Raw genomic sequence first — 54966 nt, 5'->3', positions numbered from 1 at the left:
GCCAATGCCGAGAACAACGACGGCGCCGACGTCGACGAGTTGAAGGTCGCCAAGATCTTCGTCGACGAAGGCCCGACCCTGAAGCGTTTCGCTGCCCGCGCTAAGGGCCGTGGTACGCGCATCATCAAGCGGACCAGCCACATCACTGTGGTTGTCGGTACCGGCAGCTAAGCGAAGGACTTAGAACGATGGGTCACAAAGTTCATCCTACCGGTATCCGCCTTGGCATCGCCAAGGATTGGAACTCGAAGTGGTATGCCAACAAGCGCGATTTCGCCGGCTATCTGGCCGCCGATCTCAAGGTGCGCGAGGTTCTGAAGAAGAAGCTCGCCCAGGCTGGCATTTCCAAGATTCTGATCGAGCGTCCGGCCAAGACCGCCCGCGTGACGATTCACACAGCCCGCCCGGGCGTGGTGATCGGCAAGAAGGGCGAGGACATCGAGAAGCTGCGCAAGGAAGTCTCGGCGATCATGGGCGTACCCGCTCATATCAACGTGACCGAAGTGCGCAAGCCCGAACTGGACGCCCAGCTCGTGGCCGAATCGATCGCGCAGCAGCTGGAGCGCCGCATCATGTTCCGTCGCGCCATGAAGCGCGCGGTGCAGAATGCGATGCGCATCGGCGCGCTGGGCATCAAGGTCAACGTTGCCGGTCGTCTGAACGGCGCAGAAATCGCCCGTTCGGAATGGTATCGCGAAGGCCGTGTGCCGCTGCACACCCTGCGCGCCGACATCGACTATGGCTTCGCGGAAGCATCCACCACCTACGGCATCATCGGTATCAAGGTGTGGGTTTACAAAGGCGAAATCTTCGACCTCGCCCAGGCGGCTGAAGCTGCCAAGGCAGAGGCAAGCGAAGAGCGTCCGCAGCGCCGCGCGCCGAAGCAAGGAGCCTGATCATGTTGCAACCCAAGAGAACCAAGTACCGCAAGGTATTCAAGGGCCGCAACGATGGCCTCAGCTTCGTCGCGAACAAGGTGAGCTTCGGCCAGTTCGGCCTGAAGTCCACCGAGTTTGGCCAGCTGACCTCGCGTCAGATCGAAGCAGCCCGCCGTTGCATCACCCGTTTCGTCAAGCGTGGCGGCAAGCTCTGGATCCGCGTGTTCCCGGACAAGCCGATCACCAAGAAGCCGATCGAAGTCCGCATGGGCGCCGGTAAGGGCAATGTGGAGTTCTGGGTCGCCCCGATCCAACCTGGTCGCATGCTGTACGAAATCGAAGGTGTCGATGAAGCTGCCGCGCGCGAAGCGTTCCGCCTCGCAGCTGCCAAGCTTTCGGTCAAGACCCAATTCGTGACCCGGACGGTGCTGTGATGGAACTGAAAGAACTTCGTACCAAGTCCGCGCAGGACCTCACCGCCCATGTCGGCGAACTGCGCAACGAGCAGTTCAAGCTGCGCATGCAAAAAGGCTCCGGCCAGCTGACCCAGACACACGAGATCAAGCGCGTTCGTCGCGAGATCGCGACGGTCAAGATGCTGCTCGGCCAGATGAAGTAAGGACCGACGCCATGACCGATAACGAAAAGGCTGTTCGCACCATCCAGGGGCGCGTGGTCAGCAACAAGATGAACAAGACGGTGACTGTGCTGGTCGAGCGCCAGGTGCAGCATGAGCTGTACGGCAAGATCATCCGTCGCTCCACCAAGTATCACGCCCATGACGAGAAGAGCGAGTGTCAGGAAGGCGACGTCGTCCGCATCCAGGAATGCGCGCCGCTGTCCAAGACCAAGAACTTCCGCGTGGTCGAGATCGTCACCCGCGCCGCGCCGTAAGACAGGTCTGAGGAGAAACAATCATGATTCAGATGCAGACCTATCTCGCCGCTGCCGACAACTCGGGTGCGCGCGAACTGATGTGTATCAAGGTGCTCGGCGGCTCCAAGCGCCGCTACGCCGCAATTGGCGACATCATCAAAGTCACGGTCAAGGACGCAATCCCCCGTGGCAAGGTCAAGAAGGGCGAGGTCTATGACGCCGTGGTCGTGCGCACCAAGAAAGGTGTGCGTCGTCCAGACGGCTCGCTGATCCGCTTCGACGGCAATGCCGCCGTACTGCTCAACAACAAGCTCGAGCCGATCGGCACGCGCATCTTCGGACCGGTCACGCGCGAACTGCGTGGCGAGAAGTTCATGAAGATCGTGTCGCTCGCGCCCGAAGTGCTGTAACGGGGTTTCCGCCATGAAACGTATTCGCAAGGGTGATCGCGTCATCGTGACCACCGGCAAGAACAAGGGTCAGACGGGTGAAGTGCTGCGGACCACGGAAGATCGCGTGTTCGTCGCTGGCTTGAACCTGATCAAGCGCCACACCAAGCCGAATCCGCAGGCCCAGCAGGCCGGCGGCATCGTCGAGCGTGAGGCGTCCATCCATAATTCCAACGTGCTGCTGGTCAATCCGGCGACGGGCAAGGGCGAACGCATCGGCTACAAAGTCCTCGAGGACGGCCGCAAGGTGCGTGTGTTCAAGAAGTCCGGCGAAATGGTTGACGCTTGAGGATTGCCGTAATGACCCGCCTCCAAAAACATTACAAAGACGTCGTCGTGCCCAAGCTGATGGAACGCTTTGGCTACGCCAACGTCATGCAGGTACCCCGCCTGACCAAGATCACGCTGAACATGGGCGTGGGCGAAGCGGTCGGCAACAAGAAGGTGCTTGAAAACGCGCTGGACGACATGAGCAAGATCGCCGGCCAGAAGCCGGTCTCGACCAAGGCGCGCGTTTCCGTCGCCTCGTTCAAGATCCGCGAAGGCTGGCCGATCGGCTGCAAGGTGACCCTGCGCCGCGCCCACATGTTCGAGTTCCTGGACCGCCTGGTGAGTGTCGCGCTGCCGCGCGTACGCGACTTCCGCGGCGTGTCCGGTCGCGCCTTCGATGGCCGTGGCAACTACAACATGGGCATCAAGGAACAGATCATCTTCCCGGAAATCGATTTCGACCAGGCCGACGCGATGCGCGGCATGGACATCTCGATCGCAACCACTGCGAAATCCGACGAAGAAGCCCGCGCCCTGCTGGAAGCGTTCAGCTTCCCGTTCCGCAATTGATTCCGAGGATTCTGTAATGGCAAAGACCTGCATGGTCAATCGCGAAGTCAAGCGCGAAAAGCTGGCCAAGAAGCATGCTGCAAAGCGTGCGGAACTGAAGAAGACTCTCAGCAGCCCGAGCGCGTCCTTCGAAGAGAAGATGGCAGCGTCTGCGAAGCTGCAGAAACTTCCTCGCGATTCGAGCGAAGCGCGTCAGCGCAATCGTTGTGTACAGACCGGCCGCAGCCGCGGCGTCTACCGCAAGTTCGGCCTTGGCCGCAACAAGCTGCGTGAGGCGACCATGCGCGGTGACGTGCCCGGTCTGCGTAAAGCCAGCTGGTAATTGCCAGCGGATATCGGTGCTAACTTAAGGATTCACTGCAATGAGCATGACTGATCCCATCGCCGACATGTTTACCCGTATTCGCAATGCCCAGCTCACGGGCAAAGCAACGGTGCGCATGCCGAGCTCGAAGATCAAGCTGGCCCTGGCCAAGCTGTTGAAAGACGAAGGCTACATCCGCGACGCGCAGGTCAACACCGTCGAAGGCAAGCCAGAACTCGAAATCGCCCTGAAGTACTACGAAGGCAAGCCCGTTATCGAACGCCTGCAGCGTGTGTCGCGTTCCGGCCTGCGCGTTTACCGCGGCAAGGATGCGCTGCCGAAGGTGCTGAACGGTTTGGGCATCTCCATCGTTTCGACGTCCAGCGGCGTCATGACCGATGCGCAGGCACGGGCCAAGGGCCTGGGCGGCGAAGTCATCGGCCTGGTCGCCTAAAAGGAGATAGCCAATGTCACGCGTAGCAAAACTGCCGATCGCCCTGCCGAAGGGCGTCGAATGCTCGGTCGCCGCTGACGGCGTTACCGTGAAAGGCCCCAAGGGCACGCTGAAGTCTGTCGCGTTCCCGGGTGTCGATATCGCCGTCAATGGCGCTGAAATGAACTGCAAGCCGGTTGCCGCCGCGAACGACAAGCTCGCCGGTACGGCCCGTGCTGTGCTCAACAACATGGTCAAGGGTGTCAGCGAAGGCTACGTCCGCAAGCTCGAACTGGTCGGCGTGGGTTACCGTGCCGCCATGCAGGGCAAGGATCTGAGCCTCACGCTGGGCTTCTCCCATCCGGTCCTGTTCAAGGCACCGGAAGGCGTGGCTCTGGAAACGCCGAGCCAGACCGAGATCCTGATCAAGGGTGCGGACAAGCAGGCTGTCGGCCAGGCTGCAGCCAAGATCCGCGGTTTCCGTCCGCCGGAGCCCTACAAGGGCAAGGGCGTGCGTTACTCCGGCGAGAAGATCACCCTGAAGGAAGCCAAGAAGGCCTAATGCCTGAAAGCCCCGGCGATGCCAGGGCTTGCGCATACCCTTCAGCTTCGGAGAATGACGATGGACAAGAACGTTTCCCGCCTGCGTCGTGCCAAATCCACGCGCGCTCGCATCCGTACCCTGGCAGTTGCCCGCCTGACCGTGCACCGCACTGGCCAGCATATCTACGCCCAGGTCATCGCCCCGTCGGGCGACAAGGTCATTGCAGCGGCTTCCACCCTGCAGGATTCGGTCGCCGAAGGTCTCAAGGGCACCAAGAACAAGACGGCTGCGGCTGCAGTCGGCAAGGCTATTGCCGAGCGCGCCCTGGCTGCCGGTATCGAGGCAGTTGCTTTTGACCGTTCGGGCTTCAAGTATCACGGTCGCATCCAGGCTCTGGCCGATGCGGCACGCGAGGCTGGCCTGAAGTTCTAAGCAGCAAAAGCGGGCGCGCGCACTTGGGATCGGACAGGTTGTCTACAGTTCGATCCTGCTGCCGCGTCCGACAAGATCCATCACAACTCCAAGCGGCCCAGGCCGTAAGCAATGTGTCCCGCTCCGTCGGGACCACCAAGGTGCACTATGTCCTCTAACGAACGTGAAAATAGCGATGGCATGCTGGAAAAGCTGATCGCCGTGAACCGCGTGGCCAAGACGGTCAAGGGCGGTCGGCAGATGAGCTTCACCGCGCTGACCGTCGTCGGCGATGGCGACGGAAAAGTCGGCTTCGGCTACGGCAAGGCGCGCGAAGTGCCGGTTGCCATCCAGAAGGCGATGGAACGCGCGCGTCGCAACATGACCAGCGTCAAGCTCAACGACGGTACTCTGTGGCATGCCGTCAAGGCGAACCATGGCGCTGCCAAGGTTTACATGCAGCCGGCGTCGGCCGGTACCGGCGTCATCGCCGGCGGCGCGATGCGTGCGGTGCTGGAAGTGGTCGGCGTGAAGAACGTGCTGGCCAAGGCCGTGGGTTCGCGCAACCCCATCAATCTGGTGCGTGCAACGATCAAGGGCCTGGTCGCGATGGCCTCGCCGGATCGCATTGCCGCCAAGCGTGGCAAGAGCGTTGCTGAGGTGACTGGTCATGGCGAATAACAACGAAAAGACCGTGCGCGTGCGCCTTGTAAAGGGTCTGCGCGGCGTACAGGCGCGTCATCGTCTGAGCGTGAAGGCTCTGGGCCTGAGCAAGATCAACGACGTGCGCGAACTGAAAGACAGCCCGCAGGTGCGTGGCCTCATCAACACGGTCTACTACCTGGTAGCCGTGGAAAACCAGGCCTGAGCCCTTTAGGAATTCGGAGTACATCATGCGTCTCAATACGCTCAAGCCCGCAGACGGCGCCCGCAAAGACCGCGTTCGCGTTGGTCGCGGTATCGGTTCCGGCCTCGGCAAGACTGCCGGCCGTGGTCACAAGGGTCAGTTCGCGCGCACCGGCAAAGGCAAGGTCAAGGCCGGTTTCGAAGGCGGCCAGATGCCGCTGCAGCGTCGCCTGCCCAAGGTCGGTTTCCGTTCGAAGACCGCCCACGAAACCAGCGAGGTCCTGCTGTACAAGCTGGATTCGCTCAACGTCGACGTGATCGATTTCGACGTGCTGCGTGCGGCTGGCCTGGTAGAGGCTCGCGCCAAGCACGCCAAGATCGTGAAGAAGGGCGACATCAAGCGCGCGGTTAAGCTGAAGGGCGTGGCCACTACGGCCGGCGCCAAGGCCGCGATCGAGGCAGCCGGCGGCAGCGTGGAGTAAGTCCATGGCAGCAAACCAGGCCAATGCACTCGCTTCGCTCGGCAAATTTGCCGAGATCAAGCAGCGCATCCTGTTTGTGATTGGTGCGTTGATCATCTATCGCCTGGGTACCTTTATTCCGGTGCCCGGCGTTAATCCCGAAGCAATGACCCGCCTGATGGAACAGCAGGGCGGAATCATCGACATGTTCAACATGTTCTCGGGCGGTGCGCTCAGCCGCTTCTCGATTTTCGCGTTGAACGTGGTGCCGTATATCTCGGCCTCGATCATCGTGCAGTTGTTCACTACGGTCGTTCCCAGCCTTGCGCAGCTGCGCAAGGAAGGTGAATCCGGCCGGCGCACCATCACCAAGTACACGCGCATGGGTGCGGTGGCTTTGGCGGCGTTCCAGGCATTCGGCGTCTCTGTGGCCTTGTCCGGCCAGGCTGGCGTGGTCTACAACCCGGGCCCAGGCTTCATCTTCGCATCTGTGGTCGGCCTTACCGCCGGCACCATGTTCCTGATGTGGCTGGGTGAGCAGATCACCGAGCGCGGCATCGGCAACGGTATCTCGCTGCTGATCTTCGCTGGCATCGTTGCCGGCCTGCCCGGCGCCGTCGTGCATACCCTGAACATGGCGCAGGAAGGCCAGCTCAATCCGCTGATGGTGGTGACGGTTCTGGCCATTGTGCTGCTGGTTACCGCTTTCGTGGTGTTTGTCGAGCGCGGTCAACGCCGCATCACGGTGAATTACGCGCGGCGCATGGGGGGCTCGAAGGCCTACATGAACCAGAGCTCGCATTTGCCGCTGAAGCTCAACATGTCGGGCGTGATCCCGGCGATATTCGCTTCGTCGCTGATCATGTTCCCGGCTACCGCCGCGACCTGGTTCAGCAGGTCAGGCGAAGTGCGCTGGTTGTCGATGCTGACCACGGCGCTGACGCCGGGCCAGCCGGTTTACATGATCGTGTTCGCCGTGCTTATCGTCGTCTTTGCGTTCTTCTATACCGCGCTGGTGTTCAACTCGCAGGAAACCGCCGACAACCTGAAAAAGCAGGGCGCCCTGATTCCGGGCATCCGGCCAGGCAAGTCGACGGCCGACTATATCGATGGTGTTCTGACCCGCCTCACCGGTGCCGGTGCCGTCTATCTGGTCGCGGTCTGCCTGATTCCGGACATCCTGCGCAATGCGTGGAATGTGCCGTTCTATTTTGGCGGAACCTCGCTGCTGATCGTGGTCGTCGTGGTGATGGATTTCACCGCGCAGATCCAGGCTCATCTGGTCTCGCACCAGTACGGCAGCTTGTTGAAGAAATCGAATCTGCGCGGCCGTTGAGCCGCGCAGCTCCCTGCAGAAGGGAGTCTAGGGGTTACCTCGGGGCTTGCCCCGTGACGGGGTTTGTCAAATCCCGCGAACCAAGGTACAATTTTCAGTTCACTGCGCTTTAAGCCCGTTTCGGAGAGATTTACATGGCGCGCATTGCAGGTGTCAACCTGCCGGTTCAGAAGCATGTCTGGGTCGGTTTGCAGAGTATTTACGGTATCGGCCGCTCGCGGTCGAAGAAGGTTTGCGATGCTGCCGGCGTTAAGTCGTCTGGCAAAATCAAGGACCTGACCGAGGCGGAAGTCGAAAAGCTGCGCCATGAGATCGCCAAGTACACGGTCGAGGGCGATCTTCGCCGCGAAGTGGGCATGAGCATCAAGCGTCTTATCGACCTGGGCTGCTACCGCGGCCTGCGTCATCGTCGCGGTCTGCCGGTGCGCGGCCAGCGTACCCGCACCAACGCTCGTACCCGCAAGGGTCCGCGTCGCGCGATCAAGAAGTAATGGATTCGGACAGAACTCATGAATAAGCCGGCAGCAGGCAAGACCAAGAAGAAGATCAAGCGCGTTGTGACAGATGGCATCGTCCACGTGCAGGCTTCTTTCAATAACACCGTTATCACCATCACCGACCGTCAGGGCAATGCGTTGTCCTGGGCAACCTCCGGTGGCGCTGGCTTCCGCGGCTCGCGCAAGTCGACTCCGTTCGCCGCACAGGTCGCCGCCGAAAAGGCCGGCCGCGCCGCGCTGGACTACGGTCTGAAGACGCTCGAAGTTCGCATCAAGGGCCCCGGCCCGGGTCGCGAATCGGCCGTGCGCTCGCTCAACGCGCTGGGCTACAAAGTCACCAACATCATTGACGTCACGCCGATTCCGCATAACGGCTGCCGTCCGCCCAAGCGTCGCCGCGTGTAAGGAGCTCCGAAATGGCACGTTATATCGGTCCCACCTGCAAGCTGGCGCGCCGCGAAGGCGCCGACCTTAGCCTCAAGAGCCCGGCTCGCGCGCTCGACTCGAAGTGCAAGCTGGAGCAGAAGCCCGGCCAGCACGGCGCCGCCCGTAAGGGCAAGTTGTCTGATTACGCCGTGCAGCTGCGCGAGAAGCAGAAGGTCAAGCGCATCTATGGTTTGCTGGAACGTCAGTTCCGCAGCTACTACACCAAGGCTTCGCGCAAGAAAGGCAATACCGGCGAATCGCTGCTGCAGATGCTTGAACAGCGTCTGGACAACGTCGTCTATCGCATGGGTTTTGCGGTCACCCGCACCCAGGCTCGCCAGCTCGTATCGCATAAAGCGATCGAAGTGAACGGCAAGAAGGTCAACCTGGCTTCGTTCCAGGTGAAGGCCGGCGACCAGATCACGATCACTGAAAATTCCCGCAGCCAGCTGCGTATCCAGGAAGCCCTGACCCTCTCGCAAGAGATGGATCTGGCGCCGAACTGGGTCGAAGTCGATGCGAAGAAGTTCAGCGGCATGTTCAAGTCGGTGCCTGAGCGTTCGGACCTGCCGTCCGACATCAACGAAGCGCTGATCGTCGAACTTTATTCGAAGTAATCTGGAGAGTCGGGTACATGGCCCATTCGTCTACCACCGTCCTGCGCGCCCGCGGTATTGGCGTGGAGCGCGTCGGCGCCAATCGCGCCAAGGTGATTGTCGAGCCGCTTGAACGCGGTTTCGGCCACACGCTGGGCAATGCGCTGCGACGCGTACTGCTGTCGTCCATTCCGGGCGCGGCCATCACGGAAGTCGAGATCGATGGCGTGCTGCACGAATACACCACGCTTGAAGGTCTGCAGGAAGATGTCATCGAAGTCCTGCTGAACCTCAAGGACGTCGCCATCCGCATGCACGGACAGGATGAGGCTACCCTCAGTCTGTCCCGCAAGGGCAAGGGCGTGGTCACTGCCGGCGACATCAAGGTCGACCACAACGTCGAGATCGTTAATCCCGACCACGTGATCTGCCATCTCACGAAAGACATCTCGCTCAACATGCGCCTGAAGATCGTTCGCGGCGTCGGCTACCAGCCGGCTACCGCGCGTCGTCTGCCGGAAGAAGAGACGCGTCCGATCGGCCGCCTGCAGCTCGACGCGTCGTTCTGCCCGGTGCGCCGCGTTGCGTACGAAGTCGATGCTGCCCGCGTCGAACAGCGTACCGACCTGGACAAGCTGGTGCTCGACGTCGAAACCAACGGCACGATCGATGCCGAAGACGCCGTGCGCAAGGCTGCCGAGATCGTGCAGGACCAGCTGTCGGTATTCGGCGATTTCACCCGCCGTGAAAGCGCCGATACCAAGGCGGAGAAGGGCGGAGTCGATCCGCTGCTGCTGCGCCCGATCGACGACCTGGAACTGACAGTGCGTTCGGCCAACTGCCTCAAGGCCGAGAGCATCTATTACATCGGCGATCTGGTGCAGAAGACGGAAGTCGAACTGCTCAAGACGCCGAACCTGGGCAAGAAGTCGCTCACCGAGATCAAGGACGTGCTGGGTGCGCGTGGCTTGTCGCTCGGCATGAAGCTCGAGAACTGGCCGCCGATGGGTCTGACCCACGGCATGATGGGCTGATCCCAGTAGGGATCACGAAGGAAACACACCATGCGTCACATGAAATCGGGCCGCAAGCTCAATCGGACCAGCAGCCACCGCGAAGCGATGTTCAAGAACATGGCTTCTTCGCTGTTCAAGCACGAGCTGATCAAGACCACTCTGCCCAAGGCCAAAGAACTGCGCCGCGTCGCCGAGCCTCTGATCACGCTGGCCAAGACCGATGGCGTCGCCAATCGCCGTCTGGCTTTCGCCCGTCTGCGTGACAAGGTTGCGGTTGGCAAGTTGTTTGTCGACCTGGGCCCGCGCTACCGCGAGCGCAAAGGCGGCTATCTGCGCATTCTCAAGTGCGGTTTCCGCGCTGGTGACAACGCGCCGATGGCTTATGTCGAACTGGTCGACCGTCCGGTCGCCGCCGTCGACGCCGAGTAATCGTCTTACCGTTTGAACGTGAAGGCCCGGGTTGGCAACGACCCGGGCCTTTTCGTGTCCGCTGCGAGTACGCCAATCGGCCCAGGCCTTTCGTTTGTCCGTGGTGTAGTGGCGGCCGCGTGGCGCTCCATCTGCCCGCGGGAATTCGGTCAACCCGGGTACCCCATAGCCGTTCGGCACGGCGACGAGCGAGTGACCAGGCCAGACATCGTCGCGTAGTGCGGCGCTGGCTTTGCGGCGCTGTCGAGCGCGCCATTGCGGCATTGCGTCGCAACACCGGCACTTTTTCATCACGCTGGCGGTCCATCCGCCGCTGGGTCGATACTTGGGTATTGCCTGCCGTGTTCCTGCCTTGCTGGAGAGATACCGCCTCATGAAGCTCAATCCGTTTTCCTGGTCGTTCCGTGTGCAGTATCTGTTCGGAGCGATCTGCGTGGCTGCACTGCTCGGCTACGCTTTCTTTGCGCAATTCCAGCTCGGCAAAGACCCTTGCCCGCTGTGCATCCTGCAGCGCGTCGCGTTCTTCGTCATGGGCGTGTTCTTCCTGCTTGGTGCGCTGCACGGGCCGCGTGGCGGCGGGCGCAAGGTCTACGCCATCCTGGTGACTCTCGGCGGCATCGTCGGCGGCCTGATCGCGGGCCGGCATGTCTGGCTGACCACGCTGCCGGCCGACGAGGTTCCGGCCTGCGGTCCTGGCCTGGGCTTCATGCTCGACGCATTTCCGCTCTCCAAGACCTTGCAACTGGTGCTGACCGGTTCGGGCGAATGCGCCAAGGTCGACTGGACCTTCCTCGGCCTGAATATGCCGGCCTGGTGCCTGGTCTGGTTCGTCGGCCTGAGCCTGTTCGCGCTGATTGCCGCCTGGCGCAAACCGCCGCGTCCGTACGGCACCTTACGATAATTGGCCATATGCGGCGGCGGCATAGCTCATGCGCTTGCGTCGCCGCGGCCGTGTGGCAAGATCGATTTCCGCATTGCAGCAAGGCCGTGTCATGAGTCAGTCCGAGCGTCATATCCAACCCGTCCGCGAAGCCAAAGACTGGTCGCCCTCGTCGTGGCAAACCCGCCCCGCCGTGCAGCAGCCCAGTTATGCCGACGCGACCGAACTGGAACGCGCGCTGGTCAAGCTCGGCAATCTGCCGCCGCTGGTTACTTCCTGGGAAGTCATCGCGCTGCGCAAGCAGATCGCCGAGGCCCAGGAAGGCCGCCGCTTCCTGCTTCAGGGCGGCGACTGTGCCGAAAGCTTCGACGATTGTTCGTCCGCGCTGATTTCCAACCGACTCAAGGTGCTGTTGCAGATGAGCCTGGTGCTCACGCACGGCCTCAAATTGCCGGTGGTGCGGGTGGGACGTTTTGCCGGCCAGTATGCCAAGCCGCGTTCGGCGGATACGGAAACCCGCGACGGCGTCACCTTGCCCTGCTACCGCGGTGATATCGTCAATGCGGTGGAATTCTCGCCCACGGCGCGTCGCCCCGATCCGCAGCGCCTGATCGAAGGCCACTCGCATTCGGCCCTGACGATGAACTTCGTGCGTGCGCTGATCGATGGCGGTTTCGCCGACCTGCATCACCCGGAATACTGGGATCTGGACTGGGTCAAGTACTCGCCGCTGATGAGCGAGTACCAGCGCATGGTCGAATCCATCGGTGATTCGCTGCGCTTCATGGAAACCCTGCACGGCGCGCCGATCGGCAGTTTTTCCCGCGTCGATTTCTACACCTCGCACGAAGCGCTGGTGCTGCACTACGAACAGGCGCAGACGCGCCAGGTGCCGCGCCAGTGGGGCTGGTTCAACCTGTCCACGCATTTTCCCTGGATCGGCATGCGCACCGCCGACGTGGACGGCGCACATGTGGAATATTTCCGTGGCATCCGCAATCCGATCGCGGTCAAGATCGGCCCGTCGGTCAAGCCCGAGCAGCTCAAGCGCCTGGTTGCGACGCTGAATCCGGACAACGAGCCCGGACGCCTCACCCTGCTGCATCGGATGGGTGCGGAAAAGATCGAAGCGCATCTGCCGGCGCTGGTCGAAGCGGTGAAGTCGGAAGGTGCGCGCGTGCTGTGGAGCTGCGATCCCATGCATGGCAATACCGAATCCACCTCGTCGGGCATAAAGACGCGCCGTTTCGAGAATATCCGCAACGAACTCGAACGCGCCTTCGATATCCATGCGGCTTGCGGTACACGCCTGGGCGGCGCGCATCTGGAACTGACCGGCGAAGACGTCACTGAATGCCTGGGCGGCGCGCGTGATCTCACCGAGGTCGATCTGGCCCGCGCCTACAAGTCCAACGTCGACCCGCGCCTGAACTACGAGCAGTCGATCGAGATGGCCATGCTGATCGTGCGCAAGCAGACCCAGTCCGCGTCCGTCACGCCTGCGGGAAACTGATCGACCGAGATGGCGCGTAGTTTGGGGTAAGCCGCAGGCAGACCCCAACATCGCGGTGTTGCCCCGTCAAAGAACCCGTGCCGGAGGAGTTTTCGGTACGCGGCCATATTGACGAACTTATGGACGAACTCGTGCCGGCCGAGATTTCCGGCACGAGACAGCGTTCCTTCGGCAGGGGCTTTTTGTCGTGGGCGCAGCGCAATGCTGCGTAGCGCCTGCGCCCTACCTAAGCCTGCGTTCCATACGCCAGATTTCCCCCGCCCGATCACGTCGGCGTGTCGCCCATTGCAGCGATTTGTTCATGCAAAGCCCGCAAGCATGACTTTCGTCCTGTGTCTCTGCCGGGCAGGTCGCTATGCTGCCTTTTTGCCGACCAGCATGGGGAAGACATGGGCATGGCGATGGCGCGACCGCGTCTGTGGGGATTGATCGCAGGTGCGATAACGGGAGCGATGGCGAGTCTCGCCGCGGCGACGCAGCTGCCGAATGCGAATCCGGTCGAGGGTCTGCGCGACAACACGCCGGGCTTTATCGCGCTGACGCATGCGCGACTGGTAGTGAAGCCCGGTAGCGTGATCGAGGACGGCACTCTGGTCGTGCGCGACGGCATCATTGTCAGTGCCAATGCCGGCAATGCCATTCCGGCCGGCGCCCTGGCCATCGATCTCGGCGGCAAGACGGTTTTCGCCGGCTTTATCGACGCCGACAGCGACTATGCCCAGACGGCGGATACGCCGGCCGCCAGCGCAACCCAGGAAGCCGCTGCGCCGTATACGCCGCAGCCGCAGCAAGGGGCCCGGCACTGGAGCAGCAAGGTGCGTCCCGAGCGCGACCTATCGCAACTGCTCAAGCCCGATGCGAAAAAGGCCGAAGTGCTGCGCAAGCTGGGTTTCACCAGCGTACTCAGCGTGCCGGACAAAGGCGTATTCCGTGGCCAGAGCGCTTTGCTCACCCTGGCCGATTCCAGCCGCTTGAACGAAGTACTGCTGAAGCCGCGCGTTGCCCAGCATATCGGCTTCGAGTTCAGCGGATTTCGCGTCGCTGAGTATCCGACCTCGCTGATGGGCGCGATCGCCCTCGTGCGCCAGACCTGGTACGACGCGCGCTGGCAGCGCGACTACAGCGCCTGGGCCGCCAAGCAGAAACAGCCACTGCGCAACGAAGCCAATCTTGCCCTGGATGCGCTCAAGGACGGCCTGTCCGCGCAGCAGCCGGTAGTGTTCAGCACCGAGGACGAGCTGGACTATGCCCGCGCCCTGGCGATCGGCGAAGAATTTGGCCTCAAGCTGGTACTGCGCGGCAACGGCCGCGAGTACCGCGAACTGGCCCGGCTCAAGGCTGCCGCCGTGCCGCTGATCGTGCCGCTGAATTTCACCGAGGCGCCGGCGGTGGAAGATCCAGAGAAAGCGCTGGACCTGCCCCTGTCCGAACTCGAGCAATGGGAATGGGCGCCGTTCAATGCGCGCCGGCTGGCCGAAAGCGGCATACCGTTCGCCTTCACCGCGGCCGGCCTGAAAAAGCCCGAAGAACAGTTCTGGGCCAACCTGCGCAAAGCCGTCAGCAGCGGCCTGGACGAACAGTACGCGCTGGCCGCGCTGACTGTGCAGCCTGCCAGCATGCTCGGCCTGGGCGCGCGGCTGGGTACGCTGGAAGCAGGCAAGGCGGCCCAGCTGGTCGTCGCCGACGCGGATCTGTTCCGTTCCGACAAGGCGCGCATCTACGAATCCTGGATCGACGGCCAGCGCTATGTGCTGCTCGACAGCAGCGCGCCCGATCCGCGCGGCAGCTGGACCTTGAGCTGGAGCGGCATCGAAGGCCCCGCCAGCATCGAGCTGAGCGGCGAGATCGGTGATCTCAGCGCCAAGGCCGGCGACCAGACTTTCCCGGCGGTGTATGGCGAACGGCGTCTTACCCTGTATCCGCCGGGCAAGCTGCTGGGACAGCGCGGCGAGCGTTTCCCGGTCAGCCTGCTGCTGGACGGCCAGGGTGGCCAGGGCCGAGGTCTGGTCGAGGGCGAACGCGAGTTTCGCGTCGATGTGCGCCTGGCAACGCCCAAGCCGCGCGCGCTGGCCAAGGAAGCGGCCCGGCCGGCCTTGCCCGCAGGCGAGACGCGTTTCCCGGCCGGCGAGTTCGGCCGTGTGTCGCCGGCAAAAATGCAGAATGTCATTCTGCGCCACGCCACGGTGTGGACACAGTCGGCCCAGGGCCGTCTCGACGATGCCGATGTCGCCATCGCCGACGGCCGCATCGTCGCGATTGGCCAGGGGCTGAAGGCGCCGGCCAATGCGCTGGAAATCGACGCGCGCGGCAAGCACGTTGCGCCGGGCATCATCGACACGCATTCGCACATGGCCATTGCCAAGGGTGTCAACGAAGGCACGCATGCGGTGACCAGCGAAGTGCGCGTCGGCGACGTGCTCGACCCCACCGACATGACCGTCTATCGCCAGCTTGCCGGCGGCGTGACCGCAGCGCAGCTGCTGCACGGGTCGGCCAATCCCATCGGTGGACAGGCTCAGGTGATCAAGCTGCGTTGGGGCGCCGATGCGGAAGGCCTGCGTTTTGCCGCCGCGCCGCCGTCGATCAAGTTTGCCCTGGGCGAAAACGTCAAGCAGTCCAACTGGGGCCCGCAGTTCAACCAGCGCTATCCGCAGACACGCATGGGCGTGGAGCAGATCGATCTGGACAGCCTGCTCGCCGCGCAGGCCTATGCCCAGGCCCAGGCCAAGCCCGACAAGAATGCCGCACCGCTGCGCCGCGACCTGCGCCTGGAAGCGCTGGCCGAAGTGGTGCAGGGCAAGCGCATCGTGCATATCCATTCCTACCGCCAGGACGAGATTCTCGCCTTTGCGCGCATTGCCCAGCGTTTCAAGATCGTGCCGGTGTTCCAGCACATTCTCGAAGGCTACAAAGTGGCGGACGTGCTGGCCAAGCTCGGCGCCGGCGCTTCCGGCTTCACCGACTGGTGGGCTTACAAGATGGAAGTGAAGGACGCCATTCCCTACAACGCGGCGATCCTGCAGTCCCAGGGCGTGGTGGCCAGTTTCAATTCCGATTCCGACGAACTGGGCCGGCGCCTGAATACCGAGGCGGCCAAGGCGATCAAGTACGGCGGCATGAGCGAAACCGATGCCTTCAACCTGGTCACGCTGAACCCGGCCAAGCAACTGCGCGTAGCCGACAAGGTCGGTTCGCTGGAGCCCGGCAAGGACGCCGATTTCGCCGTCTGGAGCGGCAGCCCGCTGTCGGCCTTCTCGCGCGTGGAGCAGACCTGGATCGAAGGACGCAAATACTTCGACCGCAACGACGACATCGCTGAGCGCTCGCGCATCGCCGCCGAGCGCGAACGGCTGGTCGCCAAGATTCTGCCGGAGCGCATCAAGGCGCTGGCGAAGAAAAACAAGAAGGACGGCGACAAGAAAGATGACGCGCCAGCGGCGCCGGGCGAGTTCCTCGGCCTGGCCGACGACGAAGTCCACTACGCGAATTTGCGCGGGCCGTATCACGACAGCGAGCCGGTCAACACCTGCTCGGCGCAGGAGGCACATTGATGAAACGTCTTGCATTGTTCTGCCTTGCGGCATTTTCCACTACGCTGCAGGCGGCGTCGCCAGCGTATGTGCTCAGCGGTGCCGATCTTCACACCGTCAGCCACGGTACGATTGCTGGCGGCGAGCTGCTGATCCGCGACGGCAAGATCGCCGCGATCGGCGCGCGCGTGGATGCGCCCGCCGATGCGCTGCGCATCGACCTGAAGGGCAAGCGCATCTATCCGGGCCTGATTGCCTCGGACAGCCTGCTCGGCCTGACCGAAGTCGACGCAGTACGTGCGACGGTCGACATGGCCGAATCCGGTTCGGTCAATCCGAATGCGCGCGCACTGGTGGCGATCGATGCCGACAGTGAACTGTTGCCGGTAGCACGCAGCAATGGCGTGCTGACTGTGCACGTAGTGCCGCGTGCCGGCGAGGACGGCCTGCTCACCGGCCAGTCTGCGCTGGTCAAGCTCGACGGCTGGACCTGGGAAGAGATGAGTCTGGTGCCGTCGGTCGGCGTACACCTGGTCTGGCCGAGCTCGCGCGTGCCGCCCTGGCTGCCGGCCAAGGCACAGGAAAAAGCCGCCGAAGCGCTGCGCAAGAATCTGGCGGCGATCGATACTGCCTTCCGCGAAGCGCGCAGCTACCAGGCCGCGCGCAAGGGCAAGCTGGCAGGCGCTGAAGATCTGCGCTGGGAAGCGATGCTGCCCGTGCTGGACGGCCAGCAGCCCCTGTTCGTGCACGCGGACGACGCGGTGCAGATCCGCGACAGCCTGGCCTTTGCCCAGCGCGAGAACCTGCGCCTGGTACTGGTCGGCGGCATGGACGCCTGGCGTTTCGCCGCCACGCTGAAAGCGCGCGACGTGCCGGTGATCCTGGGTTCTTCGCACAACCTGCCACTGCGGCGCTGGGAGTCGTATGACACGCTCTACAGCAATGCCGGCAAGCTCGCCGCGGCGGGCGTACGCCTGGCCATCGCCAACGAATCGGGCTCGTCCAACGAACGTAATCTGCCCTACCAGGCGGCGAGCTATGCCGCTTTTGGCCTGGATCGCGAGGCGGCATTGCGTGCGATCACCCTGGGGCCGGCGGAAATCCTCGGCGTGGCCGATCGCCTGGGCTCGCTCGACGTGGGCAAGGACGCCACCTTGTTCGTTGCCGACAACGATGCGCTGGAAAACTTCACCCATGTCGAGCGTGCCTGGATACAAGGCCGCGAAGTGGATATGTCCAATCGGCATACGCGACTGAACGACAAGTACCGCGGCAAGTATTCCGGCAAGCCTAAGGATTGATGCGGAGCGGCACCGCAGGAGTGCAGGCTGGGGTGCGCCTTCGGCTTACCCCAGCCTGTGCGATGGCTATTCCGGAATTGTCGGCAGGAATTTCGGCGGCTTGCGCGCCTTGACTACCTGCTCGAATGCATAGGCGTAGCCGAGCAGCTTGGCCTCGCTCCAGGCTGGCCCGATGAAGCTCAGGCCCACCGGCAGTTCGCGAACCTGGCCCATGGGCACGGTAATCGAGGGATAGCCGGCGGTGGCGGCGATGGAACTGCTGCCGCCGGTGTAGTGGTCGCCGTTGACCGGGTCGGTAACCCAGGCCGGGTTGTTGGTCGGCACTACCAGCACGTCGATCTTGTGTTTTTTCATCAGCGCATCGAGGCCGTCCTTGCGCGCATAGCGGCGCAGGTTGGCCAGTGCCTGCTTGTAGGCCTTGTCGTTGAGACCGCCGAGCTTCTGCGCGGCCTGGAGCAGATCCTGGCCGAACAGCGCCAGCTCCTGGGCGGCATGCGTGCTGTTCCACTGGATCAGTTCCGCCAGGCTGGCTACCGGCATGCCGTTGCGCGTGGCGAGGTAGGCGTTGAGGCTGGTCTTGAACTCGTAGGCCAGCACCACCTGCTCGGCTGCGGCGACCTTGTCCGTATTCGCCAGCTTGACCGGGTCGACCAGGGCGGCGCCGGCTTCGAGCAGCTTGCCGATACTGCGCTCGTAGGCCGCCTCGACTTCCGGATTGAAGCTGGAATAGCTGCGCAACACGCCGACACGTACGCCGCGCAGCGCGGCTGGGTCCAGCGCGCGCAGGTAGTCGGTCTTTTTCTTGTCGGCATCCCAGCTGGCTTTGTCGCGCGAGTCCGCGCCGGCCAGCACGCCCAGCAGCAGCGCGGCGTCGGTGACGCTGCGCGCGACGGGCCCGGCGGTATCCTGGCTGGGCGCTATCGGCACGATGCCGCTGCGGCTGACCAGCCCCACGGTGGGTTTGATGCCGACCACACCGTTGACCGCGGCCGGGCAGACGATGGAGCCGTCGGTTTCAGTCGCCACGGCCAGCGCGGCGAGATTGGCGGCGATCGCAACCGCGCTGCCCGAGCTCGATCCGCAGGGGTTGCGATCCAGTACGTAAGGACTGCGCGTCTGTCCGCCGCGCGCACTCCAGCCGCTGGTGGAACGGCTGGCGCGGTAGTTCGCCCATTCGCTCAGATTGGTCTTGCCCAGGATCACCGCGCCGGCATCGCGCAGGCGCGCTACCAGGCCGGCGTCGGCTGGTGCCGGGTGACCGACCAGGGCCAGCGAGCCGGCACTGGTCTGCATGCTGTCGGCGGTATCGATATTGTCCTTGAGCAGCACCGGCACACCGTGCAGTGGCCCGCGCACTTTGCCGGCCGCGCGTTCCGTATCCAGTGCCTCGGCGATTTTCAGCGCCTCGGGATTGATTTCGATGACGGCATTGAGCTGCGGACCCGCATCGTCGAGGCGGGCGATGCGCTCCAGGTAGAGCTGGGTGATCGCCTGTGCCGTGAACTCCTTTGCCGTCATGCGCCGCTGCAGTTCTGCGACGCTGGCCTCTTCAAGTTCGAACGGTGCGTTCGGCGAAGTGTCCTTGGGCGGTTCCACCGGCTTGGGCGGGGCCGTGGCGCAGCCGCCCAGAAGCAGCAGCGAGGCCAGCAATGCAGGCAACGAGGCGTACGAAATGGTATGGCGCATAGTCGGCATCCGTGGCGATTTCCACCTTGGATCATGCCAGAGCCGATTTGCGCCGGACGCGCCCTGAGGGTTTTTCCCCGTGTCGCGGCATATAGGCACCGGAGTCGGGTGCGCAGGCGTGCGGGCTCAGTCTTCCCTGTGGCCGAACAGCGAAAACAGTGCGCCCTGCTCGCCGCTCCAGGCCTGCCCTGACCAGTTGCGCCAGCGCTGCTTCAGTGCCAATCCGCAGGCTGCCGCCCAGTCGTCCAGTTCCGCCGGCAAGACCGTACGAACATGGCCGCTGTAGCGACGTTTGCCTACTTGTGTATTTAATTCAATATTCCATTGTGATTGAGTGGGTTGCGTCGCAGGCACATGGCTGGTTTCCAGCAGCAGGCGGCCGCCGCGCTGCAGACAGGCGGCGAAGCCTGCCAGCGCCTGGCGCTGCGCAGCGCCGTCGGGCAGCAGCGCCAGCGTATTGGCCAGGCACAGCACAAGCTGGAAAGGGCCTGCTACGCGGACAAGCGCGAAGTCGCCCAGGGTCAGGGCGATCCCGTCGCCGCCGGGCTTGCGCCGCAGCGCTGCGAGCATGGCCGGCGACGCATCGATGCCATGTACCGCAATGCCCCGCGCAGCCAGCGGCAAGGCATAGCGGCCGGTGCCTACGCCGGCTTCGAGTACCGCGCCGCCGGCCGCCAGCTCGACCAGCCTGTGCAGCGCCAGCGGCGAGGGCGGCGGATAGATCTCGTCGTAGAACTCGGCGCAGCCGTCGCCGTAGCGCGCGGCGGAAGATTCGCTGTCGGAACTCATGGCGTGCCTGTCGGCAGTCGTCGTGGAGGGTGCAGAAAGCAGAACGGCGGCCCTGGGGCCGCCGTTCCGGTCGTGCTTTGGCGCTTATGCAGCGCGCGAGTTCTTCTTGCGGTCGTTCTCGGTCAGGTGCTTCTTGCGCAGACGGATTGCCAGCGGCGTCACTTCGACCAGTTCGTCGTCTTCGATGAATTCCAGCGCCTGCTCCAGCGACATCTTGATCGGCGGCGTCAAGGCCAGCGCATCGTCCTTGCCCGAGGCACGGAAGTTGGTCAGCTGCTTGGCGCGCAGGGCGTTGACGGTGAGGTCGTTGTCCTTGGCGTGAATGCCGACCAGCTGGCCTTCATACACGTCTTCGCCGGCGTCGATCAGCAGGCGGCCGCGCTCCTGCATGGCGTACTGGGCGTAGGCCGGCGAGGGGCCGGTGCCATTGGAGATCATCACGCCGTTCTGGCGTGCGGCGATGGCACCGTCGGCCTTGGGGCCGTAGTGGTCGAACACGTGGAACAGCAGGCCGGTGCCGGCGGTGATGGTGCGGAATTCGGTCTGGAAGCCGATCAGTCCGCGCGCCGGAATCAGGTATTCCATGCGCACGCGGCCGCGGCCGTCGGGCTCGATGTTCTTCAGCTGCGCCTTGCGCTCGCCCAGGCGCTGCATCACGCCGCCCTGGTAGGGTTCTTCCAGGTCGACCACGAGCTGCTCGTACGGCTCCATCATCTGGCCGTCGATTTCCTTGATGATCACTTCAGGGCGCGATACGGCCAGTTCGTAGCCTTCGCGGCGCATGGTTTCGATAAGAATCGACAAGTGCAATTCGCCGCGTCCGGAAACCTTGAATTTTTCCGATTCGGCGGTGTCCTCGACCTTCAGCGCCACGTTGTGCAGCAGTTCGCGGCTGAGGCGGTCGCGCAGCTGGCGGCTGGTGAGGAACTTGCCGCCGGAATGTTCCTTCTTGCCGGCGAACGGCGAGTTGTTCACCTGGAAGGTCATGCTGATGGTGGGTTCGTCCACGGTCAGGGCCGGCAGCGCCTCGGGCGCGTCGAGCGAGCAGACCGTGTCGGAAATGCCCAGGCCTTCGATGCCGCTGATCGCGACGATGTCGCCGGCTTCGGCTTCGGCCACTTCGTGGCGTTCCAGGCCCATGAAGCCCAGCACCTGCAGCACGCGGCCCTGCTTCTTCTTGCCTTCGCGGTCGATCACGACCACGGTCTGGTTGGTCCTGATCTTGCCGCGCTGGATGCGGCCAATGCCGATCACGCCGACGTAGGAGTTGTAGTCCAGCTGGCTGATGCGCATCTGGAACGGACCGTCCGGATCGACCTGCGGTGCGTGCACCTTGTCGACGATGGCCTGGAACAGCGGGTCCATGTTGCCTTCGCGCACCGAGTCGTCGAGGCCGGCATAGCCCTGCAGGCCGGAGGCGTAGACGACGGGGAAGTCGAGCTGTTCGTCGGTTGCGCCGAGGCGGTCGAACAGGTCGAACGTGGCGTTGAGCACATAGTCGGGGCGGGCGCCCGGACGATCGACCTTGTTGATCACGACGATGGGCTTGAAGCCCATCTGGAACGCTTTCTGCGTCACGAAGCGGGTTTGCGGCATCGGGCCATCGAACGCGTCGACCAGCACCAGCACCGAGTCGACCATCGACAGCACGCGTTCGACTTCGCCGCCGAAGTCAGCATGTCCCGGCGTGTCGACAATATTGATGCGGTAGTCCTTCCAGCGGATCGCGGTGTTCTTGGCCAGAATCGTGATGCCGCGTTCCTTTTCCAGATCGTTGCTGTCCATGGCGCGGTCGGCCAGAACGGCACGCTCGCCCAGGGTGTTGGACTGTTTGAGCAACTGGTCGACGAGGGTGGTCTTGCCATGGTCGACGTGGGCGACGATGGCGATATTGCGCAGTTTTTCAATGGACATAGCGATGCGCCCGCCGGGGAGCCGGAAGGACTGGCGTGAGAGAGAGAAGCCGGATTATAACCGCATATGCGGCAGAATTGCGGCATCGCAACAGCCTGTGCCGCAGACCTGCCCGCCGCACGATGTTGGTCGCGGCGGGGGCAACTGCCCGCCGCGCAGCGAGCGCGACGCGGGCATCGGTATTCCGTTTCAATCCATTGATTTAACTGAAACTACTTACATTCCGACGGCAAGTGCTTGGTTGCCACGGTATTCGTTTCTTCATTCGAGCTGAGCGGTTCGGCATCCTCGAGGACCGCGCTGTCGCCGCACTGCCAGATCAACTGGCCGCCCTGCTGGTACGGCCGCAATATCAGCGTCTTGCCGTGCAAGGCTGCGTTCGCCTCGTCGCCGAACACCATCACGATGGCGCCGCTGTCGACGTAGTAGCTGTCGAGGTACTTGGCCATTTCGCCGAAGCCGGCAAGGTCGGCGGGCTCGTCTTCGCTGGACGGCAGCTTGCCGGTAGTGGCGTAGATCTCGGCGATCGAGGTCTTCATCGCGGCGGCATCGCCGATGACCTGGCTGACCTGCGTACGCACGACATAGTCGTCATACGCCGGCACGGCGACGGCGGCGAGAATGCCGGCAATGGCCACTGCACCGAGTCCGCCGCTGCTCATCAGTACTTCGGCCGGATTCTGTTCGTAGGTCAGGCTCAGGCCGAGACGATCGCGCGTCGCATCGATGGAAAGCCCGGTCGCACCCTCGACCGGCAGCTTCAGCCCGGCCGCGTTCGGCAGCGAGGCGAGGTTGATCTCCTGGCCGAGGAAATCGCCCAGCGACTGCAGGCCGCCCAGGTAGGCGTAGTAGATTTCGCGCTGGGCGTTGCGCGTCGTGGCGGTAAGGCCCAGCCAGGTGGCGTTCGGATCGTAGGACTGGTTGTTGCGCATCCACGCGCCCAGGTCGGTATCGAGCTTGCTCTGGGCGCGGTCGGCCAGTGCCTGGGGCACGCTGCCGAAGATCAGGTATTCGCCTTCCTCGACCCAGTACAGATGATTGCCGACGCGGCCGTACAGGCCCAGCCAGGCGTCCAGCGCGCCTTCCGTGTCGGCCGCATCGGCTGCAGGCTTGATCGCTTCGGCCCAGCTCATATGCAGGTGATTCACGCTGGTATTGGCCGCGGTGACCGTCTCGCGCTTCCAATGGTGCTTGGCCGCCAGTTCGTCCAGGCGCGCGTACAGCGCCTTGCGGTCGGCCACATGCAGGGCGGAAAACAGGCCGGCCTCGTCTTCGAACACCACCGCCTGGCCCCCGAGCAGGCCGAGCAGCTCCTGCGGATCGGCACCGACAGTGTCCAGCCATCCCTTCTTCGCTTCGGCATAGCGCTCGTGCGTGCCGGCGCCGAAGTCCTGGTCCAGGTTGGCTTCGATCTGGCCGAACTGCGCCGTGGTCGGCAACGCCATGCTGACCGCCCAGCGCGGCTTGCCCGCCGTCTTCACCGCGGCCTTGAAATCGGTCGGGGCGATGTAGGAGAGCAGGCGTGCTTCCGGCGCGACGATCTGGAAGGTCAGGCGGCCACGGCCCTCGACCGTGCCCCAGCCCGCGGCGATGCTCTGGCCGCGGTCGAGGAAGTCGCGCAGCAAGGTGCCTGGCTTGGCCGCCGGCAACTGGGCCGAAGCCATGCCGGTCACGCCCTTGAGGCTCATCCAGTAGAACAGGCCCTGGCCGGACGCGTCGATCTGCTTTTCCTGCGCGTGCATGGGGTGGCTGCGGGTCTGTGCGGTCTGCTGCACCAGGCCATCCAGGGCCAGCGCCGAGGCAGCCATGCCGAGCAGCGCGTACAGGCGTCCGGTTTTTGCATCGAAATAGACAAATCCATTGCTGGTCAATTTGCCTTTGCCGTGCTCGTCCAGCGGAGCCTGCAGCAGGGGCACCTTCAGCTCGGCCAGGCGTGCGTTCAGTGCGGCCACGTCGGCGAATTTCAGTTGCGCCGACAGCAGCATGTTGCTGGCTGGATTGGCGATGTCGCTGCCGTCGATCACGGCGATTTCCACCGGCGCGGCCAGGTCGTCCAGCAGCAACATCATGGCCGGAGCGATGCCGGCCTTCTGCAGCAGTGCGTCCTTGCCGATGTTCGCGCGCAGTTCGGCGATGAGCCTGGTATGCGCCTCGCTCGCCAGTGCCGCATCCAGCGCGCGGCCGTTCGGCGCGGCGGTCATGCTCCACAGCGTGGGAATGCGCAGATAGCCGACGGTGTGTTCGGGCAGGCGCTCGCGCAGCCAGGCGGGGCCGGCGATCGCGGTGGCGGCGCGCTGCGCCGCGGCCGCATCGAGCTTTACCGCGGCGGGCGCGGCCGGCTTGTCGCTGCAGCCGGCCAGGCCCAGGCCCAGCACGATGGCGGCGACCAGGGCGGTACGGCGGGCCAGGGCCGAGGAACGGCTCAGCGACGGGTGTCGAATCAGGGACATAGACAGTCTTCCTTGCAAACAGGGTAGGGCGGCCGCAATTGCTCGGCCGGGTCGGCATGCTACCCGAAGGCCTCGGCGGTTCGCCCGGCCATTCTGTCCAGCGCGGCGCTGCCGGCTATCATTCGCGCCCCAACGTGGAGAACTGCAACCCCATGAGCAACGAACTGATCGCCAACTTCACCACCAGCCGCGGCACCATCAAGGTACGCCTGCACGCCGAACAGGCGCCGCTGACCGTGGCCAACTTCGTCAACCTTGCCCAGCGCGGCTATTACGACGATCTCAACTTCCATCGCGTCATCCCGGATTTCATGATCCAGGGTGGCTGCCCGCACGGCAGCGGCACCGGCGGCCCGGGCTACAAATTCGAGGACGAATGCCGTCCCGAGCTCAAGCACAACAAGCCCGGCATCCTGTCCATGGCCAACGCCGGCCCGGGCACCAACGGCAGCCAGTTTTTCATCACCCATGTGCCGACCAACTGGCTGGACGGCAAGCACACCGTGTTCGGCGAAGTGATCGGTGACGGCCAGGCCGTCGTCGATGCGGTCCGCGGCGGCGACAAGATCACCTCCATCCGCATCGAAGGCGATGCCGCCCCGCTGCTGGCGGCGCAGAAGGCGCGCGTAGACCAGTGGAATGCCACGCTGGACGCGTCGGGCTTCAAGGCCAAATAAACAAAAAGCGACGGGGCCATTGCGGCCCCGTCGCCTCGTTGCTTGCACGCACTTCGCTTCATCGGCCGTCGCGCGCAGTCGCTGGCCTTCGATGCCCAGGTAGCCCCAGGCTCTTCTCCTTCCCCTTCAACAGGAAGGCCGGGATGGGGATGGTGCCTGCCTCAGCGCCCGTCTTACCGCGGCTTCATCGCCATCCGATAGATCAGCAGCAGGATCACCGCCCCGATGATGCCGCCGATATAGCCCGAAGGCTGGAAGCCCGTGGTCGGCGTGCCGAAGATCATGCTGTAGAGAAAGCCGCCGAGGAACATGCCGGCGATGCCGATCAGACCGGTGACGAAAAAGCCGCCCGGGTCCTTGCCCGGCATCAACAGCTTGGCGATCAAGCCGACGATCAGGCCAGCGATGAACATTCCAATCCAGTACATCATGTGCGATTCCTCCGTGGTCAGGGTTTTTGCAGCCCCCGCACTCTACCGCGGCGCGCTTATGGCCAAAAGTCGGACGGGGTGCTGCAGCGCAATGTGCTAGTCTTTTGCGCGATTTTTCACAGTCTCCGGGAACGCACATGCTCAAGTTAGCCGCGCGTATGGGTCGGGCAAAACCCAGCGCCATCATGGCCGTCGCCGAGAAGGCGAAGAAGCTCAAGGCAGAGGGCCGTGACATCGTCAGCTTCTCCATCGGCGTGCCCAATTTCCTGCCGGGCGAACATGTCTACGCTGCCGTGCGCGAGGCGCTGGACAAGGACTCGGGCCAGTACGGCTCAAACCGCGGCGCCGACGCCCTGCTGGACGCCTACCTCAAGCATCTCGAAGAAGCCGGCCTGACCGGCTATACGCGCAAGAACATCGCCACCGGCATCGGCGCCAAGCACGTGCTGTACAACCTGGCCGAAGCGCTGCTCGATCCGGGCGACATCATCGCTTTCAGCGTTCCCTACTGGACCACCTACGTCGACATCGCCGACATCGTCGGTGCGCAGGCGCGCCTGTTGCCGTGTCCGGCCGAGCAGAACTACAAGCTCACGCCGGCCCAGCTCGACGCGGCCCTGCCCGGCACCAAGGTGTTCCTGTTCAACAACCCGTCCAACCCGACGGGCATGGTCTATACGAAGGAAGAAATCGCCGCACTGGCCGATGTACTGGCCAAGCATCCGGACGTCTGGATCATCTGCGACGATATTTACAATCGCATGGTGTTCGACGGCCTGGGCTACCACAACTTCGTCAATGCCCGTCCGGAACTTCGCGATCGCGTGATCCATGTGGACTCGATCTCCAAGACCTACGGCATGCCCGGCTGGCGCGTCGGCTTCATTGCGGCGCCGGAACCGGTCGCTCAGGCCATGGTGACGATGAACTCCAACCACATCACCAATATCCCGGAAATGGTCACCGCCGCCGCAGTCGCCGCGCTGACCGGCCCGCAGGATGTGCCGACGCAGAAGAACGCCGAGTTCCAGGCCAAGCGCGACCAGGTTCTCGCCGTCATGAACGCCATCCCCGGTGTGAAGTGCCCGCGGCCGCAGGGTGCGTTCTACGTATTCCCGGATATTTCCTGCGCCTTCGGCAAATCGCACAACGGTGTCGCCATCGGCAACGATGTGGACTTCTGCAATGCCCTGCTGCAGGCCAAGGGCGTGGCCTGCGTGCCCGGCTCGGCCTTCGGCGAACCCAAGGGCCTGCGCATTTCCTATACCTGTCCCACGGCGCAGCTGGCCGATGGGCTGCAGCGCTTTGCCGAGTTCTTTGCCGAACTTGCCTGAGGCATGAAAGACCTCAGTCCGCTCAAGGTACTGGGCATCGTCGCCGCCGTGGTGTTTCTGGCGGCGGCGGCAGCGCACAAGCATCGCCAGACCCGCGAGGCTGATCCGCGCCGCGCCACCGGCGCCAGCGGCATCGTCGTGCTGACCACCGACTGGTGCGGCTACTGCGACCAGCTCAAGGCGGCGCTGGACGAGGCCGATGTGCCGTACAGCGAGCTCGATGTGGAAGACGGCGCTGCCGGCGAAAACGCCTACAACGCCGTCGGCGGCCGTGGCGTGCCCGTCACGGTCATCGGCCAGAATGTCGTACACGGCTACAACGCACCGCGGCTGACCAGCCTGCTCAAGGAACTTGGCCACGACGTGCGCCTGCAATAACCATCCGCGGGGATGGCGCAGTGCCGTCCCTCATGACCGGCGTGCCCGACCCGGCCGCCACGAAGCCAGGAGTTACCCATGAAAGCCCCCGTTCGAGTTGCCGTTACCGGTGCCGCCGGCCAGATCGGCTATGCGCTGCTGTTCCGAATCGCCGCCGGCGACATGCTCGGTCCGGACCAGCCGGTCATCCTGCACCTGCTGGAAATCACCCCGGCGCTGCCCGCGCTGCAGGGCGTGGTGATGGAACTCAACGATTGCGCCTTCCCGACCCTGCACGGCGTGGTCGCGACCGACGACGCCAACGTTGCGTTCAAGGATGTCGATTTCGCCCTGCTGGTCGGCGCGCGTCCGCGCGGCCCCGGTATGGAGCGCAAGGATCTGCTCGAAGCCAACGGCGCCATCTTCGCGCCCCAGGGCAAGGCCATCAACGACCACGCCAAGCGCAGCGTCAAGGTGCTCGTGGTCGGCAACCCGGCCAATACCAATGCGCTGATCGCCCAGTCGAACGCGCCGGACCTCGATCCGAACTGCTTCACTGCCATGGTTCGCCTGGACCACAACCGCGCCATCAGCCAGCTGGCCGAAAAGACCGGTGCGCTCAATACCGACATCGCCCAGGTCACCATCTGGGGCAACCACAGCTCCACGCAGTACCCGGACGTGCACCATGCCTCGATCAAGGGCAAGCCGGCGCTGGAACAGATCGACCAGGCCTGGTACGAAGGCACCTTCATTCCGACCGTGCAGCAGCGCGGCGCCGCCATCATCAAGGCGCGCGGCGCGTCGTCGGCTGCTTCCGCTGCTTCGGCGGCGATCGACCATATGCGCAACTGGGCACTGGGCACAGCCGAGGGCGACTGGGTTTCCATGGGCATTCCGTCCGATGGCAGCTACGGCATCGAGCCTGGCGTGATCTACGGCTACCCCTGCACCTGCAAGGACGGCAAGTTCGCCATCGTGCAGGGCCTGGCGATCAACGAATTCTCCCGCGCCCGCATGGATGCCACTGAGAAGGAACTGCGCGAAGAGCGCGCCGGCGTCGAGCACCTGTTCGCCAAGTAACCCGCGTTTTCCGTTTCAATAAAAAAGGCGGCCTTGGCCGCCTTTTTTACTTGTCCAGATGCGCTACCTGGCGCAATGTTCGCATGCGTGAAGCTCAGTCCTTCGCCAGCACCTGCTTGTAGATCACCCCGCCCAGCGCTGCGCCGACCAGTGGCGCAATCCAGAACAGCCACAGCTGCTGTACCGCCCAGCCGCCGACGAACAACGCCACGCCGGTGCTGCGCGCCGGGTTGACCGAGGTATTCGTGACCGGAATGCTGATCAGGTGGATCAGGGTCAGGCACAGGCCGATCGCGATCGGCGCAAAACCCGCCGGCGCGCGGCCGTCGGTGGCACCCAGGATCACGATCAGGAAAAACGCCGTCAGCACGATCTCGCAGATCAGCGCCGCCTGCAGCGAATAGCCGCCCGGCGAATGCTCGGCATAGCCGTTGGACGCGAAGCCTGCCGATACGTCGAAGCCGGCCTTGCCCGAAGCGATCAGATACAGCACGCCGCCGGCGGCAATGCCGCCGAGTACCTGGGCGATCACATAGCCGAGCAGGTCTTTGGCCGGAAAGCGCCCGCCGACCACGAGGCCCAGCGACACCGCCGGATTGAAATGCCCGCCGGAAACATGGCCGACCGCGTAGGCCATGGTCAGCACGGTGAGGCCGAAGGCCAGCGAAACGCCGGTGAAACCTATTCCCAGCGACGGAAATGCCGCCGCCAGTACCGCACTGCCGCAACCGCCGAGAACCAGCCAGAACGTACCGAGAAATTCGGCCGCCAGACGCTTTGTCGCATTCATTTGCCTGCTCCCCATCGCCAGGACGATACCGGGTAGGACCGCGGCCGGCGCATCGTCCCGACGCCGGACCGGTTTGGCCGCCGCCGTCCCGGCTGGCGAGCCGCGCCATTCGTACCACGCCAGGGCAACAGTGGAAAGTAAACAAGTTCCACTTCTTCATACGGCGCTGTAAATGTTGCAGCGCGTCGAAATCAGCGGGATTCAGGGGGATTGCTGTCAAGGGAATATCGGCATACGCTGCCCGACGGCGCCGCATCCGGCGCCCGCTGCCGGGGGGCAGTGATTCGAAATCCACTGAGGAACATGACATGCAGAAGCTGTATGCAGGTTTTGCCGTGCTTGTGTTGGGGATGGGGAGCACGATGGCGGCCAATGCGGCTGGTATCGAACTGAGTCTGAGCCAGTCCGCCGAGAAAGATTTCGGCAGCGGCAAGATCGTCTATGCGCTGAGCAATACCACCGCGGCACCAGTGCAGGTGCTGCGCTGGATGACGCCGCTGGATGGCGTTTCCAACGATATTTTCAGCGTCAGCCAGAACGGCGCGCCGGTGGCCTATACCGGCCGCCTGGTCAAGCGTCCGGCGCCGACCGAAGCCGACTACGTCACCATCGCGCCTGGCCAGACGGTCAGCGTCGAAGTCGACCTGACTGCCTACTACGACATGCGTAAAGGTGGACAATACAGCGTCCGCTACAATCGCGACGGTCGCCAGGCGATCCGTGCGGCGGCCGAAGCCAGCCGCGGCGGCGTACAGGCCGGCGTGATCGACTTCGATATCGCCAAGGGCGGCAGCGTCGACGTGTTCGCCGACGCCGCGGCCGATGCCAGCGACGAGGGCGACAGCAAGGCCGGCGCCGGCATCCTCGCCGCCACGAACAGCTTCGTCAGCTGCAGCACCACGCGCCAGAACCAGATCGCGACGGCGCGCAACTCGGCAGCCACCTACGCCAACAATTCCAAGAGCTATCTGACCGCCGGCACCCAGGGCAGCCGCTACACCTGGTGGTTCGGCACCTACAACAGCTCGCGCTATTCCACGGTGCGCACGCATTTCAACAACATCTACAGCGCACTGACCACGCAGCCGTTCACCTTCGACTGCAGCTGCACCGACAGCGCCTACGCCTACGTCTATCCGAACCAGCCGTATCGCGTCTATCTGTGCAATGCGTTCTGGTCGGCCCCCAACACCGGCACCGACTCCAAGGCCGGCACCATTGTGCACGAAGTCAGCCACTTCACCGTGATGGGCGGCACCGACGACTGGGCCTACGGCCAGAGCGCCGCGCACAGCCTGGCTGGCAGCAACCCGGCTCGTGCCGTGGACAATGCCGACAGCCACGAGTACTTCGCCGAGAACACGCCGGCGCGCAACTGACATAACGCAACAGCCAGAAAAAAGGGCCGGTCATCCGGCCCTTTTTTTTTTGTGAAATCGTGCGCGACGTAGGTTGGGGTAAGCCGCAGGCGCACCCCGACATCGCGGTATCGCACCATCGAAGAACCCATGCCGAAGCAGTGTTTGCCAGCCCGGTGCAAACAAACCATGCCAAGGAATATCTGCCGCACCGGCCCAACGAAAAGCACCTCTTCGCTACAGGCCTTCTGTCGCGCTGATACCTCGATGTCGGGGGCGCCTTTGCGGCTCAAATCAATATGAATTAATGAACAATTCCATACCTTGCCCCCTTGATGCAGCGCAGATTGCCGCCTGCAAGTCGACTGCTTACGCTGAAAAACGGCAGCCGTCCGGCTGCCCGCTGCGGGGGCGGCGTCGCATCCATTCATTGAGGAATTGAGTCATGCATAAGCCTTATGCAGGTATTGCCGCGCTGCTGCTGGCCCTGGGCGGCGTGTCCGCGGCCAGCGCCGCCGGCCTGGAACTGCGTCTCGAACCCGCGTCTGCCAAGGAATTCGGCAGCGGCAAGATCGTCTACTCGCTGAGCAACACCGGCACGTCAACGCTACACGTGCTGCGCTGGATGACGCCGCTCGACGGTGTCTCCAACAATCTGTTCCGCGTCAGCCAGGATGGCCGGGCCGTTGCGTATACCGGGCGCCTGGTCAAGCGCGCCGCGCCGACCGAGTCAGACTACCTGCCGCTGGCGCCGGGCCAGAGCATCAGTGCCGAAGTCGATCTGACAGCCTATTACGACATGCGCAAAGGTGGACAATTCGGCGTCACCTACAATCGTGATGCGCGCCAGGTCGTGCGCGAAGCGGCCGAGGCGGCGCGTGGCGGGGCCGCCGCCGCCGTGCTCGATTTCGACATGGCCCAGCGTGGCGGCGTCGAGGTTTTCGCCGATGCCGCGATCGACGCCTTCGAAGAATTCGCGCCCAAGGCATCGACGGGTGTGCTGGCGCCGACCAACACCTTTGTCGGCTGCAGCACCACGCGCAAGAACCAGATTGCCACGGCGCGCAATTCTGCCGTCGGCTACGCGAGCAATTCGGCCAACTACCTGACGGCCAACAACACCGGCAGCCGCTACACCTGGTGGTTCGGCAGCTACAACAGCACGCGCTACGGCACGGTGCGCAACCAGTTCAACACCATCCACAGTGCGCTGAGCACGCAGCCGTTCACCTTCGACTGCAACTGCAATTCGCCGGGCGTGTATGCCTATGTCAATCCGAACCAGCCTTATACGGTCACCCTGTGCAACGCATTCTGGTCGGCGGCGAACACCGGCACCGACTCCCGCGCCGGCACGCTGGTGCATGAAGTCAGCCACTTCAACGTGGTCGCAGGCACCGACGACTATGCCTATGGCCAAGCCGATGCGCATGCACTGGCGCTGAGTTCGCCGTCGCAGGCCATCCATAACGCCGACAGCCACGAGTACTTCGCCGAAAACACGCCGCCGCGCAATTGATCGGCATGGACCGGGAGCGCGCCGTGGCGGCACTCCCGGTCCAGTGTGCCGTTGTGTAAATAGCTCGAATAGTTCAGGCGTCTTTCGCTGCAATCCTGCGTTGCGGCTTGTCGCCGCACTGGTAGTGCGTCTGCTCGCCACGCCTTGTCTTGCGGCGAAATCCATCGAAAATTTACTCAAGCTATTGACGCAACGGCGCACTAGGTTCTGCGCCTGAACCAGCCGGCGATGCTCAGACGCTCGCGGGTGGCCGGCAGCACTTCGTGTTCGATTTCCGCCGAAAGGAACAGCGCCAGGGTGCCGCCCTGCGGCACGACATCGACGTCCCCGCCCGGCAGGTACAGGCGCAGATGGCCGCCGTCGCGGGCGTCCCAGCCCTGGTTGAGATACAGCACAGAGGACAGCACGCGTGCATCGTCGTCGCGGAACCGGTCGCGATGGCGCGCATAGCCGGTGCCGGGCGGATACAGCGCGTAATGCGCCTCCACGCTTTCCAGTCCCAGCAGCAGTTGCCGGTTCAGTGTCGCCCGCAGCGGCTGCAGCGCCGACCAATAAGCCTGTTCCAGCGGTAGCGGTGCTTCGGCGTCGAGCCAGCGGGTACTGTCGCCACGCACGCCGCTGCGCTGCAGCGAGGTGCCGCGCCCGGTTGCTGCCGGCTGCAAGGCCTCCGCCGTGGCCAGTGCGCGGCAGTGCGCCGCCAGGGCGGCGACGGTGTCGCTGTCGAGGAACTGCGGCAACAGGGCATGCCCGTCGTCGCGCAGCGCCGCAGCGATTGTCGCATAGTTCACAAAATCAGTTTCGGCCATGGCCGCTTCAGAAGTCCGGCCGCAGCTTCACCTGGTCCAGTTCCTTGCGCAGCATGCGCTGGAACAGCGTCGGTGCCACCCAGCTGTAGACGCAGAAACCGAGCCAGGCATAGGTGACTGCGCTCGCCGCTGTCGGATAGCCCAGGTCGGCCAGTACCAGCGAGAGCAGGCGCACGCTCAGATACATGCCGACCAGCAGCAGCACCGTGCGTTTGCCGCTGCCGCCGCCGACGAAGGTGCTGAAGCGGAACCACAGGCCCAGCAGCGGATTGCGCCGCGCCTTTACCGCACTGAGCAGCTTCAGCGTATCGCCGTCGGCGGGCGAGTTGCGTACCGCCCAGATCGCGTGTTCGTAGGCTTCGTCGCTGCGGCCTTGCTGCAGAATGGCCCAGCCCAGCACCAGCAGCGCATCTTCGTCTTCGGGATCGCGGCGCAGCGCGTCGCGGGCTATGGCTTCGGCACGGACCGGGTCGCGCTCGTTGAGATGCCAGCGGGCCAGTGCCGCCTGGTTGGCCGCATCGTCGGGATCGATCGCGCAGGCGGCGTCGAGCAAGGTTCTGGCCTCGGCCGGGCGATCCTGTGCCATGTAGAAATTGGCCAGTTCGCGCAGCGGCCAGTCGGTGCCGGGTGCCAGTTCCACCGCGTTCTTCAGGTGTTCCTCGGCTTGCGCAGGCCGGCGCTGCGCATAGTTCACCTTGCCCGCGGCGAGATGGCTGAACCAGTGCTGCGGATCGAGCGCCAGCGCTGCATTTGCTTCATGCAGGGCTGCCGTCAGGCGATGCCGCTGCAACAGGCAGATGGCGAGCAGGGCGTGGGCAAATGCGTTCTGCACGTCCTGGCCCAGGGCCTGGGCCAGGCTTTCGATGGCTGCGTCGGTCTGGCCGCGCTGCAGCTGCTGCTGTGCCAGTCCGATCAGCGCATTGGCGGATTGGCTGTTCATCGCAGCACCAGCCCGAGCAGGCCGTCGCCGAACAGCGGTGCCACATACGGCCGTACCACGGCCATGCCGACCAGCAGCACGACGACGCCGTTCTTCACCTCGCCGCCGAAATAGGCGAACAGTTCGAAGGTGCGCGACTGGGTCAGGTACAGGCTGTAGGTGCAGGCCAGCATCAGGCCTACGGCGATCAGATAGACGTAGGGCAGTGCACCTTTTTCGATCCAGCCTGCCTGCAATGCCGCAATCATCAGCAGTACCAGCACCGCCTTGCCGCCCAGGGCCAGCGCAGCCAGGCCGATCTCGCGCTTCAGCGTCGGGCTGCCCAGGGCCACGCTGTTCAGCACGAACCAGGCCAGGCCGAACCAGGCGCCGACCAGCATGCTGCTGAGGAACGGCCACATCGGGTCGGCCACCACTGCGCTCAATGCGCCCGGCCGCGGTTCGTCGGGAAGTTTATAAGTAGCCATGTCAATTCTTTCCATGTTGACGAATGAACTCCAGCACGTCGTCGTACTGGCCGCCTTCGTTCGCATAGCGCGCGTAATTGCGCGCCGTGGTCAACCATTCCAGTGTCGTCGGCTTGACCTGGCTCAATGCGGCCTTGAGGTGTTCCGCGCCCAGCGCCACTTCGTCGCCGGCGGCCAGGCTGGCGTCGATGGCCTCGTCGACGGCCGTGTCGACCAGATGGCGCAGGTCGGCGCCGGAAAACGCCGAGGTGCTGCGGGCAAGGCCGGCGATGTCGACGGCGGCGGCCAGCGGCCGGCCCTTGAGCAGCCCGCGCAGAATATCTTCGCGCGCCGTCTGGTCCGGCGGCGGCACGAACAACACGCGGTCGAAGCGCCCGGGCCGGCGGAAGGCCGGGTCTACCGCCCAAGGCACGTTGGTCGCGCCGAGAATCAGCACGCCCTGATTGTTCTGCGCAAACCCGTCCAGTTCGGCCAGGAACTGGCTGACCAGCTTGGAGGTAGTCGCTTCGCGCGAATATTCGCGCTTGCCGCCCAGCGCCTCGATCTCGTCGAAGAACATCACCGCCGGCGCGCTGCGGCGGGCCTGGTCGAACAGCGCATGCAGCTTGCGCTCGGATTCGCCCATCCACATGTCCAGCACGTCTTCGATGGCGATATTGAAAAACTTCGCGCCGCACTCGCCGGCCGTGGCGCGGGCCAGCAGGGTCTTGCCGCAGCCGGGCGGGCCGTACATCAGAATGCCGCCGCCGGCCTTGCGCCGGAAGCGCTCGAACAGCGACGGCTTCTGGAACGGAGTGATGATGCGGCGGCGGATCTGCTGCTTCACCGCATCCAGGCCGCCGACGTCGGCAAAGCCGATGCGCTCGGTTTCCGGCGCCAGGCGGCGTACCACGTCGTCGCCGTCGATCTCGTCGGCGGCGACGGTGCGCTCGGCGCCGAAGCGCCGAGCCGCATCCAGCGACACCACCTTGCCGCGCAATTCCGCCGCAATGCGTTCGTCTTCCAGGGTCGGATTGGCCTGTACCGCGCGGCGGTATTCGCGTTCGGCTTCTTCGCGCCGGTTCAGGGCGAGCAGGGCGCGTACCCGGGCGATGCCGGCTTCTGGCGTCTCGTCGCCGGCCAGCTGCAGTGCGCGCTGGTTGTCGCCGTGAACGCCGGCCAGGCGCGACAGGCGCAGGCGCAGATTCAGCGGCAGCGCAGCCAGCGCCGCTGCGGGCAGCCCGTCCAGCACGCGACAGGCGCGGGCATGTTCGTTGGCATCGGCACAGGCGCCCAGCAGCAGCTCGGCCAGGGGAAGGTTGTCGGGCGAGGCGGCGAGGGCGCGTTCCAGCCCATCCAGCTGATCGGTTTGCATGAGGGCACTGCGCGGGGAAAGGCCAAGCTTGCCAACAGGGCGCCTGGCCGACAAGCTTGCCGCAATCCCGCTACTTTTGACCGGCCGCTGCGCACGCGGCCGCATCGCCTGCATGAATTCCAGTATTGTCGTCGTGGTCTGGCTGGTCATCCTCAACGCGGTCATGTTCACCGCGCAATTGTTCCTCGGCGACAAGGTGCTGCTATACCTCGCGCTGTGGCCGCCGGGGGATCACGTCGTCGCCAGCATCGGCACGCGTACCTTCAGTGCCGGGTTCCAGCCGCTGCAACTGCTCAGCTACGGTTTCCTGCACGGCGATTTCTTCCATATCGGCATCAACCTGATAGGCCTGGTGCTGTTCGGGCCGCTGCTGGAACGTTGCATGGGCGCGGGGCATTTCCTGTTCTATTACTGCTTCTGCCTGGTCTGTGCCGGCGTCGCCCAACTGCTGGTCGGGCTGGGCGATGCACAAGCTGCTGCCACGATAGGCGCTTCGGGCGCGATCTATGGCCTGCTCGCCGCGGCCGCCTCGCTCTATCCCGAGCGCAAGCTGCTGCTGATTCCGCTGCCCGGCGAGCTGGAGGCGCGCACCCTGGCCTGGCTGCTGGCGGGTATTTCCGTGCTGCACGGCGTGTTCGGCACCAATGCCGGCGTCGCCCATTTCGCCCATCTGGGCGGCATGCTCGGCGGCTATCTGCTGGTGCAATACTGGCGCGGGCGCCTGCCGATCCAGCCGAATCGCATCCTCGAACCTTGAGCAGCGCCGCGGTTTCCCCGCCCCGCCGCCTGGCGCCGTCCTCATGCCCAATCGACGCGCCGCGATGTAGCATCGGCGCACTGGCCGGCGGCGGCCGCCGGCCCGTTCACAGCCATTTCTCAGGGAAGGCCCGGCCTTGAATAAACAAAACCACTTTTCCATGATTCGCGGTTTCCACCTGGCCGACTGGTTCACCCTGGCCAATGCCGGCTGCGGCATGGCGGCCGTATTCGCCGCCATGGCCAGCATCGCGCCGGGCAGCCGCATCAGCCTGCTGCTGGCCGCTGCCTTCATTCCCGCCGCGTTCGTCTTCGACGTGCTCGACGGCCGCATCGCCCGCTGGCGCCAGCAGCAGTCGGCGCTGGGGCGCGAACTCGATTCCCTGGCCGACGTGATCTCCTTCGGCGTCGCCCCGGCCGTGATCGGCTATGCCGCCGGCATGAACGGCATGTGGGATTGCCTGATCCTCGGCTATTTCGTCTGCTGCGGCGTCAGCCGCCTGGCGCGCTACAACATCACCGCCGAGGCGCTGTCCAGCAACGACAGCGGCAAGGTCAAGTATTTCGAAGGCACACCGATTCCGACCAGCCTGCTGCTGGTCGTCGTCGTCGCCATTGCCGTGTGGACAGGCCACAGCCACAACGCACTGTGGTTCGGTGCCGTCGAAATCGGCCCCTGGACGCTGCACCCGTTCGCGCTGATCTACGCCGTCAGCGGTTCGCTCATGATCAGCAAGACGCTGCGTATTCCCAAGTTGTAGCGGCTCGTGCGCAGCGGGCGTACAGAAAAATAGACGCGCCGCTTAACCGAAAACCCACGCTGCGCGCACGCCGCATCCCTAGGATTTCGTGTACCACCCGCCACGAAGTCTCGCCATGACCCTGATCCCGCCCAGCCGCCTGCTGTCGCTGGCGCTGCTGCTTGCCGCCGGCCCTGCCGCTGCGATCAGCATCGACAGCGCCAGTGTCACGAACCTTTCCGTCGCGCAGGAAAGCAATGGCCATACCGGCGCAGCGCTGGCGGTCAGCCACAACGGGCGCTACGCCGTGTTCGTGTCGTACGCGAACAACCTCATTGCCGTCGATACCAACCATCGCGCCGATCTCTTTCTCTACGACGCGCAGGGCGACAGCGTCGAGCGCGTCAGCCTGCGCGACAGCGGCGAAGCGTCGATGGGCGGCAGCATCGACAACGCCGCCGTTACCGACGATGGCCGTTACGTATTCTTCAGCTCCACCGCGCGCGATCTCGTCGCGGGCGTCGACCAGGGCACGGCGCAGATCTACGTGCGCGACCGCGTCGCCGGAACCACGCAACTCGTCTCGCAGGACGGCAATGGCGCGCCGCTAGACGACGCCATCGTCTTCAACGGCATCAGCGCGGATGGTCGCTATGTACTGCTGGCGTCCGTGCTGCCGTTGCTGCCGGCCGATACCAACGACCTTCACGATCTCTACCGGCTCGACCGCAGCAATGGCACCTACGCGCTGGTCAGCGCCGGCATCGGCGGCGTGCCGGCCAATCGGTTCAGCACCACCGGCAAGCTCTCTGCAAACGGGCACCATGTCGCGTTCAACAGCAGCGCGGTCAACCTGGTTGCTGGCGACACGCCGGGTACCAATGACCTTTTCCTGCGCGATGTCGATGCTGGCACCACGTTGCTGGCCAGCCGGACCACGGCCGGGTCCTTCTTCTCGGGCCACCGCCAGCCCATGCTGGCGACAGGTGCGAGCCTGTCGGTCGATGGCCGTTACGTTGTATTCAATACCGCCGCCGCGCTTGACCCGCTCGACACCAATGGCCGCAACGACGGCTATCTGTTCGATCGCGATACGCTCTCCGTGCGCCGCATCACGCTGGCCTCGACGGGCGGACAGATCGCCGACGAGGCCATGGTGAATTCGATCTCGGCCGACGGCAGTGTTGTTACCTTCACGTCGCCCGGCGCCGTGCTGCCGGGACAAAGCGCCGGTATCAGCCGCAGCTATCGCCGTGCGCTTGCCCAGGTAGAGCCGCAACCGATCGTGCTGCGCCCGCCCGGCCAAGTCGACGCTGTCAGCGCATGCCATCTCGCCGGCGATGCTTCCGTGGCGTATTGCCAATTTCAAAGCGGCTCGGCGCATGACCTGTTCCACAACAGCTTCGTCAACCTCTATCTCGCCGCTTTCCCGCAGACCGATGTGCGCCGCGTCAGCCGGCCGCTGGACACGCCGAGCGCCGTCGCCAACCACGACAGCGGTTTCTTCAGCGTCAGTGCCAGCGCCGACGGGCGCTACGTGGTCTTCGATTCCGTTGCCACCAATCTGGTCGTCGGCGATCTCAACGGCCGGCGCGACGTGTTCCTGCGCGACCGCGTCGCCGGTACCACCGAACGCATCAACCGACTGCCCGGCGGCGGCGAGAGTCCCTGTGGCGCTACCCGATCCCAGATATCCGCCGATGGCCGCTACATCGTGTTCGAAAGCTGCGCGCACCTGGTACCCGGGATTGTCGACAACGGCTACCAGCAGATCCTGCGCTACGACCGTGCCAGCGGCGTCATTGCCGTCGTCAGCCGCAATGCGCAGGGGGCTATCGGCAACAACATTTCCATCCTCAGGGATATCTCCTCCGACGGCGGCGTCGTCGGCTACGTGTCGCTGGCTACCAACTTGCTCGCCGTTCCTGGCAATCCCTACGGCGACAGCTACGTGAGCGACCTGAACGCCGGTACCGTGGAAGCCGTAAGCCGCCGCGCCGACGGACAGTCGGCAGGCGCCGGCCTGGACTTGCAGCTCTCTGCGACGGGTCGCTACGCAGTGTTCTCCCACACCCTCAGGCTGGTTCCTGCCGATACCAACGACGTCGAAGATGTCTACGTATTCGACCGCCTGACGGCCCAGACCGAGCGCGTCAATCTCGATGCCGCGGGAAACCAGTTGGAAGAACGAGGCAGCACAGCTGCCGGCATCTCTGCCGACGGCCGCCTGGTGCTGTTCGGGTCTTACGGGGCTGTCCCTGGAGCCGGTGGCAGCGGCTTCTACGTACGCGACCGCGTCAGTGGAGCGCTGGACCTGGTGAGCGTCGACAGCGACGGCGAGCCGCTGGGGTACTACGGCGGAGACGCCTCGATGTCGGACGATGGCGCTCTCGTCGCCCAGCGCTGCCTCTGCGACGGCGACGACGGCACGGGCAGCCTGAACTACAATGCCCAGCCCTACGTATTCGACCGGCGCAGCCGTCACCTGCAGCGCATCACTCCGACCGGTGCCGACAACCCTGCCGACCAGCTGAAGCTGATCGGCAATGGCGACTATCTCGTGTTCAATTCAAGCGCCGGCAACCTGGTCGCCGGCGAAGGCAACAACCACTTCCTCGACGCCTTCATCGCCAGCAACTTCGGCGACGTGCTGTTCGCCGACGGACTCGGCGACGAGTAGGAAACGCCGTAGCGTGCATCAGGCACAGGCCGATGCACGCTGCAGTTCGCTGCAACTGCTGCGCTGCGTAGTTGTAAGGTGGAAAGCGCGGCGAAAGAAGCGTAGTGGATGCTGCGAACGCGGGGCGTGTCGATATGTTCCGCCGTTGCCGGCGCACCATTCTCTGCCGGCGGCAGCGAAATCGTGATGGCCGCCTTCCGGTCGGCCACGCAACGCATCGCATCATTCATCGCGCGTCCCCTGTTTGGCGCGAGTGTCCGGCGCACGGAAAGGCAGGCAAGCGTTCACCAGCCTAGCCAGTCCGTCGCCCAGCACGACGAGCGCTATCAGCGCCGGCATGCCGAGCATCAAGGCAAACAGGGCGATGACAAAGTCCAGCGCAAAGAGCCCAGCCTGTGCCGTCGGCTCGATCCGCTTCATCCTGCCTCCGAGATCTGTAGTCGCGGCGCTGCTGTCTCATCTGCAACGCCCTGCTCAGTTGCCGTCCCGAAAATGAGCACCCGCCGTGAGCATGCGTCTGACGATCTGCCATCGCTGCGGCATACGACCTGCGCGGCTGCCGGCGGTACTTGCTGCCGCCTGGTTGCAGCGGCAACAGACCGTGGAGCCGACTGCGCGAATCCCCTCTGTGCGGCTGCGGCGAAAACGTGCCCGACAGCCGCTCCACGCCGGCTGTACGCAATGCCGCAGTGCAACACTCCGGCAGGACGTATCCGAATCAAGCCTTCAACCCATTAATCTGCTTGCGTGCTTCAACGCGGCAATACCACACTGGGCCATTGCACTGCTCAAAGGAGCCTGCCATGGAAACCCCGGCCATCCCCGCCGTCAGCGCTGCCGCCGATACCCTGCGCCGCGACCTGAGCGTCGCCAAGAACCTGTTCTTCGGCGAGATCGTCGAAGAGAATTTGTTTCCTTATCCCAAAATGCGCGAGCGCGACCGCGACATGCTCGGCGCCATGGTCGACGCGCTGGACGATTTTCTCGCGCCGAAGCATGCAGATCTGGCGCATTACGACCGCAATGCCGAGCAGCCGCCGGAGTTCATCCAGGCGCTGCGCGACATGGGCCTGTTCGGCCTGATCATTCCCGAGGAATTCGGCGGTCTCGGGCTTTCCAATGCCGCCTACGCGCGCGTGCTGGCGCAGACCAGTTCGCACGATTCGTCGGTATCGCTGACTATCGGCGCGCACAGTTCCATCGGCATGAAGGGCCTGCTGCTGTTCGGCAGCGACGCGCAGAAAGCCAGATACCTGCCCAGGCTGGCCAGCGGCGAAATCATCGCGGCATTCTGCCTGACCGAATCCGGTGCTGGCTCCGACGCTGCTTCGGTCCGCACCAAGGCCACGCGCGGCGACGACGGCAGCTGGCTGCTCAATGGCGAGAAGATCTGGATCACCAACGGCGGCATTGCCGGCTTCTATACCGTATTCGCCAAGACCGATACGCCCGAAGGCAAGATGACCGCGTTCATCGTCGAGGCCGGCCAGCAAGGCGTCAGCCACGGCCCGCACGAAGACAAGATGGGCATACGCGCCTCCAGCACCACCACCGTCGCCTTCAGCGACGTGCGCGTGGCGGCGGAGAACGTGCTCGGCGAGGTGGGCAAGGGCTTCAAGGTGGCCATGGCCATCCTCAACAACGGCCGCACCGGCCTGGGCGGCGGCGCCGTCGGCGGCATGAAGACACTGATCAGGCTCGCCTGTGCCCAGGCCAAGGACAGAAAGCAGTTCGGCCGTCCCATCGCCGAGTTCGGCCTGGTGCGGGAGAAAATTGCACAAATGAGCATCGACTGCTTCGCCGCCGAAAGCGCGGTCTGGATGGTCGCGCACTACATCGATTCGGGCTGTACCGACTATTCCACCGAAGCTGCCATCAGCAAGGTATTCGCCAGCGAAGCCGTGCAGCGCGCCAGCTACGAGGCCCTGCAGATCGCCGGCGGCAACGGTTTCATGCGCGAGTTTCCGTATGAGCAGATCACCCGCGACACACGCATCCTGTCCATCTTCGAAGGCACCAACGAAATCCTGCGCCTGTATATCGCCCTGTCGGGCCTGAAGGACGTCGGCGCCAACCTGGGCGAACTCAAATCCGCGGTCGGTAATATTTTCAACGATCCGATCAAGGGCTTCGGCGTGCTCAGCACCTACGTGCGGCGCAAGGCCAGCGAAACCACCGGCTACGGCACCGACAAGATCCTGCGCGAACTGCATCCCAGCCTGCGCAAGGCGGCGGCCACCTACGAGAAGTACGTGGTCGAGCTGAGCAAGGCCGCCGATGGCCTGCTGCGCCAGTTCGGCAAGGCCATCGCCGACCAGCAGCACGCACAGAAGCGTATCGCCGACATGGCCATCGACCTGTTCGTCGGCCTGTGCGTGCTGTCGCGCGCCGACAGCCTTGTGCGGGAAAACCACGCGGAACAGCACAATGCGATCGGCATCGCCGAAATCTTCACGCGCCAGGCGCGCCGCCGCCTGATGCGCAATGTGCGCGGCATGACGATCAACGAGGACAAGGCGATCGAAGCACTGGCCAGCGCGGTGCTGGAAAAGGGCGCGGTCGGCTGGGATGTGATCTGAAGCCTGTGCCGCGCCGGCACTGGCCGGTGCCATCCCGCCCGCGCAGCGGACCTGCGCGGGCGCCCGCGACACACCCACAGCAGTAGGGACAACAACGCCTCTTTCTGAGGGTTTTGCGCATTCCGCCGCTTGTAGCCCTTTGCTATTTTCCCAAACGACGCAGTCGGTCTTGCGGGGAGCGTAGCGGCTGTCTGTTTCAGTGCTTCGAATTCATGCCCGGCGTGGGGGCGACCCCCGGTCGCCCTGTCGGCAGCGCGCCGCCTTTGGTCCGCAGAGGAGTTGGCTATGCGTATGCAGAAATTCCGTTCGTCGCCTGCTTTTGTCGCTGTTTTTGCCGCAGCGGCGGTGTGCCTTGCCGCCTGTGCCTCGCAGCCGTCACCGCGTAGCGCCAGGCCTGCGGCGGCGAGCACCACGCCGCCCGATACCATCATCATCAATACGAATATCGTCACCCTGGCCGCCGCGCCGGCAGCGGCCACGGCCGAAGCGCTGGCGATCACCGGCGGCAAGATCACGGCGATAGGCACGACGGCAGCCATGCAGGCCCTGGTCGGCCCGAATACCGTCAGCTATACGCCACCAGCCGGCACGACCCTGCTGCCCGGTTTCATCGATCCGCATTCGCATATGTCGGCGGTCGGCTTCTACAGCGACACGGCGCACTGGACCGACGTGTCCGGCGCCAACCTGCTGTTCAAGCCGCTGCCCGGCAGCAAGGCCTGTACCGAGCCGACCAATCCGCAAGTGTGCTTTATTCCGGTACAGACCCAGGACGACGTCAACGCACGCCTGACCACCGCGCTGTCGCAGGTCGATCCATCCAGCCTGACGCCTTACGTACTCGCCTTCAACTACGATCCGGCGCGCCTGGGCAAAAGCAGCGGCTGCAGCAGCGGCGTGTCGTTCCAGTGCACGACATTCGAGAACGGCCAGGCCCTGGCCCAGCTCAATGCGATTTCGAACCAGGTGCCGATCATGGTGGCCAGCCAGTCCGGCCATATCGCTTACGTCAACACGCCGGCGCTGACGCTGCTGAATATCTGCGGCACGCCTGGCGCGATTTCCGGCTGCTACCAGCCGACGACCAACCCGACCCAGGAAACCCAGCTGGCCAACCTGGGCCAGCTCGACGAAGACCTGGCCCTGTACGCGATCAGTTTCTTCCAGACCAAGATACTCGACGCCAACAAGGGCCTGGGCGCTTCCCTGATCCAGAAAGCGGCCACCATCTACGCCCAGCATGGTTATACGGTGGCGCAGGAAGGCGCCGCCGCGGCGAGCCTGATGGCCTTGTACTTCTCGGCGCTCGATACGCCGGCCGAACAGGCAGCCTATCCGCTGACCATGGCCATCGTTGCCTACGATGCCACCAGCAGCGACTACACCAAGACAATCAACGCTGCCAGGGCAGGGCGCGTGCTGTTCGGTAAAAACCCGCTGCTCAACGTGGCCGCGGTCAAGACCTTTGCCGACGGCTCGCCGCAGGGCTTTACCGCCTGGCTCAGCGAGAGCTATCTGAACCTGTACAACCCTTTCACCGACCCCAATATCTTCCAGCAGCCGTATACCGGCCTGCCCGATGTCACCCAGTCCGAAATGACGACGCGCCTTACCAACGCGCACCAGGCCGGCTTTCCGATGCTGATCCACCAGAACGGCGATGCCGCCACGACCGCGGCACTGGCGGCGCTGGCTGCCGCTCCCCCGCCGCCGGCGGGCACGCGCGACGTGGTCGTGCACGCACCCATGATCACCCCCAGCCAGCTCGCCGCGATCAACCCACAGCAGGTCACCGTAAGTTTCCTTTTGCCCAATGTGTACTACTGGGGCCTGCCGGAGTGCCAGCAGATCATCGGCGCGCCCGATACGGTGAACATGTATCCCGTCGCCACGGCGGCGAAATCCGGCGTCAACTTCACCTTGCATACCGACAGCCCGGTCACGCCGCCAGCGCCGCTGTTCGCCATCTGGGCCGCGGCGCGGCGCTACGCGCAGCAGCCGAGCTGGTATCCGAATACCAATCCGGCGAACTGCCCGCCTACCATGGTGTCCAGCAGCGGCACCGGCAACCAGACCATCAGCATCGCCCAGGCCGTACAGGCCTATACCGTCAACGCGGCCTGGCAATATGGCATGGAAGCCACCCGCGGCACGCTGGAAGTGAACAAGTTCGCTGACATCGTGATGCTGTCGGCCAATCCGCTCAGCATGCAGGACAACGTCGACCAGCTCAGCACCATCCAGATCGTCGGCACCTACAGCCAGGGCCGGCGCTTCATGAATGCGGCACCGACGACGAACTGGCCGGAGCAGACGCCGGGAAACTAGCCGGCATCGCCGGCCGATAAACCGTCCTCGCTCCTTGCGCCGCCGCATCCCCGTCCCGCATGCCGGGCGGGGATGCGGGCGCTACCACCGTACGCGCCGTCGCGCCGCCTAACATCTTCCGAACATGTGCGCGACCAGCATGCGGCAGCATAGGTGAAGCCCGCCGCGAGCGATTCAGGGGACGCCCGGCACCGCATCCGTGCCGGCACGACGTCGCGTCCGGGCAAAAACATCTCCTGCCGCTCACACTGGTTTAAGCCTGCGATGCCTCAGCGAATGTCCTTGTCGATGCGCGGCACCTGCGCCGTCTTGTTGTGCCTGGGGTCGACTGCCGTAGCGGCATTGCAGGCGACAGTGCCGCAACGGGAAACCGTCAGTTACCTTGGCGGGCCGTCTGAAGGCCCCTGCGGCCTTCCGCAGCTTTCCGCCACGGCGCGCTATCTGGTGTTTACCTGTATCGCACGCGACCTGGTGCCGGGCCAGTTCGCCGGCACCTACAACACATACCGGCGGGATCGCAGCACCGGCATCGTCACGCGGGTCAGCATCGACAGCCAGAACCGGCCCGAGAGCGGTGGCGGCGACCGTGGCTTTGTTTCTGCCGACGGCAACCAGGTCGTCTTCAGTTCATCGACACGCCTGCATCCCGATGTGCCGCCGCGTCCGATCGGCGGCCCGGCCGACGTGTTTCCCAGCCACGTATTCCTGCGTGATCTTGCGGCCAGTACCACCCAGCTGATCGCGCGCGATCCACGCGGCGCAGCGCCACCGCGTTACGGCGCGCGTCTGCTCGATGTCGCGTTTGCCCGCAGCCTGGTGGCGTTTGACGCATCGACAGACCTGATGGCCGACCCACCACTGCCGTTCTCCCAGCCCAACCAGCTCTACCTGCGCAACTGGCAGAGCGGATCGCTGGAGCGCATCAACGTCAGGCCCGACGGCGGTGCCAGCGCGTTCGATGCCTACGCGCCGAGCATTTCCCCCGATGGCCGCTACATCGCATTTCTGTCGGGCGCGAGCGATCTGGGGCCGGCCAATCCGACCGGCGACAGCCAGCTGCTGCTGCGCGATCGCCAGAACCAGACCACGCAGCGCATCAGCGTGCCGTATCACGGTGGAGAATTTGCGCGCGCCTACTATCAATGGGGCAGTGCCCAATTCAGCGGGGATGGGCGCTATCTGGCGATCACGGCAGACAGCGAAGAACTGGTGCCCGGCGGTGCGCCGGATTTTCTCGATGCCTACGTAGTCGATCTGGCCACGCGCCGGTTCGAGCTGATCTCCACCGGTCATGCGGGCCAGGCGCCCGACAACGCCAGCTTCAACAGCGTGGTCAGTGGCAATGGCCGCTATGTCGCTTTCTATAGCCGTGCCCGCAACCTGACGGCGACGCCGCAGCCTTACCCTGCGGTGTATGTGAAAGATCGCGCCACCGGCGATATCGTCAATGTATCGGCCGCGCTGGGCGAACCGCATCAATACCATGTCTCCGATATCAGTCTGTCGGAAGACGGTTCCGCCGTCGCATTCAGCTGGCGCCACCGGGCCGACGAGCCGCTGCTGGGTGGCCGCTGGCTGATCTATTCCGCACGTCTGAGCGGTGCGCCGCTGGCGCCGCCGATGCCCGTTCCTGTGCTGGGGCCGCGCGCGGCGGGGATGCTCGGCATCGGTATCGTCATGCTCGGCTTGTATGCCCTGCGCCGTCGCGCAACCCGGCGGCGAGTTGCCAGCCGGTATCCGCGCGCGTTGTAGTCGTAATGGAAGGTTTGCAAAAATATGCCGGCACGCCCGACCGGACGTGTTTTTTGAAATCAGGGGAAAACTTGCATGACGACTACCACCCGCCTGCTGCGCTGGGCGCTGCTGCTGTGCGCCGCCGTTCTGCTGAGCGCCTGCGCCTACGGACGCAAAATCGCCTACAGCACCACGGTTCCCGATATCGAGCCCCAAGGCACGCTGTCGGTCGCGGTAGGCACGTCGGACCAGCGGCCGTATATCGTCTCGGGCGACAAGACCCCCACCTTCGTCGGCCTGATGCGCGGCGGCTACGGCAATCCGTTCAACGTCAACACCGTCAGCGGCGCGCCGCTGGCCGACGACATCAATGCTTCGCTGTCGTCGGCACTGTCGGCGCGCGGCTTCACTGCGAGCAGCGTTTCCATCGCCAGCAGCGATAGCACGCGGGCGGCCAAGGAAAAGCTGGTTGCCAAGGGCGCGGAGCGTTCGGTCTTCGTGGTGCTGAACGAATGGAAGAGCGATACGTTCATGAATACCAGCCTGCTCTTCGACGTGGTGATCCGGGTGTTCGATGGCGGTGGCAATGAACTGGGCTCGGCCGACTTCAAGGGCAACGACAATATCGGCCGCGGCGTCATCCTCGACGCCTACAAGCGCAAGATGGAAAGCTGGTTCTCCGATCCGCGCATCGTCAAGGCGTTGCAGTAGTCGCGCATGGCGCTGGCAACACGCCCCGCGTGATCGCGGGGCTTGTTGCGGACGTTTCTCCGCCGGCCGGGACGCGGCTTTGCGCATTCAGGTGTGCAAGCGCGGCCGCTGACCAAGCCGCCGCCCGTGCAGCGCCGGCGGCGGGCGGTCGTCTGCCGCGATGGCATGAAACCGCGCCCGTGCGCCGGGGCAATTCCGTGCTCAGCGCACACCTGCGCTTGACGCCCATCGCCACGTGGCGTACGAAACGGCCTGCGGTTCGCGTTCGGCGCTTGACTGGCCGAACCAGAGCCTGGCGAACTGATCAGCGAACAGCGAACGCTGCCGCAAGCAGCTGGCGATCTGCCGCAGGCCAGGTCTATTGCCCGAACGGCGGCCCGTCCGGGAAAATGTATCCTTCGAGGCCAGGCAGACCATGGTCATGGCGCAAAACAGCGCGGTTGTTGTCGAAATCCGCCGGTCGATACCCAGTTCGATCGTGCGCCAGGCAGTCAGCGATGCGCTGGCCGCCGGCAAGCGCACCCAGGCGTCGGCTACGCAGAAAGCCATTGCCAAGCGCTACGGCGTCAGTGCTGCCACCATCGCACGCTGGAAGCGCGCCTACGCCGGCTTGAATGCGCGCCAGATCAAGGCCGCACGTACGCGCGCCGGCGTGCACTACCGCAAGACCGAGGCGATGTACGGCATTGCACCGAAGTACGCCCACTCGGCGCGCGCGAACGGCGCCAAGGCCGGCGCGCCGATTGCCTGGCAGGTGAGTGTGCATCGCGCCGGGCGCGACTACCTGCGGCGTTTCCGCGTGTCGGACTTCGGCAGCAGCAAGGCCGCCTTGCGCGCTGCGCAGGAGTGGCGCGATCTCACGGTCGCGCGCCACCGCACCGCGTCCAAGCGCGATCTGGCGGCGCGAAGGCTGGCGACGAATACCTCGGGAGTTTCCGGCGTGTCGGTCAGCCTGACCGTGCGCGTGCGCAAGGACGGTTCGGTCTGCCAGTACCGGCAATGGATAGCACGCAAGCCCAAAGGGCTGGGCGGCAAGATGACACAGCGCACCTTCGGCGTGCTGACGCATGGCGAACAGGGCGCATTCGCCATGGCCGTCAAGGCACGCCGGGCCTGGGAAAGCGAGCTGCGCGGCCATCATGCACACCATGCCGGCGTGGCGCGGGTATATGCCACGGCCCGGCCGCTGTCCCGCCCCGGCGGCAGCCGCGCGGCACAGGGCTGAGCCGCGGCGGCCGCCGTCGCCGGCGGGCCGGCGGCCGCAGAGTCCTGTGGGGTCAGCGCCAGCGCGGCCGACGCGCTGTTGCGTTGCCGGTGTGTTCACTCGTAGCCATTGGCAAATATCCGGTCGGTACACTCGAACACCTGGGCCGGGTCTACCAGCACATTGAACTGCGTGCCACTGGCCAGGGCGGAATAGCTGAAGATGCGCCAGCGGCCGCTGCCGTAGTAGACGTCAAAGTTGCGCGGCACGCTGTTGCCGGTGTCCAGTCGTGTGACCTGTACGCGGGCGCAGGCGGTGTCGTTGAGCAGGGGATGATCGAGCGCGATGCTGCTGCCGCCCGCATAGGCGCTGACGCGGAATGCGTTGGGACTGGCTTCCTGGGCGTAGACGTTGAAGCCCGCATTGACCGGCATGGCGCCGCCGCCGGCCCGGTCGATGTTGACGATATGCCAGTTGCCGGAGCTGCCGGCCGGTACGTAGCTCAGGCCGATGGGATGTGCGTTGTATACATTGCTGCCGGCGCTCCAGTTCTGCGTGGCGAGGACGATGCGTTCGGGCAGGCCGTTGACCGTGCTGTCGTCGATGCGTGTGCCGAAGCCGATAGTGTTGGCGGCGCTGCTGACATGGCGGAACGAGCCGCTGCCGGCCGCGGGCACGAAGGTGTTGAACGCGGCACGCAGCGGCATCGGCGTCGTCTGGTCTTCGTTGAACAGCAGCCAGTTGCCGCTGAAATAGTAGATTCCCAGGTAGTTGTCGTTGGACGTGCCGCCACTGCTGCCGCCGTGCCAGTTCGGCGTGGCGATGGGATTGGCGCCGGAGCGGTTGTCCAGCACGGGGTTGTCGATGCGCGTGATGTAGCCGCCCACGATGTTCGCGCTGGTCGCTACATGCAGCAGGCCGCTGTCGCCGAACTCATAGGCGCCGATGTCCGCGGTGCCGCCGCTGCCGCCCTTGATGCGGCGCAGGCCATCGGCATCGTTGCTGGGCAGGCTGTTGAAGATCAGTCCCAGTGCCAGCGTGGCGTTGTCCGCCGCGTCGATGGCCGGCGAGTTGTAGCGCAGGCGCGGTGCGCTCAGGCTGGCCAGCTGCGCGTTGCTGGTGATGGTATTCGCGCCGGGCGTGGCGATATTGCTGTTGACGTTGAGCAGGTTGTAGTCGTTGCTCAGCGAAGGCGTCAGTGCCGGAGTGAAGTCCAGGCCACGCTCGCCGACGACGAGGTTGTTCTTGACCAGGCCGGTGACGGCCGCACTGCCGCTGCCGCCGGACCATTGCGTGGCGCTGATGCCGGAGGAACAGCGCGTCAGGGTGTTGTTGACGGCCTGCGCATTGATGCTGCCGTTGTTCGCGGTAAAGCCGATGCCGCGGCCGGTCGAACTGCCGGCGACGGCGGGATCGGCGCAGACCACGACATTGCTGTAGACACGCGCGCTGAAGCTGCTGGTGGTGCTGGAGAACAAGCCTTCGGAGACGAACAGGCCGGAGCGGAAATAGCCGCCGCGTATCGTATTGCCGTGCAGTTTTACCGTGCCACCGCCGCCGCCGGTGACATCGACGAAAATGCCGGCGCCGTCGGTCGCAACGGCCGAAGTGCTGCTGATCTGGTTGTAATAGGCGCTCGCGTTGAGCGTGCCACCGGCATTGACCAGTTCGATCGAGCCCGCATTCAGCGCCGCCGGCACGCCGCGGATGCGGTTGTCGTACAGGCGTGCCTGCACGGTATTGCCGCTATTCGCCTCGACGCGGATATAGGTCGGCGCGCTGCTGGTCTGTTCCAGCACCAGTCCGGAAAAATCGAAGGTGGCCGTGCCGGTGCCCAGATAGACGGCACGTACGTAGGCATTGCTCAGGCGCAGTCCGCGCAGGGTGACGTTCTGGTTGCCGAGAATCGGCGCCGAGCTTACCGAGATCCAGTTGCCCGGGGCGAAGGTGGGCCGGCGTCCTTCGCCAGCAACCAGGGCCAGGCTGCGATTGTACAGATTGATATTTTCCGCGATCGGCGCATCGGTCTCGATCGAAATCGTCTGGCTGTCGGGCGTCGCATCGATACAGGCTTGCAAGGTGGTATTGCACGGCGCCGGCCCGGGCCAGGTCGGCGGCAGGACGCCAGCCTGGACTGTTGCGGGCAACAGAATCAGGCACAACAGCAGAGATTGGATTCGCACACGCATGGCAACGCTCCGAGACAGGGGTGCTCGGATAAGCGCAGTTCGGTCCGGGTAGAGGACATGCGGGTGCGGCATCGCCACTCGGCGGACAGCGGCAGCGCCAAGATGCCGCAGGGTTTTGCGAGCTGATCGGCAGTGGCACCGCCCGGTGCAATTCGCTGCGCTCATCGCACCCTATGAGGCGTGGCGTGTCCGGTAGGGCGCGATGAGCGCAGGGAATTGCGCCGCAGGATTTGCACCGCTGTCTAGTGCGCACCGTGCGGTGCAGTTCGCCTGCGCTCACCGCACCTGGGACGGCGCTCTACGATGCTTCCCGCTGGCTGAAGCGGTAGTGCGCGACGCCCCATTCGCTGCCGCCGGCATAGCCAAACAGCTCGGCGCAGGCCATCCAGAACATGCGCCAGCGCTGGAACCACAGTCCGGCGGCGGGACCGTAGGCGGATTGCAGTACCGGCATCAGCGCAGCCTTGTGCTTGTCCTGCTCGGCCAGCCAGAGGTTGGCCGTGCGCGCGTAGTGGCGGCCGTCCAGCAGCCAGCGCTGCTGCAGCTGTAGATCGCGCTGGAACCAGGCCAGCGTATCGGCCGAAGGCATCAGCCCGCCGGTGAAGAAATGCCGGCCCATCCAGTTGTCCTCGCCGTCGGTCTCGAACGGGTACAACACTGTGCGGTGGCAGAAAATGTGGACAAAAAGCTGGCCGTCGCGGCGCAGGCTGCGGCTGATGCGTGCCAGCAGCGGGCCGTAGTTGCGCATGTGTTCGAACATCTCGATGGAGATGCAGCGATCGAAGCTGTCGGCGGGAAGGTCGAGCTGGTTCGCGTCCTGGGTCAGCACGCGCACGTTGTCCAGTCCGCGTGCGGCGCAGCGTTCCAGAATGAAGCGGCGCTGGGAATGCGAGTTGGATACCGCGGTGATCTGCGCGTTCGGATAGCGCTGCGCCATCCACAGGGTGAGCGAACCCCAGCCGCAGCCCAGTTCGAGAATAGCCTGGCCATCCGCCAGCTGGGCACGTTGTTCGTACAGGGCCAGCATCTGCTGCTCGCCCTCGTCCAGGCTTTCGTGACCCTGGGGAAAATAGCCCGAGGAATATTTCAGCCGCGGCCCCAGGCAGTGCTGGAAGAACGCCGCCGGCAATTCGTAGTGCTGACGGTTGGCCGCGTCGGTATGCACGGCGACGGGACTGTCGCGCAGCAGGCGCAGATTGGCCTGGAAACGCGCGCTTTCCGCCTCGATACCGCCGCGGCGCTCGTCCTGCAGGCGCTGCGCGCATTGCCGGCGTATGCCCCAGCGCAGCAGCGCATCGGGCAGCCAGCCGCGTTCGGCCAGGCCCAGCAGTCCGGGCGCGGCGTGCTGGGCCGGCAATTCAGTCGTTACGCTGGCGGTGCTCATGGGAACTCCTCGTAAACCAGGGAAACAGCATTGACGTGCTGCGCTGGTAGTCGCGGTAGTCGTCGCCGCGGCTGCGCAGGGCCTGTGCCTCGGTGAACGGAATGCCGCTGATCCAGCGCAGGAAGGCATACATGACCAGCGGCCCGGACCAGGCCAGCCACCACCAGGGCGAAGCCAGGGCCAGCAGCACGTAGGCAAACCAGTGCAGCCATTCGAAGAAATAGTTCGGATGGCGCGAATAGCGCCATAGCCCGGTGCGGCAGGTGCGGCCGCGATTGGCCGGATTGTCGCGAAACTGCTGCAGCTGGCGGTCGGCGATACTTTCGCCCACTACGGCAATAATCCACAGTGTTGCAGCGCCGACAAGTGCCAGCGTAATGCCGTCCTGAGGGTTGCGCGCGGCGGCCAGGAACGGCAGCGAGAACAGCACGATCAGCGCAGCCTGGAACTGGAAAAACGCGAACCACAGCCAGGGACCGTCGCCCCAGCGCTGGCGCAGCTGGGCATAGCGGCCATCCTCGTCTTCGCCGCGCACGCGCTGCCACAGATGCCAGGCCAGGCGCAGACCCCAGACACCGCCGAGTACCGCCAGCGTGAGCCGTGGCGCGAGGGCACCGTCGCCGAGGCTGGCCAGCAGCACGGCCGCGCCGCCGACGCCGCCGGCCCAGATCACGTCGACGATGCCGGCATTGCGCCGACGCTGCTGCCAATACCAGCCGGCGCCCTGCGCCAGCGCTGCGGCCAGCCACACCAGCAGTAGCGCACCGGTAGCGCTCATGTGGAGGCTCCGGATAGCGGCGTGCGGCCAGCTGTGTGGCGCCAGCGTGCGGCGGCGGCGGCGAGCAAGGGCATTGCCACGGCCCAGGCCAGCGCCAGCCAGAGCAGGCCACGCCAGGCCGGTGCAATAAATGCGATGGCATGCAGGCGCTCGGCGGCGAGATAGGCCAGCGGGCCGCCGAACACACCCAGCGCAACGCCGAGCAGTGGCCGGCCCTGCAGCCAGGCCGACGAGTGGTTCAAGGTCAGCGCGAAGGCGAGCCAGATGGCCAATATCCACAACGGTGCGAATGCGTCCGACTGGTCGGCTGCGTAGTGTGCCCAGCCACTGGCACCGAGCCCGCCGTCGATCAGCAGGCCGGCCAGCAGGGCGCAGCCGATCAGCCGCGCGTCGCTGCGGCGCGATGGCGATGTGTACAAGTGAATGATGGAAAACAACAGCGCGGCTGCGATGCCGGGCCAGGCCTGTCCGCGTGCTGCGCCCAGCACGGCGCAGAACCAGACCAGCTGGTAAGCGGCGATATTGGCCCAGAAGCGCATTCAGGCCGCCCCGCCGGCCAGGCCGACCACGAACTCGGCGTCGCGGCAGCCGGGCCTGGCCAGTACCAGCTGGGCCACGCCGATGGAGCGTTCGCGGAAACCGCCTTCGCAATAGGCCAGGTAGAACTCCCACAGGCGCAGGAATTCGTCGTCGAAGCCTTGCGCGCGTACTTCGTCGCGCCGAGCCAGGAAGCGCTCGCGCCAGCACTGCAGGGTTTGGGCGTAGGACAGGCCGAAATCTTCCATATGCACCAGGGCCAGGTCGCTGCTGTGCGTCTTTGCGCTCAGCAATGCCGCGATCGAAGGAATGAACGAGCCCGGGAATACGTAGCGCTTGATGAAATCCACCACGCGCAGGGCCTGCGCATAGCGGTGGTCTTCGATGGTGATGGCCTGCAGCACGGCCAGGCCATCGGGCTTGAGCAGGCGGCCCAGCGCGGCGAAATAGCCGGGCAGGTTGAGCGCGCCGATGGCCTCGACCATTTCCACCGACACCAGCCTGTCGTACTGGCCGTGCAGGTCGCGGTAGTCCTGCATCACTACATCGACCTTGTGCTGCAGGCCGGCTTCGGCGACGCGCGCGGTGGCCAGTGCGTGCTGTTCGCGGGAAATCGTCGTCGTGGTGATATGGCAGTCGTAGTGGCGTGCGGCATGCAGCGCGAAACCACCCCAGCCCGTGCCGATCTCCAGCAGGCGCTGGCCGGGCTGCAGGCGCAGCTTCTGGCACAGGCGTTCCAGCTTGCGCAGCGAAGCGCGCTCCAGATCGTCACCCGGCGCGAACAGGGCCGAGGAATACATCAGATCCGCCGACAGGAAGGTGGCGAAGAAGGCGTTGCCGAGGTCGTAGTGCGCGGCGATATTGCGCCGCGCGCCGGAGCGCGTATTCGGCCGCAGCGCGTGCCAGCTGCGCAGCGCCCAGCCGCCGAGGCGGGCCAGGCCGGTTTCCATGCCGTCGAGCAGATCGCGGTTGCGCACCAGCAGGCGCACCAGGCCGACCAGATCGTCGCATTGCCACAGGCCCTTGATGTAGGCCTCGCCGGCGCCGACGCTGCCGTTGGCGGCAACGGCGCGGTAGAAGCCGGCATCGCTGACGCGGATTTCGATGGTGTCGCTGTCGGCCGCCGCCGTACCAAGGTTCGTCGTACCCAGGGAATCGGCGATGCGCACGCTGCCATCGTGCAGTTGTGCCATTTGCTGCAGCAGGCGCCGGCGCAGCAGGCGGTCCAGCGCAGTCCAGCGCGGCGCATAGGCCGACAGTGATTGGGCGTATTCGCTCATGAAGAAGACCCCGGCGGAAGCGAGTTGGGATGCGGATGGAATGGAATGCGCTTGAGCCACAGGCGCAGCGCCTGCCAATGGATGGCGCCGATCACCTGGGCCGTCATCAGCGGATAGCGCCACAGCAGCCTGGCCAGCGCGCTGCCGTCGAGGGCGCGGCGGCGCAGCTGCAGGGTGGCGTCGAACACGCGCGCGTCGCGCTGCAGAATATCCATGTGTATAAAAATATCGTCTTGCGGGCGGGTGAAGCGCCAGCGATAGTCCTGCTGCATGGGCTGGAACGGCGATACGTGGAAGGCCTTGGCGAAGTTCCAGCACAGGGCGCGGCCGTGCTGCTGTGCCTCGGCGACCGGCAGGACGTAGCTGTGGCGCTCGCCCCAGGGCGTGTTGGTGATTTCCGCCAGCACGTAGGCCAGGGTTTCGCCGTCGTCGTCGAAGCCGTAGTAGAAACTGACCGGGTTGAACACGTAGCCGGCGTAGCGCGGATGCGCAAGCAGGCGCACCGGGCCGCGTGGTCGCGTGCCGGTGACGGCGGCGACGCGGTC

The 54966-nt window shown here is 64.7% G+C and carries 56 protein-coding genes (2 of these 56 running past the window's edge); 39 read left to right on the top strand and 17 right to left on the bottom strand.

The genetic code is table 11. From position 1 onward, the window contains the following. The 25 genes from rplV to DFR29_RS08925 all read left to right on the top strand — a co-directional run. Nucleotides 1–171, top strand: partial view of a 50S ribosomal protein L22 gene (rplV, locus tag DFR29_RS09045; protein WP_133818255.1) — the 3' portion only. It extends 165 nt beyond the left edge of the window; only the last 171 of its 336 coding nucleotides appear in the window; its start codon lies beyond the left edge, outside the window; it ends in the stop codon at nucleotides 169–171. Between the two features lie 17 nt (nucleotides 172–188). After that, nucleotides 189–896, top strand: a complete 708-nt coding sequence (rpsC, locus tag DFR29_RS09040; protein ID WP_166653974.1) for a 30S ribosomal protein S3 — start codon at nucleotides 189–191, stop codon at nucleotides 894–896. Nucleotides 897–898: 2 nt separating this feature from the next. Further along, complete coding sequence (gene rplP, locus DFR29_RS09035) at nucleotides 899–1312, top strand: 50S ribosomal protein L16 (RefSeq protein WP_133818254.1); 414 nt, start codon at nucleotides 899–901, stop codon at nucleotides 1310–1312. Continuing rightward, nucleotides 1312–1497: a 50S ribosomal protein L29 gene (gene rpmC, locus DFR29_RS09030; RefSeq protein WP_133818253.1), complete on the top strand. Its 186-nt coding sequence runs from the start codon at nucleotides 1312–1314 to the stop codon at nucleotides 1495–1497. The genes rplP and rpmC overlap by 1 nt, the downstream gene beginning before the upstream one ends. An 11-nt stretch (nucleotides 1498–1508) precedes the next feature. After that, nucleotides 1509–1772 carry a 30S ribosomal protein S17 gene (gene rpsQ, locus DFR29_RS09025; RefSeq protein WP_133818252.1) on the top strand — a complete coding sequence of 88 codons (264 nt, stop codon included), beginning with the start codon at nucleotides 1509–1511 and terminating at the stop codon, nucleotides 1770–1772. A gap of 23 nt (nucleotides 1773–1795) precedes the next feature. Further along, nucleotides 1796–2164: a 50S ribosomal protein L14 gene (rplN, locus tag DFR29_RS09020; protein WP_133818251.1), complete on the top strand. Its 369-nt coding sequence runs from the start codon at nucleotides 1796–1798 to the stop codon at nucleotides 2162–2164. 13 nt (nucleotides 2165–2177) lie between these two features. Then, entirely contained in the window at nucleotides 2178–2492 is a 315-nt protein-coding gene (gene rplX / locus DFR29_RS09015) for a 50S ribosomal protein L24 (RefSeq protein WP_133818250.1), read from the top strand. A gap of 11 nt (nucleotides 2493–2503) precedes the next feature. Next, nucleotides 2504–3043 carry a 50S ribosomal protein L5 gene (rplE, locus tag DFR29_RS09010; RefSeq protein WP_133818249.1) on the top strand — a complete coding sequence of 180 codons (540 nt, stop codon included), beginning with the start codon at nucleotides 2504–2506 and terminating at the stop codon, nucleotides 3041–3043. Between the two features lie 16 nt (nucleotides 3044–3059). Next, nucleotides 3060–3365 carry a 30S ribosomal protein S14 gene (rpsN, locus tag DFR29_RS09005; protein WP_133818248.1) on the top strand — a complete coding sequence of 102 codons (306 nt, stop codon included), beginning with the start codon at nucleotides 3060–3062 and terminating at the stop codon, nucleotides 3363–3365. 40 nt (nucleotides 3366–3405) lie between these two features. Next, nucleotides 3406–3801, top strand: a complete 396-nt coding sequence (rpsH, locus tag DFR29_RS09000) for a 30S ribosomal protein S8 (protein ID WP_133818247.1) — start codon at nucleotides 3406–3408, stop codon at nucleotides 3799–3801. Between the two features lie 13 nt (nucleotides 3802–3814). After that, a complete protein-coding gene (gene rplF, locus DFR29_RS08995; RefSeq protein ID WP_133818246.1) occupies nucleotides 3815–4342 on the top strand; it encodes a 50S ribosomal protein L6 in 528 nt (175 codons plus the stop codon). 54 nt (nucleotides 4343–4396) lie between these two features. Then, nucleotides 4397–4756 (top strand): 50S ribosomal protein L18, encoded by a 360-nt coding sequence (rplR, locus tag DFR29_RS08990; RefSeq protein WP_425598828.1) that lies wholly within the window; start codon nucleotides 4397–4399, stop codon nucleotides 4754–4756. A 111-nt stretch (nucleotides 4757–4867) separates the two neighbouring features. Further along, a complete protein-coding gene (gene rpsE, locus DFR29_RS08985; RefSeq protein WP_425598827.1) occupies nucleotides 4868–5416 on the top strand; it encodes a 30S ribosomal protein S5 in 549 nt (182 codons plus the stop codon). Continuing rightward, nucleotides 5406–5603 (top strand): 50S ribosomal protein L30, encoded by a 198-nt coding sequence (gene rpmD, locus DFR29_RS08980; protein WP_133818243.1) that lies wholly within the window; start codon nucleotides 5406–5408, stop codon nucleotides 5601–5603. The genes rpsE and rpmD overlap by 11 nt, the downstream gene beginning before the upstream one ends. Before the next feature lie 25 nt (nucleotides 5604–5628). Further along, nucleotides 5629–6063, top strand: coding sequence for a 50S ribosomal protein L15 (rplO, locus tag DFR29_RS08975; RefSeq protein ID WP_133818242.1), 435 nt, complete (start codon nucleotides 5629–5631; stop codon nucleotides 6061–6063). 4 nt (nucleotides 6064–6067) lie between these two features. Then, nucleotides 6068–7378: a preprotein translocase subunit SecY gene (gene secY / locus DFR29_RS08970; protein WP_133818241.1), complete on the top strand. Its 1311-nt coding sequence runs from the start codon at nucleotides 6068–6070 to the stop codon at nucleotides 7376–7378. 134 nt (nucleotides 7379–7512) lie between these two features. Continuing rightward, on the top strand, nucleotides 7513–7869 hold the full coding sequence (gene rpsM, locus DFR29_RS08965) for a 30S ribosomal protein S13 (protein ID WP_133818240.1): 357 nt from the start codon (nucleotides 7513–7515) through the stop codon (nucleotides 7867–7869). Nucleotides 7870–7887: 18 nt separating this feature from the next. Further along, on the top strand, nucleotides 7888–8280 hold the full coding sequence (rpsK, locus tag DFR29_RS08960; protein WP_133818239.1) for a 30S ribosomal protein S11: 393 nt from the start codon (nucleotides 7888–7890) through the stop codon (nucleotides 8278–8280). 11 nt (nucleotides 8281–8291) lie between these two features. Further along, on the top strand, nucleotides 8292–8918 hold the full coding sequence (gene rpsD / locus DFR29_RS08955; RefSeq protein WP_133818238.1) for a 30S ribosomal protein S4: 627 nt from the start codon (nucleotides 8292–8294) through the stop codon (nucleotides 8916–8918). A gap of 17 nt (nucleotides 8919–8935) precedes the next feature. Next, nucleotides 8936–9931, top strand: coding sequence for a DNA-directed RNA polymerase subunit alpha (locus DFR29_RS08950; RefSeq protein ID WP_133818237.1), 996 nt, complete (start codon nucleotides 8936–8938; stop codon nucleotides 9929–9931). Between the two features lie 30 nt (nucleotides 9932–9961). Then, nucleotides 9962–10342 (top strand): 50S ribosomal protein L17, encoded by a 381-nt coding sequence (gene rplQ, locus DFR29_RS08945; RefSeq protein WP_133818236.1) that lies wholly within the window; start codon nucleotides 9962–9964, stop codon nucleotides 10340–10342. A gap of 373 nt (nucleotides 10343–10715) precedes the next feature. Beyond that, nucleotides 10716–11243 carry a disulfide bond formation protein B gene (locus DFR29_RS08940; RefSeq protein ID WP_133818235.1) on the top strand — a complete coding sequence of 176 codons (528 nt, stop codon included), beginning with the start codon at nucleotides 10716–10718 and terminating at the stop codon, nucleotides 11241–11243. Between the two features lie 91 nt (nucleotides 11244–11334). Then, nucleotides 11335–12735 (top strand): class II 3-deoxy-7-phosphoheptulonate synthase, encoded by a 1401-nt coding sequence (locus DFR29_RS08935; RefSeq protein ID WP_133818234.1) that lies wholly within the window; start codon nucleotides 11335–11337, stop codon nucleotides 12733–12735. Between the two features lie 452 nt (nucleotides 12736–13187). Further along, the gene (locus tag DFR29_RS08930; protein WP_166653973.1) at nucleotides 13188–16286 is read left to right on the top strand and encodes an amidohydrolase family protein; all 3099 of its coding nucleotides are present in this window, start codon (nucleotides 13188–13190) and stop codon (nucleotides 16284–16286) included. After that, complete coding sequence (locus DFR29_RS08925) at nucleotides 16286–17566, top strand: amidohydrolase family protein (protein ID WP_133818232.1); 1281 nt, start codon at nucleotides 16286–16288, stop codon at nucleotides 17564–17566. Before DFR29_RS08930 ends, DFR29_RS08925 begins: the two co-directional genes overlap by 1 nt. A 66-nt stretch (nucleotides 17567–17632) precedes the next feature. On the opposite strand, the gene DFR29_RS08920 is transcribed toward DFR29_RS08925, so the two are convergent. The 4 genes from DFR29_RS08920 to DFR29_RS08905 all read right to left on the bottom strand — a co-directional run bounded on the left by DFR29_RS08920 (nucleotide 17633) and on the right by DFR29_RS08905 (nucleotide 24405). Continuing rightward, a complete protein-coding gene (locus DFR29_RS08920) occupies nucleotides 17633–19252 on the bottom strand; it encodes an amidase (RefSeq protein ID WP_243745997.1) in 1620 nt (539 codons plus the stop codon). A 126-nt stretch (nucleotides 19253–19378) separates the two neighbouring features. Beyond that, nucleotides 19379–20041 (bottom strand): class I SAM-dependent methyltransferase, encoded by a 663-nt coding sequence (locus DFR29_RS08915; RefSeq protein ID WP_133818230.1) that lies wholly within the window; start codon nucleotides 20039–20041, stop codon nucleotides 19379–19381. An 84-nt stretch (nucleotides 20042–20125) separates the two neighbouring features. Further along, the gene (gene typA, locus DFR29_RS08910) at nucleotides 20126–21955 is read right to left on the bottom strand and encodes a translational GTPase TypA (protein WP_133818229.1); all 1830 of its coding nucleotides are present in this window, start codon (nucleotides 21953–21955) and stop codon (nucleotides 20126–20128) included. 212 nt (nucleotides 21956–22167) lie between these two features. Then, the gene (locus DFR29_RS08905) at nucleotides 22168–24405 is read right to left on the bottom strand and encodes a pilin (RefSeq protein WP_133818228.1); all 2238 of its coding nucleotides are present in this window, start codon (nucleotides 24403–24405) and stop codon (nucleotides 22168–22170) included. Nucleotides 24406–24557: 152 nt separating this feature from the next. Here DFR29_RS08905 and DFR29_RS08900 point away from each other — a divergent pair, with 152 nt between their 5' ends. Next, nucleotides 24558–25082: a peptidylprolyl isomerase gene (locus tag DFR29_RS08900; RefSeq protein ID WP_133818227.1), complete on the top strand. Its 525-nt coding sequence runs from the start codon at nucleotides 24558–24560 to the stop codon at nucleotides 25080–25082. Between the two features lie 173 nt (nucleotides 25083–25255). Here the strand turns inward: DFR29_RS08900 and DFR29_RS08895 are convergent, their stop codons facing one another. Continuing rightward, the gene (locus tag DFR29_RS08895; RefSeq protein WP_243745996.1) at nucleotides 25256–25513 is read right to left on the bottom strand and encodes a GlsB/YeaQ/YmgE family stress response membrane protein; all 258 of its coding nucleotides are present in this window, start codon (nucleotides 25511–25513) and stop codon (nucleotides 25256–25258) included. 137 nt (nucleotides 25514–25650) lie between these two features. On the opposite strand from DFR29_RS08895, the gene DFR29_RS08890 reads away from it, so the two are divergent. From DFR29_RS08890 to DFR29_RS08880, 3 genes are all read left to right on the top strand, one after another. Next, nucleotides 25651–26847, top strand: coding sequence for a pyridoxal phosphate-dependent aminotransferase (locus DFR29_RS08890; RefSeq protein WP_133818226.1), 1197 nt, complete (start codon nucleotides 25651–25653; stop codon nucleotides 26845–26847). A 3-nt stretch (nucleotides 26848–26850) separates the two neighbouring features. After that, nucleotides 26851–27225, top strand: coding sequence for a glutaredoxin family protein (locus DFR29_RS08885; protein WP_133818225.1), 375 nt, complete (start codon nucleotides 26851–26853; stop codon nucleotides 27223–27225). Nucleotides 27226–27303: 78 nt separating this feature from the next. Continuing rightward, a complete protein-coding gene (locus tag DFR29_RS08880; RefSeq protein WP_133818224.1) occupies nucleotides 27304–28287 on the top strand; it encodes a malate dehydrogenase in 984 nt (327 codons plus the stop codon). A 94-nt stretch (nucleotides 28288–28381) separates the two neighbouring features. Here the strand turns inward: DFR29_RS08880 and aqpZ are convergent, their stop codons facing one another. After that, nucleotides 28382–29077, bottom strand: coding sequence for an aquaporin Z (gene aqpZ, locus DFR29_RS08875; RefSeq protein ID WP_133818223.1), 696 nt, complete (start codon nucleotides 29075–29077; stop codon nucleotides 28382–28384). A gap of 308 nt (nucleotides 29078–29385) precedes the next feature. On the opposite strand from aqpZ, the gene DFR29_RS08870 reads away from it, so the two are divergent. Further along, a complete protein-coding gene (locus DFR29_RS08870; RefSeq protein WP_243745995.1) occupies nucleotides 29386–30456 on the top strand; it encodes a M35 family metalloendopeptidase in 1071 nt (356 codons plus the stop codon). A 424-nt stretch (nucleotides 30457–30880) separates the two neighbouring features. Next, nucleotides 30881–31954 carry a M35 family metalloendopeptidase gene (locus DFR29_RS08865; protein ID WP_243745994.1) on the top strand — a complete coding sequence of 358 codons (1074 nt, stop codon included), beginning with the start codon at nucleotides 30881–30883 and terminating at the stop codon, nucleotides 31952–31954. A gap of 200 nt (nucleotides 31955–32154) precedes the next feature. Here DFR29_RS08865 and DFR29_RS08860 read toward each other — a convergent pair whose 3' ends face one another. From DFR29_RS08860 to DFR29_RS08845, 4 genes are read right to left on the bottom strand one after another with little or no spacing between them, the layout of a single operon-like run. Beyond that, nucleotides 32155–32760 carry a 2OG-Fe(II) oxygenase gene (locus DFR29_RS08860; protein WP_133818222.1) on the bottom strand — a complete coding sequence of 202 codons (606 nt, stop codon included), beginning with the start codon at nucleotides 32758–32760 and terminating at the stop codon, nucleotides 32155–32157. A gap of 7 nt (nucleotides 32761–32767) precedes the next feature. Continuing rightward, complete coding sequence (locus DFR29_RS08855; protein WP_133818221.1) at nucleotides 32768–33700, bottom strand: tetratricopeptide repeat protein; 933 nt, start codon at nucleotides 33698–33700, stop codon at nucleotides 32768–32770. Next, complete coding sequence (locus tag DFR29_RS08850) at nucleotides 33697–34167, bottom strand: hypothetical protein (RefSeq protein WP_133818220.1); 471 nt, start codon at nucleotides 34165–34167, stop codon at nucleotides 33697–33699. The genes DFR29_RS08855 and DFR29_RS08850 overlap by 4 nt, the downstream gene beginning before the upstream one ends. 1 nt (nucleotide 34168) lies before the next feature. Continuing rightward, nucleotides 34169–35521 (bottom strand): ATP-binding protein, encoded by a 1353-nt coding sequence (locus tag DFR29_RS08845; protein WP_133818219.1) that lies wholly within the window; start codon nucleotides 35519–35521, stop codon nucleotides 34169–34171. 112 nt (nucleotides 35522–35633) lie between these two features. On the opposite strand from DFR29_RS08845, the gene DFR29_RS08840 reads away from it, so the two are divergent. From DFR29_RS08840 to DFR29_RS08830, 3 genes are all read left to right on the top strand, one after another. Beyond that, the gene (locus tag DFR29_RS08840) at nucleotides 35634–36278 is read left to right on the top strand and encodes a rhomboid family intramembrane serine protease (RefSeq protein ID WP_166653972.1); all 645 of its coding nucleotides are present in this window, start codon (nucleotides 35634–35636) and stop codon (nucleotides 36276–36278) included. 160 nt (nucleotides 36279–36438) lie between these two features. Continuing rightward, nucleotides 36439–37038, top strand: a complete 600-nt coding sequence (locus DFR29_RS08835; RefSeq protein ID WP_133818340.1) for a CDP-alcohol phosphatidyltransferase family protein — start codon at nucleotides 36439–36441, stop codon at nucleotides 37036–37038. Between the two features lie 115 nt (nucleotides 37039–37153). Beyond that, nucleotides 37154–39697, top strand: a complete 2544-nt coding sequence (locus tag DFR29_RS08830) for a TolB family protein (protein WP_133818217.1) — start codon at nucleotides 37154–37156, stop codon at nucleotides 39695–39697. Nucleotides 39698–39919: 222 nt separating this feature from the next. Here the strand turns inward: DFR29_RS08830 and DFR29_RS08825 are convergent, their stop codons facing one another. Then, nucleotides 39920–40117 carry a hypothetical protein gene (locus DFR29_RS08825; protein ID WP_133818216.1) on the bottom strand — a complete coding sequence of 66 codons (198 nt, stop codon included), beginning with the start codon at nucleotides 40115–40117 and terminating at the stop codon, nucleotides 39920–39922. Between the two features lie 383 nt (nucleotides 40118–40500). On the opposite strand from DFR29_RS08825, the gene DFR29_RS08820 reads away from it, so the two are divergent. From DFR29_RS08820 to DFR29_RS08800, 5 genes are all read left to right on the top strand, one after another. Continuing rightward, the gene (locus DFR29_RS08820) at nucleotides 40501–42276 is read left to right on the top strand and encodes an acyl-CoA dehydrogenase family protein (RefSeq protein ID WP_133818215.1); all 1776 of its coding nucleotides are present in this window, start codon (nucleotides 40501–40503) and stop codon (nucleotides 42274–42276) included. A gap of 285 nt (nucleotides 42277–42561) precedes the next feature. Then, the gene (locus DFR29_RS08815; RefSeq protein WP_133818214.1) at nucleotides 42562–44604 is read left to right on the top strand and encodes an amidohydrolase; all 2043 of its coding nucleotides are present in this window, start codon (nucleotides 42562–42564) and stop codon (nucleotides 44602–44604) included. A 276-nt stretch (nucleotides 44605–44880) separates the two neighbouring features. Then, nucleotides 44881–46356, top strand: a complete 1476-nt coding sequence (locus DFR29_RS08810; RefSeq protein ID WP_166653971.1) for a TolB family protein — start codon at nucleotides 44881–44883, stop codon at nucleotides 46354–46356. 75 nt (nucleotides 46357–46431) lie between these two features. Continuing rightward, nucleotides 46432–47049: a hypothetical protein gene (locus DFR29_RS08805; protein WP_133818212.1), complete on the top strand. Its 618-nt coding sequence runs from the start codon at nucleotides 46432–46434 to the stop codon at nucleotides 47047–47049. Between the two features lie 421 nt (nucleotides 47050–47470). Then, nucleotides 47471–48274: a helix-turn-helix domain-containing protein gene (locus DFR29_RS08800; protein ID WP_166653970.1), complete on the top strand. Its 804-nt coding sequence runs from the start codon at nucleotides 47471–47473 to the stop codon at nucleotides 48272–48274. A 95-nt stretch (nucleotides 48275–48369) separates the two neighbouring features. Here DFR29_RS08800 and DFR29_RS08795 read toward each other — a convergent pair whose 3' ends face one another. From DFR29_RS08795 to DFR29_RS08770, 6 genes are all read right to left on the bottom strand, one after another. Continuing rightward, nucleotides 48370–50442 carry a DUF7452 domain-containing protein gene (locus DFR29_RS08795; RefSeq protein WP_133818210.1) on the bottom strand — a complete coding sequence of 691 codons (2073 nt, stop codon included), beginning with the start codon at nucleotides 50440–50442 and terminating at the stop codon, nucleotides 48370–48372. Nucleotides 50443–50740: 298 nt separating this feature from the next. Continuing rightward, entirely contained in the window at nucleotides 50741–51826 is a 1086-nt protein-coding gene (locus tag DFR29_RS08790) for an SAM-dependent methyltransferase (RefSeq protein WP_133818209.1), read from the bottom strand. After that, a complete protein-coding gene (locus tag DFR29_RS08785) occupies nucleotides 51801–52604 on the bottom strand; it encodes a DUF1295 domain-containing protein (protein WP_133818208.1) in 804 nt (267 codons plus the stop codon). Before DFR29_RS08785 ends, DFR29_RS08790 begins: the two co-directional genes overlap by 26 nt. Next, a complete protein-coding gene (locus DFR29_RS08780) occupies nucleotides 52601–53143 on the bottom strand; it encodes a DUF2878 domain-containing protein (protein ID WP_133818207.1) in 543 nt (180 codons plus the stop codon). Before DFR29_RS08780 ends, DFR29_RS08785 begins: the two co-directional genes overlap by 4 nt. Then, on the bottom strand, nucleotides 53144–54421 hold the full coding sequence (locus tag DFR29_RS08775; protein WP_133818206.1) for an SAM-dependent methyltransferase: 1278 nt from the start codon (nucleotides 54419–54421) through the stop codon (nucleotides 53144–53146). Then, nucleotides 54418–54966: the 3' portion of a DUF1365 domain-containing protein gene (locus tag DFR29_RS08770; RefSeq protein ID WP_208113549.1), read on the bottom strand. 225 nt of this gene lie beyond the right edge of the window; the window shows 549 of its 774 coding nt (coding positions 226–774); the start codon falls outside the window, past its right edge; its stop codon occupies nucleotides 54418–54420. Before DFR29_RS08770 ends, DFR29_RS08775 begins: the two co-directional genes overlap by 4 nt.

The sequence above is a fragment of the Tahibacter aquaticus genome, from assembly GCF_004363655.1.
GTDB lineage: Bacteria > Pseudomonadota > Gammaproteobacteria > Xanthomonadales > Rhodanobacteraceae > Tahibacter > Tahibacter aquaticus.
This window is presented reverse-complemented; position numbering and strand designations above follow the sequence as displayed.

Excerpts from the sequence above, each read along its gene's own strand:
- rpsC (WP_166653974.1), top strand. The coding sequence starts at position 189 with ATGGGTCACAAAGTTCATCCTACCGGTATCCGCCTTGGCATCGCCAAG.
- rplP (WP_133818254.1), top strand. The coding sequence starts at position 899 with ATGTTGCAACCCAAGAGAACCAAGTACCGCAAGGTATTCAAGGGCCGC.
- rpmC (WP_133818253.1), top strand. The coding sequence starts at position 1,312 with ATGGAACTGAAAGAACTTCGTACCAAGTCCGCGCAGGACCTCACCGCC.
- rpsQ (WP_133818252.1), top strand. The coding sequence starts at position 1,509 with ATGACCGATAACGAAAAGGCTGTTCGCACCATCCAGGGGCGCGTGGTC.
- rplN (WP_133818251.1), top strand. The coding sequence starts at position 1,796 with ATGATTCAGATGCAGACCTATCTCGCCGCTGCCGACAACTCGGGTGCG.
- rplX (WP_133818250.1), top strand. The coding sequence starts at position 2,178 with ATGAAACGTATTCGCAAGGGTGATCGCGTCATCGTGACCACCGGCAAG.
- rplE (WP_133818249.1), top strand. The coding sequence starts at position 2,504 with ATGACCCGCCTCCAAAAACATTACAAAGACGTCGTCGTGCCCAAGCTG.
- rpsN (WP_133818248.1), top strand. The coding sequence starts at position 3,060 with ATGGCAAAGACCTGCATGGTCAATCGCGAAGTCAAGCGCGAAAAGCTG.
- rpsH (WP_133818247.1), top strand. The coding sequence starts at position 3,406 with ATGAGCATGACTGATCCCATCGCCGACATGTTTACCCGTATTCGCAAT.
- rplF (WP_133818246.1), top strand. The coding sequence starts at position 3,815 with ATGTCACGCGTAGCAAAACTGCCGATCGCCCTGCCGAAGGGCGTCGAA.
- rplR (WP_425598828.1), top strand. The coding sequence starts at position 4,397 with ATGACGATGGACAAGAACGTTTCCCGCCTGCGTCGTGCCAAATCCACG.
- rpsE (WP_425598827.1), top strand. The coding sequence starts at position 4,868 with ATGTGTCCCGCTCCGTCGGGACCACCAAGGTGCACTATGTCCTCTAAC.
- rpmD (WP_133818243.1), top strand. The coding sequence starts at position 5,406 with ATGGCGAATAACAACGAAAAGACCGTGCGCGTGCGCCTTGTAAAGGGT.
- rplO (WP_133818242.1), top strand. The coding sequence starts at position 5,629 with ATGCGTCTCAATACGCTCAAGCCCGCAGACGGCGCCCGCAAAGACCGC.
- secY (WP_133818241.1), top strand. The coding sequence starts at position 6,068 with ATGGCAGCAAACCAGGCCAATGCACTCGCTTCGCTCGGCAAATTTGCC.
- rpsM (WP_133818240.1), top strand. The coding sequence starts at position 7,513 with ATGGCGCGCATTGCAGGTGTCAACCTGCCGGTTCAGAAGCATGTCTGG.
- rpsK (WP_133818239.1), top strand. The coding sequence starts at position 7,888 with ATGAATAAGCCGGCAGCAGGCAAGACCAAGAAGAAGATCAAGCGCGTT.
- rpsD (WP_133818238.1), top strand. The coding sequence starts at position 8,292 with ATGGCACGTTATATCGGTCCCACCTGCAAGCTGGCGCGCCGCGAAGGC.
- DFR29_RS08950 (WP_133818237.1), top strand. The coding sequence starts at position 8,936 with ATGGCCCATTCGTCTACCACCGTCCTGCGCGCCCGCGGTATTGGCGTG.
- rplQ (WP_133818236.1), top strand. The coding sequence starts at position 9,962 with ATGCGTCACATGAAATCGGGCCGCAAGCTCAATCGGACCAGCAGCCAC.
- DFR29_RS08940 (WP_133818235.1), top strand. The coding sequence starts at position 10,716 with ATGAAGCTCAATCCGTTTTCCTGGTCGTTCCGTGTGCAGTATCTGTTC.
- DFR29_RS08935 (WP_133818234.1), top strand. The coding sequence starts at position 11,335 with ATGAGTCAGTCCGAGCGTCATATCCAACCCGTCCGCGAAGCCAAAGAC.
- DFR29_RS08930 (WP_166653973.1), top strand. The coding sequence starts at position 13,188 with ATGGCGAGTCTCGCCGCGGCGACGCAGCTGCCGAATGCGAATCCGGTC.
- DFR29_RS08925 (WP_133818232.1), top strand. The coding sequence starts at position 16,286 with ATGAAACGTCTTGCATTGTTCTGCCTTGCGGCATTTTCCACTACGCTG.
- DFR29_RS08920 (WP_243745997.1), bottom strand. The coding sequence starts at position 19,252 with ATGCGCCATACCATTTCGTACGCCTCGTTGCCTGCATTGCTGGCCTCG.
- DFR29_RS08915 (WP_133818230.1), bottom strand. The coding sequence starts at position 20,041 with ATGAGTTCCGACAGCGAATCTTCCGCCGCGCGCTACGGCGACGGCTGC.
- typA (WP_133818229.1), bottom strand. The coding sequence starts at position 21,955 with ATGTCCATTGAAAAACTGCGCAATATCGCCATCGTCGCCCACGTCGAC.
- DFR29_RS08905 (WP_133818228.1), bottom strand. The coding sequence starts at position 24,405 with ATGTCCCTGATTCGACACCCGTCGCTGAGCCGTTCCTCGGCCCTGGCC.
- DFR29_RS08900 (WP_133818227.1), top strand. The coding sequence starts at position 24,558 with ATGAGCAACGAACTGATCGCCAACTTCACCACCAGCCGCGGCACCATC.
- DFR29_RS08895 (WP_243745996.1), bottom strand. The coding sequence starts at position 25,513 with ATGATGTACTGGATTGGAATGTTCATCGCTGGCCTGATCGTCGGCTTG.
- DFR29_RS08890 (WP_133818226.1), top strand. The coding sequence starts at position 25,651 with ATGCTCAAGTTAGCCGCGCGTATGGGTCGGGCAAAACCCAGCGCCATC.
- DFR29_RS08885 (WP_133818225.1), top strand. The coding sequence starts at position 26,851 with ATGAAAGACCTCAGTCCGCTCAAGGTACTGGGCATCGTCGCCGCCGTG.
- DFR29_RS08880 (WP_133818224.1), top strand. The coding sequence starts at position 27,304 with ATGAAAGCCCCCGTTCGAGTTGCCGTTACCGGTGCCGCCGGCCAGATC.
- aqpZ (WP_133818223.1), bottom strand. The coding sequence starts at position 29,077 with ATGAATGCGACAAAGCGTCTGGCGGCCGAATTTCTCGGTACGTTCTGG.
- DFR29_RS08870 (WP_243745995.1), top strand. The coding sequence starts at position 29,386 with ATGCAGAAGCTGTATGCAGGTTTTGCCGTGCTTGTGTTGGGGATGGGG.
- DFR29_RS08865 (WP_243745994.1), top strand. The coding sequence starts at position 30,881 with ATGCATAAGCCTTATGCAGGTATTGCCGCGCTGCTGCTGGCCCTGGGC.
- DFR29_RS08860 (WP_133818222.1), bottom strand. The coding sequence starts at position 32,760 with ATGGCCGAAACTGATTTTGTGAACTATGCGACAATCGCTGCGGCGCTG.
- DFR29_RS08855 (WP_133818221.1), bottom strand. The coding sequence starts at position 33,700 with ATGAACAGCCAATCCGCCAATGCGCTGATCGGACTGGCACAGCAGCAG.
- DFR29_RS08850 (WP_133818220.1), bottom strand. The coding sequence starts at position 34,167 with ATGGCTACTTATAAACTTCCCGACGAACCGCGGCCGGGCGCATTGAGC.
- DFR29_RS08845 (WP_133818219.1), bottom strand. The coding sequence starts at position 35,521 with ATGCAAACCGATCAGCTGGATGGGCTGGAACGCGCCCTCGCCGCCTCG.
- DFR29_RS08840 (WP_166653972.1), top strand. The coding sequence starts at position 35,634 with ATGAATTCCAGTATTGTCGTCGTGGTCTGGCTGGTCATCCTCAACGCG.
- DFR29_RS08835 (WP_133818340.1), top strand. The coding sequence starts at position 36,439 with ATGATTCGCGGTTTCCACCTGGCCGACTGGTTCACCCTGGCCAATGCC.
- DFR29_RS08830 (WP_133818217.1), top strand. The coding sequence starts at position 37,154 with ATGACCCTGATCCCGCCCAGCCGCCTGCTGTCGCTGGCGCTGCTGCTT.
- DFR29_RS08825 (WP_133818216.1), bottom strand. The coding sequence starts at position 40,117 with ATGAAGCGGATCGAGCCGACGGCACAGGCTGGGCTCTTTGCGCTGGAC.
- DFR29_RS08820 (WP_133818215.1), top strand. The coding sequence starts at position 40,501 with ATGGAAACCCCGGCCATCCCCGCCGTCAGCGCTGCCGCCGATACCCTG.
- DFR29_RS08815 (WP_133818214.1), top strand. The coding sequence starts at position 42,562 with ATGCGTATGCAGAAATTCCGTTCGTCGCCTGCTTTTGTCGCTGTTTTT.
- DFR29_RS08810 (WP_166653971.1), top strand. The coding sequence starts at position 44,881 with ATGTCCTTGTCGATGCGCGGCACCTGCGCCGTCTTGTTGTGCCTGGGG.
- DFR29_RS08805 (WP_133818212.1), top strand. The coding sequence starts at position 46,432 with ATGACGACTACCACCCGCCTGCTGCGCTGGGCGCTGCTGCTGTGCGCC.
- DFR29_RS08800 (WP_166653970.1), top strand. The coding sequence starts at position 47,471 with ATGGCGCAAAACAGCGCGGTTGTTGTCGAAATCCGCCGGTCGATACCC.
- DFR29_RS08795 (WP_133818210.1), bottom strand. The coding sequence starts at position 50,442 with ATGCGTGTGCGAATCCAATCTCTGCTGTTGTGCCTGATTCTGTTGCCC.
- DFR29_RS08790 (WP_133818209.1), bottom strand. The coding sequence starts at position 51,826 with ATGAGCACCGCCAGCGTAACGACTGAATTGCCGGCCCAGCACGCCGCG.
- DFR29_RS08785 (WP_133818208.1), bottom strand. The coding sequence starts at position 52,604 with ATGAGCGCTACCGGTGCGCTACTGCTGGTGTGGCTGGCCGCAGCGCTG.
- DFR29_RS08780 (WP_133818207.1), bottom strand. The coding sequence starts at position 53,143 with ATGCGCTTCTGGGCCAATATCGCCGCTTACCAGCTGGTCTGGTTCTGC.
- DFR29_RS08775 (WP_133818206.1), bottom strand. The coding sequence starts at position 54,421 with ATGAGCGAATACGCCCAATCACTGTCGGCCTATGCGCCGCGCTGGACT.